This is a genomic window from Pseudomonas karstica (assembly GCF_009707515.1).
Lineage (GTDB): Bacteria > Pseudomonadota > Gammaproteobacteria > Pseudomonadales > Pseudomonadaceae > Aquipseudomonas > Aquipseudomonas karstica.
Window position 1 is genome coordinate 1 of record NZ_WLYI01000019.1, and the last position, 56,082, is coordinate 56,082.

The window sequence follows — 56,082 nt, forward strand, 5'->3', positions numbered from 1 at the left end:
ACGGCCGCTACCTGACCCCCGACCCGGTGAAACTGGCGGGCGGGCTGAACGGATACCAGTACGTGCCCAACCCGACGGGCTGGGTGGATCCGTTGGGGTTGAGCGCAAACTGCCCACCCGAAGGAAAGAGCTCCCCTGCTTGTCGAATACCTGATGAACCGGCTATTCCTGACCTCTCTCGTAAAGGCGCTTTCCGGCAGGCCAAAAGAGATGCCAACATACCTATGGCGCAAGAACCCGACATGGTGATGAACCCAAATACAAGAAGGGTAAAGCAGTACGGAGTAGTAAAAATGACAGACTTCAATGGTGAAAGTATTTTAGATGATTCAGGAAAACCAACTAATACAAGAGTATATCAATACACAAGGGCGGATGGTTCGAAGGTTCTCATCCAAGACCATTCTGCCGGACACAGATATGGCCGTAAAGATGGCACAGGCGACCAAGGAGCGCACTTCAACTTACGGCCCATCAACAAACCGAGGAACGGCAAAGTTCCTGGGGTGAAGGAACATTACTCATTCAAGGATAAAAAATGAAATACTGGAACGAATTAGATGAAACTATATTTTTTAGCAAAATCTTCAGCCACCCAATCGAAATTGGCAAAATAAATCTTTTTTCATTACAGATAGAAAACGACCAATCGGCAGTGAGTCTAGGATTTGACATCCCAGAATTTCCAGAGAATTTACCGGAAAAGTGGAAAAACAAAGGATTTAATACCTGTAGAGTCGGGCTTACCTGTTTAAATATAAGCGACCTGCAAATAAAAAACATTCCTGCCAGAGAAGTGCTTTTTGCCAAAATAACAAAAACCGAGAATTTTTTTCTATTCCAAGCCATCGCTAAAAATTCTCTAATTGAATTTAAAGCAAAATACATTTCTCTTTGCGATCCAACCGTCTACATAAACGGCCTTGAGGACGATAGGTTTTAGATACAGTAAACCGAATAAGCACCACCCTCATGAAGAGACATGGACTCTTAAACTTGATAGCGCACAGCCCCGAAAACCAAGCCACGTGACTAGAAAACAGACAACCTTCACTTCTACCCAACAAATATTTAAGTGCAGCTTGAGCCATTACTAAGCTATTTTTCGCCTTTGACAACCTCATACTCCCGCAGCTTATTGGCAATAGTGGTATGAGAAACCCCCAGGCGTTTCCCCAACTGCCGACTACTCGGGTGCTCTGAATACAACCTCTCCAGCACCGCCTTCTCAAACCGTCCGACAATGTCCTCCAACCCACCCTCCAGAGAGAAATCCCCCAGGGGCTGGCGCACGCCGTAGTCCGGCAAACGAATATGCTCAGCCTTGACCGTACCGCCGTCACACAACGATACCGCCTGGAACAATACGTTTTCCAATTGCCGAATATTGCCCGGCCAATGGTAGTGACTAAGGCGATCCATGGCCGCCGGGGCCAACTTGGGCAGTGGGCAGCCGATCTGCCGGCTGGCTTGATCGAGAAAATGCTCGACCAGCGGGGCCAAGCCATCGAGGCATTCGCGCAACGGCGGGATATGCAGGGACAGTACGTTTAGTCGGTGGTAGAGGTCCTGGCGGAATTCGCCACGGGCGCAGAGTTCGGACAAGTCCACCTGAGTGGCGCAGATTACCCGCACATCCAGGTACACCTCTTCATCACTGCCTACCCGGCGGAAGCAACCGTCCTGCAAAAAACGCAGCAACTTCACTTGCAACCGCGAGCTCATTTCACCAACACCGTCCAAAAATAGCGTACCGCCCGCCGTCAGCTCCAGTAGTCCCAATTTACCTTCCGCTCGCGCGCCTTCGAAAGCGCCAGGACCATAGCCAAACAGCTCGGTCTCGGCCATGGACTCCGGCAAACCTGCGCAGTTGAGCGCCATCAATGGCGACTGTCCACGGGGGCTGGCCAGGTGGCAGGCACGGGCCAGCAATTCCTTACCGGTACCGGTTTCGCCCTCGATTAAGAGTGGCGCATCCAGGGGCGCCATGCGTCGGGCTTCGCGGACCACGGCGGTCATGACTTTCGAACTTTGGAAAATGCTGTCGAAGCCCCGCAGTTCCTGCTTGCGCACATTGTAGATACGCTCGCCGACACGATCGGCGCGGTGCAGGGTCAGCACCGCGCCGGCCATGGCTTCGCTGTCATCGTGTTCAGAGGATTGCAGCGGGGCGATATCGGCGAGAAACACATCGCCCTTGACCTTGACTCGCAAGCCATTGATCCGCGATTTGCTGGCGCGTACCAGTTCGGGCAAATCGAAGTCTTCGGCATAACGGGACAAGGGAATACCCGGCACCTCGTCCACCCGCACCCCCAGCAACTGCGCCGCAGCTCGGTTGGCCGCGACAATGGAGCCGCCCATGTCGATGGACAACACCGGAAACTCCAAAGCCCCCAGCAACGCATTGAGCTCCATGTGCCGGCGTTCGCTGGGCATCAGTCCTACCCGCTTGACGCCAAATACCCCGGCAATCGCCTCGAACTGCGGGCGCAGAGCCTGGAACTGCATGTTTACCAGGTTGGGGCAAAACAGGTAGATGGCATTGCCATGTTCGCCGCCAACCTCGCCCTTGGCGACGTTGACGCCGTACTCCACCAGCAGGTTGAGAATGTCCCGCAGGATGCCGATGCGGTTCTGGCAATGCACTTTGATACGCATGGAAAGGCCCGGATTATTGTTAAAAGGGCTGAAGGAGCTGCGTCTTTTTGCCGCGTGGCGCAGATAATTGTCAAGATTATGTGACAGCTTCAGTCCATTTCAAACCTCACAATCGCAATGTACGCGCAAAAATTCGTCATACGTAACGAATACTTTACAAAAATTAATGTTTTTTCCTACAAGTGCCGGATGGCGTAGATGGATTCTTCACTCAGGCGCGGTATCAATAGGTTCATCGCAGGACATAACAAGAATGAATGCCTAGCAGGAGAGCCGTATGAAACAGACGCAGTACGTGGCCCGCGAGCCCGACGCGCAAGGTTTTATTGACTACACGCCCGAAGAGCATGCGGTGTGGAACACCCTGATCACCCGTCAGTTGAAAGTAATCGAAGGTCGCGCCTGCCAGGAATACCTGGATGGCATCGACAAGCTCGGTCTGCCCCATGAGCGCATTCCACAACTGGCAGAGGTCAACAAGGTGCTGGCCGACACGACTGGCTGGCAAGTAGCCCGAGTCCCGGCACTGATTCCCTTTCAGACCTTCTTCGAGTTGCTCGCCAATAAACAGTTTCCGGTGGCGACCTTTATTCGTACCCGTGAAGAGTTGGATTACCTGCAAGAACCGGATATTTTTCACGAAATTTTCGGCCATTGCCCACTGCTGACCAACCCCTGGTTCGCGGAATTTACCCACACCTACGGCAAGCTCGGCCTGGCGGCCACCAAGGAACAGCGTGTGTACCTGGCGCGCCTGTACTGGATGACCATTGAGTTCGGTTTGGTGGACACCCCTGAAGGTCGGCGCATCTACGGCGGCGGTATTCTGTCTTCGCCCAAGGAGACCGTGTACTGCCTGTCCGATGAGCCTGAGCACCAGGCTTTCGACCCCCTGGAAGCCATGCGCACGCCGTATCGCATCGATATCCTGCAACCTGTGTACTTCGCCCTGCCCAACCTCAAGCGTCTGTTTGAAGTGGCGCAGGAAGACATCATGGGCATGGTCCAGCGCGGTATGCAGCTAGGCCTGCACACACCGAAGTTTCCACCCAAGCCCAAGGCAGCGTGAACCGTGCCCTTTAAGGCCAAGTGAGTCTGTTCCCTGGCCCCGCGTTGCTTTAGGGTGACGTTACTGACGACCGTTTTCCAAATATTCGATTTCAGGAAATTCCACATGACCACGTTGAACCAAGCCCACTGCGAAGCCTGCCGCGCCGACGCCCCGCAAGTCAGCGATGAAGAACTGCCGGTGCTGATCAAACAGATCCCCGACTGGAACATCGAAGTACGCGACAGCGTCATGCAGCTGGAAAAAGTTTTTCTGTTCAAGAACTTCAAATTCGCCCTGGCTTTCACCAACGCTGTTGGCGTGATCTCCGAGGCTGAAGGTCACCACCCAGGCCTGCTCACCGAGTGGGGCAAAGTCACCGTGACCTGGTGGAGCCACTCTATCAAGGGCCTGCACCGCAATGACTTCATCATGGCCGCGCGCACTGATGAAGTGGCCAAGGACGCCGAGGGGCGCAAGTAATGCATTTCGATGCCATTGGCCGAGTGCCCGGGGATCCGATCCTCGGGCTGATGGAGCTCTATGCCCAGGACCCCAACCCGAACAAGTTCGATCTCGGCGTGGGTGTCTATAAAGACGCCCAGGGCCTGACGCCGATTCCTCACTCGGTGAAGCTGGCCGAGCAGCGTCTGGTGGAGCGACAAACCACCAAGACTTACGTCGGCGGCCACGGTGATGCGGCGTTCGGCAAGCTGATCGGCGAGCTGGTGCTGGGCGCTGATTCACCGCTGCTACACGAGCGGCGAGCCGGGACCACCCAAACTCCAGGTGGCACGGGGGCCCTGCGCCTGAGCGCCGACTTTATCGCCCACAGCCTACCCGGGCGTGGTGTATGGCTGAGCAACCCAACCTGGCCGATCCACGAAACCATCTTCGCCAAGGCCGGCCTCAAGGTCAGTCATTACCCTTATGTGGGCAGTGAAAATCGCCTGGATGTTACGGCGATGCTGGCGACACTCGCCAGCGTGCCTGAAGGTGATGTGGTGTTGCTGCACGCTTGCTGCCATAACCCCACCGGTTTCGACCTGTCGCAAGACGACTGGCACCAGGTGTTGAAGATCGTTCGCGAGCGCCACCTGTTACCCCTGATCGACTTCGCCTACCAAGGGTTTGGCGATGGCTTGGAACAGGATGCCTGGGCTGTACGGTTGTTTGCAGCCGAACTGCCGGAAGTGCTGATTACCAGTTCCTGCTCGAAAAATTTTGGCCTGTACCGCGACCGCGTCGGTGCGCTGATTGTCTGTGCGGCGGATGCCGAGAAACTGCTGGATGTGCGCAGCCAACTGGCATTTATCGCCCGTAACCTGTGGTCGACACCACCGGACCATGGGGCGGCGGTAGTCGCGACCATCCTGGGTGATGCCGAGCTGAAGACGCTGTGGCGCGAGGAAGTTGAAGCCATGCGCCTACGGATTGCACAGCTGCGGTCGGGGCTGGTCGAGGCCTTGCAACCCCATGGCCTGGCAGAACGTTTCGCCCATATCGGCGTGCAGCGCGGGATGTTTTCCTATACCGGGTTGAATGCGCAACAGGTGAAGCAACTGCGGGAGAAACACAGCGTGTATATGGTCAATACCGGTCGCGCCAATGTGGCCGGGATTGATGCGACGCGGCTGGCGTTGTTGGCCAAAGCGATTGCGGATGTAAGCCACAGCTGAGGCACGAGGCTGCGATAAGGGCCGCAGGACCTTCGGCAATCTCAAGGCCCCAGGCGACTGCTGCGCAGCCGATCGCAGGCTGCGCCAGCGGCTACAGGAGATCAGTAATCGACGGTCCCCTGTAGCCGCTGTCGAGGCACGAGGCTGCGATAAGGGCCGCAGGACCTTCGGCAATCTCAAGGCCCCAGGCGACTGCTGCGCAGCCGATCGCAGGCTGCGCCAGCGGCTACAGGTGTTCTATCCCGTGACCATTTCTGCCTTGAGTTGCGCTTCTTTGGCCTGGGCATCGGCCAACCGGTATAACTCGATATGCCCGTCCCAGTGCTCGATCAATGCAGTGCACGATTCGACCCAATCCCCGCAATTGAGGTAGTCCACCTCACCCACCTTGCGAATCTCCGCATGATGAATATGCCCACACACCACCCCATGCAACTCGCGCTTCACCACTTCGTGGGCAATCGCCTCTTCGAAGTCGCTGATAAAGCTGACGGCGGTTTTTACTTTGTGCTTGAGGTAGGCCGAGAGTGACCAATAGCCATAGCCATAACGCGCTCGCCAGTGGTTCAGCCAACGGTTGAGGGTCAGGGTGAATTCGTAGGCTGAATCCCCGAGAAAAGCCAGCCAGCGGTGATAACGAGTGATCACGTCGAACTGGTCACCATGAATCACTAGTAGATGACGACCATCGGCGGTGACGTGAACAGCCTCGTCCACTAACTGGATGTTTCCCAGGATCAGCCTGGAGTAGCGTCGCAGAAATTCATCGTGGTTGCCGGTGACATAGATCACCTCAGTGCCGCGCTTGCTCATGGTCAGCAGGCGGCGGATCACATTGGTGTGGGCCTGGGGCCAATACATACCGCTACGCAGTTTCCAGCCGTCGATGATATCGCCCACCAGGTATACGCGGTCGGCGTGGTAGCGCTTGAGAAATTGCGACAGGTGCTCGGCCTGGCAATCCCGGGTGCCCAGATGCACATCAGAAATCCACAGGGTACGGACTCGTTGCTTGCGGCTGGGTTTAGCGAGCTCGACACTGGTCATGGCATACCTCAAGGGTGTTTTCGCGAGCTTGCTCCCTGGCGATTAATAGCCCATGACAGCCATGCGTCAGTCTGATGACAGCACTCACCCACTGCGGCGCGGTGTAAACTGCCCGCCTGCCCAGGAGATTGCGATGAGACCGATCCTCACGCTACGCCACTACAGCCACGACCTGATTGCCCATAGCCATGACCATGCGCAGTTGGTGTTCGCCCTGGCTGGCCGTCTGGATTTCGAAGTGGAAGGCCTGGGCAGCGAGATCCGCCCCCAGGGACTGATGGTGCTGCCCTTCTCGGCCCATCATGCCTGCGGCAGCCCCGATGGCAGCCATTGTCTGGTGCTCGATGTGCCTGACGAACAATGGCTGGTGCAGTCTCTGGGCGAACATGCCGATGCCAGCCGGCGCCTGCTCGATCATCCCTCACGTGTGTCGTTGGATACCCGGCAAAGCCAACTGGTGCAATGGTTGGCCGGCAGCCCGTTGGATGATCGGTTGATTGCCCAGCAAGGTGCGGCGCTCTTGCTGGCCAGCCTCAATGGCCAAGCCTTGCATGATCGTCGACGCTTGCCCTATGAGGCCTTCAACAACCACATCGACCAACACGCTGCGCAGCCGCTGGAAGTGGCGGACCTGGCTCGAATCGCCCACCTGTCAGTGGCCCGGCTGCATGCCCGCTTTGTCGCCGAATGCGGACAAACGCCGATGGACTACATCCGTACACGTCGCTTGCAGATTGCCCACAACCTGTTGCGCGAAAGCCACTTGCCCATCGGTGAAATCGCTGCACGGGTCGGCTATGGTTCCCAAAGCGCTTTTGCGGCGGCCATGTCGCGCGAGTTTGGCGCACCTCCCAAAGCCTTGCGTCGTACGCTGTAAACGCAGCCTCCTGCCTCGGCAGCGGCAAGAGTTTGGCAACAAAAACCGAGAGTTTCACGACAGACACCCAGCACCAACCCCTCTAGACTGAAGGCCCTGTCAACCAGCTATTGAAGGACCGCAATGACTCCCCGCACTGCTCTCGGCGCCCTGCATATCGGTGCATTGATGTTTGGCCTCACCGGCGTGCTCGGCAAACTCGCTGCGGCTTCCCCGGCCATTATCGTGTTCGGCCGAGCGGCGTTCGCGGTGATCGCCCTGACAGTGTTCGCCCGCTTTGCCAGCAGTACCCCCTGGCAAAAACTGCACAGCGCTGACTGGCGTCGCTTGCTGCTCAGCGGCTTGCTGTTGGCCGGGCATTGGGTGAGTTTCTTTATTGCCGTGAAAGTGGCCGGCGTGGCCATCGCGACCTTGGGGTTTGCCAGCTTCCCGGCGTTCACGGTGATCCTTGAAGGGTTGGTTTTCCGCGAACGGATTCGCGTCAATGAAATCTTCCTGGTGGTGCTGGTCAGCATCGGCCTGGTACTGGTCACTCCGGATTTCGACCTCGCCAGCCAAGCCACCAGCGGCCTGTTATGGGCCGTGGGTTCCGGACTGTTGTTCTCGCTGTTGTCCCTGAACAATCGCGCCAGTGGACGTATTCCGGCGGTGCAAGCGGCTTTGTGCCAGAACGTGGTCGTGGTGCTGTGCCTGTTGCCGGTGGCCGCTCCGGGACTGGCCGACGTACGTGCCCTGGACTGGCTATGGATCGGCCTGCTCGGTGTATTTTGTACCGGCCTGGCCCACAGTCTGTTTGTCGCCAGCCTGGCGGTGATCAAGGCGCGCACGGCGGCGGTGGTCTTTGCCATGGAGCCGGTATACGGCATCACTGTGGCCTGGCTGCTGTTTGGCGAGAACCCTACCCTACGCATGCTGGCAGGTGGTGCCTTGATCATCATCGCCATCGTGGTGTCCGGCCTGATGGGCAGCACCCGCAAGGCCAAACAGCCTGCTGCGGTGGCCTGATCTATACTTTGGCCATCCGTAAAACAGTTTGTCGTCGTTCAACGGATATAGACCCCTCGACAACAGCCAGGGTGTATCTGAAGTTGCTGCAGGCGAGTGGTCCCTTCCACTCAAGCTATGCAGGGGTTACACCATGGAAATGCTCATCAACGCACTCATTCAAATCATCAGCGGCGCCGTCGGTGGCCAGGTAGCGGGGCGCCTGGGAAAACAAGGCATGGGCACCGGTCTCAATACGGTTGTCGGCGGCGTGGGCGGTTTGGTGCTGGGCCAGATCGCCGCGGCTGTTACTGGCATGGAGTCCGGTACTACGCTGGACCTGGCGACCATCGGCAGCAATATTGTGGGCGGAGGTGTTGGCGGTTTGGTCCTGACGTTCATTGTCGGCTGGATCAAAAACAAAATGGCGACCAAGTAGTCAATGAGCAGAAGGCCGCTGCCCACTCAGCTGCGGCAGTGGCCTTCACCGAATACTATCGTTATGCCCCAGGTTGCGCTGCGGATCAATCTGGTCGCGCACCCGCTGCTTGAGCACCTTGGCTTCGGGGAAACCACCATCCATCTTGCGTTCCCAGACTTGCACACCGTCGCAGGTGATGAGAAACACACCACCAGTGGCCGGCTCCAGCGCCACTTTGCCCAGGTCATCGGCGAAGGTGCTTAACAACTCCTGGGCCAACCATGCCGCGCGCAGCAACCACTGGCACTGGGTGCAGTAGGTGATGACAATTTCGGGTTTGGATACGGACATGAAATAACAGACTCCTGGCGTAACGGGATGAACTGATCGGGTGGCTATAATAGCGGCCTTTATTGTTCAGCTCCGAGATTGATGATGCGCCGCCTGTTGTCCTGCCTGCTGCTGTGCCTGCTCCCTGCCTTCGTATACGCCGTCGAGGCTCCACGCCCGAAGATCGGCTTGGTGCTCTCCGGCGGTGCCGCCCGTGGCCTGGCCCATATTGGCGTGCTCAAGGCCTTGGAAGAACAAGGCATTCACGTCGATGCCATCGCCGGTACCAGTATGGGCGCGGTCATTGGTGGACTATATGCGTCGGGCTACAAGATCGACGAACTGGAAAAGCTGGCACTGAACATCGACTGGAAGCTGGCGCTGTCCGATGCCCCACCTCGGGAAGACGTACCGTTTCGACGCAAACAGGATGATCGGGACTTCCTGGTCAAGCAGAAACTCAGCTTTCGCGATGACGGCAGCCTCGGCCTGCCGCTGGGGGTGATCCAGGGCCAGAACCTGGCATTGCTGCTGGAAAGCATGTTCGCCCACACCAGCAACACGCGAGACTTCGATAAGCTGCCGATCCCCTTCCGGGCCGTTGCCACTGATATAACCAGCGGCGAAAAGGTGGTATTTCGCAAGGGTCACTTGCCCCAGGTAATCCGCGCCAGCATGTCGATTCCCGCCGTGTTCGCTCCGGTGGAGCTGGACGGCAGGTTGCTGGTGGACGGCGGCATGACCGATAACATTCCGTTGGACGTGGCACGGGAGATGGGTGTCGATATCGCTATCGTGGTAGACATCGGCACGCCCCTGCGTTCGCGCAAACAGCTGGCCACGGTCGTGGATGTGCTCAATCAGTCCATCACTCTGATGACCCGGCGCAACTCCGAAGAGCAGCTCAAGTCCCTCCAGCCCGGCGATGTACTGATCCAGCCGCCCCTGAGTGCGTATGGCGTAACCGACTTTGGTCGTGCCAAAGATATGATCGACGCCGGCTACCGTGCCACCCGCGCCCTTGATGTGCGCCTGGCGCGCTTGAGTCCTGCCCAGCCGGTGGGCGCTGAACTGGTGGCAGCTCGCACCCCGGGCCAGCGCACTCCGATAATCACCGCGATCAAGGTCGAAAACGACTCCAAGGTCGGCGACGACGTAATCCGCTATTACATCCGGCAAGACATCGGCAAGCCGCTGGACATGGGACGACTGCAAACCGATATGGGTACCTTGTACGGCCTGGATTATTTCGAGCAGGTGCAATACCGAGTGGTGAAAAAGGGGCCGGACAACACCCTGGTCATCACTGCCCGAGGCAAGCGCAGCGGTACTGACTATCTGCGCCTGGGCCTCAATCTTTCCGATGACATGCGTGGCGACAGCGCCTTCAACCTCGGCGCCAGCTATCGCATCAACGGTATCAACCGACTCGGCGCCGAGTGGCTGACCCGGGTACAGATCGGTGATCGACAAGAGCTGTACAGCGAGTTTTATCAGCCGCTGGATACCGGCTCTCGCTACTTCGTCGCCCCTTATATCAGCGCCCAGGCGCAAAACGTCGAACTGATTGAAGACAACAACCCTATATCCGAATACCGCCTGGAGCGCTACGGTTTTGGCCTGAATGTGGGCCGGCAGATCGGCAACAGCGGCGAGATTCGCTTCGGCGTCGGCGAGGCCTGGGGCAAAGCCGATGTGCGCATTGGCGATCGGGATATGCCACGCTTGAATTTCAGCGAGGGCTTCTATGAATTGAAGTACTCCTTCGACTCTCTGGACAACGTCTACTTCCCCCACACGGGTGAAGACATTGGCCTAGCGTTCCGCGAGTTCGAGCCGGGCCTGGGCTCCGACCAGCGTTACCGACAATGGGAATTCAAACTGGACAAGGCCATGAGCAGCGGGCCGGACACGTTGATCCTCGGGGGGCGCTACGGGCGTACGCTGGATGATTCAGACGTAGTGATTTCCAGCTTCCTGCTGGGGGGCGCGCGACAGTTGTCGGGCTTCCGCCAGGACGCGATTGCCGGGCAGAACATCAGCCTGATGCGAGCGGTCTACTATCGCCGCCTGACGCCACGCTCCTACTTGCCGCTGGATTTCCCGTTGTACCTGGGAGCTTCCCTGGAGCGAGGCAGGGCGTGGAACAACGACAATGAATACGACAGTGGTTATATCAATGCCGCGAGTATTTTCCTGGGGTTTGATACACCACTGGGGCCGCTGAACTTCAGCTATGGGTTCAACGATGACAATCAGAAAGCCATGTATTTGAATCTGGGACAGACGTTCTAAGCCCTGCGCAAAACCAAATAATGTGGGGGCGGGCTTGCCCCCACATTTTGATCATCCCGGACTTGAGATCAAGACTTTTCCAGGTTCGCCAGAATATGCCCATGAACCCGCATGCATACTCGCACATCCTCTTCGTCGACCCCCACGAACAGCTCATGGCGCAAGGTTGTGGCAATCGTTTCGATTTGCTCGATCAAGGGCCGGGCGGTATCGCACAGCACGATACGCTTGGCGCGGCGGTCTTCCACCACGGCCTGGCGCTGCACCAGGCCTTGGCTTTCCAGGCTGTCGAGCAAGCGAGCGAGGGTCGGTCCTTCAACGCCAACACTTTGAGCCAACTCACGCTGGGTGGGTGCGTCTTTAAAACGCGCCAGATGCAGCAGCACCAGCCAGCGTGCCTGGGACAGGCCCAGGCCAGCCAAACGGCGATCCAGTTCGGCACGCCAGCCTCGAGACATCTGTGCCAACTGCATGCCAAAACGGTGTTGATCGGTTAACGGCATAAAAAACTCATGGATTAGACTGAAAATATAGTGTGGCTAATTATTAGTCAGCTAAGCATGACCCATGACGCTAGGCAAGACTTGGTATGTACTGTTTCGTTACATTGTCGTAATAGGCGTATCAAATCTCGAATTCCGACTGCAAGGCGGCCCGAACACAGTACAAGACACCTTCAGGAACGCGCCCGGTAAACAATGCGGCAATCTCGGAAACAGATGGCAATTCGCCCTCTCCCTCGAGGAAAGCATCCTGGATTTCTCCGAGCAAATCTTCCGGTAAATCAAGAGCCTGCTCCAATGACAGTTGCTGCTTGCCAATAGATTCGGCCAGCAAGGTGTAGACGTTCTTCTCAGAACATTGCAACTGCCCGGCAATCTGGATCGGAGTCATGCCGGCTCGCGCCAGGCTGATCAGTTCATGACGAATATCAGCGACCTCTTTCGGGGCTTCGACCTGGCCGCCGAGCACTTCGAGGAATGCCTGACCATAACGCTCCAGCTTGCGCGCACCGACGCCACTGACCCTGGCCATTTCGGCCATGGTGGTCGGGTGCTCGCGGAGCATCTCCAACAGGGTGGAATCGGGAAAAATAACGTAAGGCGGCACGCTGTGTTCCTGGGCGAGCTTTTTGCGCAGCGCGCGCAAGGCTTCCCATTGTTCGCGCTCTTCGAAACGCACCAGTTGGCTGGCCTGGCTGGTGCTGCTTTTGGCGGTAGTCTGCGGCTTGAGGTCGCGGCGCAGCTCCAGGCTGACTTCGCCCTTGAGCAGCGGACGGCAGCTGTCGTTCAGGCGCAGGCCGCCGTAGCCTTCCAGGTCGATGTCTACCAGGCCACGGGCGACCATCTGGCGGAACAGCGAGCGCCACTCGCCCTCGGCGCGGTCCTTGCCGACCCCGTAGACCGACAGATGCTGATGACCAAAACTGCGCACCTTTTCGTTGTCCTTGCCCAGCAACACGTCCACCAGATGGCCGACGCCATAACGCTGGCCGGTACGAAAAATCGCCGACAAGCCTTGGCGTGCAGGCTCGGTAGCATCCCAGGTCTGCACGCCGTCCACGCAGTTGTCGCAGTGGCCACAGGGCTGGGGCATGTCTTCGTCGAAGTACGCGAGCAAGGTCTGGCGACGGCAGCGGGTTTCTTCACACAGCGACAGCATGGCGTCGAGCTTGTGCTGCTCAAGGCGTTTGTGGCGTTCGTCGCCCTCGGAGTTCTGCAGCATCTGCTTGAGCATCACCACATCCTGCAGCCCATAGACCATCCAGGCATCCGCCGGCAAACCATCTCGGCCAGCACGACCGGTTTCCTGGTAGTAGGCCTCGAGGGATTTGGGCAAGTCCATGTGCGCGACAAACCGCACGTTGGACTTGTCGATGCCCATGCCGAACGCGATGGTGGCGACCATGATCAGGCCTTCCTCGTTGAGAAAGCGTTTCTGGTGGTAGGCGCGTAACTCATTGGGCAGACCGGCGTGGTACGGCAGCGCCGGGTTGCCTTGCTCACAGAGGAAAGCGGCCACTTCGTCGACCTTTTTGCGCGACAGGCAATAGACAATACCGGCATCACTGCGCCGCTCCGAGAGGAACGCCAGCAACTGCTTGCGCGGTTGCTCCTTGGGCACGATGCGATAAAAAATATTCGGTCGGTCGAAGCTGGAGAGAAAACGTTCGGCGTTCTGCAGGTGCAGGCGCTCGACGATTTCTTCCCGGGTACGCTTGTCGGCGGTGGCGGTCAAGGCGATACGCGGGACGTCGGGGAACAACTCCGCCAACTGCCCCAGTTGCAGGTATTCACGACGGAAATCGTGACCCCACTGCGATACGCAGTGCGCTTCATCAATGGCGAACAGGGCGATTTCCAGACTCTGCAGGAAAGCCAGCATCCGCGGCTGCACCAGGCGCTCGGGGGCCAGGTAGAGCATCTTCACTTCACCACGCTTGATCCGGGCGGCGAGATCTCGTTGCTGTTCGGCACTGAGGGTCGAGTTCAGCGCGGCGGCAGCCACACCGAGCTCTTCCAGGGTGGCCACCTGGTCGTCCATCAATGCGATCAACGGCGAAACCACCACGGCGAGCCCTTCGCGCAACAGCGCCGGCACCTGGAAACACAGCGACTTGCCGCCGCCGGTAGGCATCAGCACCAGGGCGTCACCGCCATTGGCCACGCGCTCAATGATCGCACCCTGGCGGCCACGAAAACTGTCGTAGCCGAAGATGTCCTTGAGGACGCGTTGAGCCTGTTCGAGCATGAAAAACTCCAAATATCGCCGAAATCCCTCTGTACAGGCTGGCCGAAAAAGCACGCCCTCACGGAAAATAATCCGTAAGCGAACTTTTCCCGCGACAACACTTGGCCTGCAGGGGCATCACAAAACGCGCAAGTATACCCGAGCACCAACCGGCAAAGGGCGCCGCTGACGACTGGGATACGGCCAGCTTGTTCTGTCAGAAAGATCAAATCGCTGCCATCGCGAGCAAACCCGCTCCCACAGAATCTGCACAGCGACTGGCCTGGGCGCCCAAGAAGGCCTAGAATTCAGCATCGTTTATTCCCAAGGTAACCCTTCAATGTCCTTCGCTGAGCAACTAACCCGCCTGCAAGCCTTCCTCGACGCCGATGAGCTGCATGACGAGGCGCTGGACTACGTGGCCGCCCACGGCTACCTGACCGCCCTGTCGATCTGTTCCGAGACCGTGCCCGAGCGTGAATGGATCGACGCGCTGTTCGCCGAAGAGCCTCATTATCGTGACACTGCCGAACGCGAAGAAATCGAGGCCACCCTGCTGGCCCTCAAGGCCCACATTGGCCGTCAACTGGCTTCCGATGAAGAGTTCGAACTGCCATGCGACCTGGACCTGGGCGAAGAGCCGGACGATTCCGACCTGCGCGGCTGGTGCATCGGTTTCATGGAAGGGGTATTCCTGCGTGAAGCTGCCTGGTTCGAAACCGCTGAGGAAGAGGTCAGCGAAATGCTGTTGCCGATCATGGTCGGTTCCGGCCTGTTCGACGATCAGCCTGAGTTTTCCGATATCGCCGCCGATGCCAACCTGATGGATGACATGATCGTACAGATTCCGGAAGCGCTGACTGCCCTGTACCTACTGTGCAACGCACCCGACGAAAAGCCGGCGATCCTCAAGCCCCGCCACCACTAAGCCCCTCGCCCGTGGGCAGCATGGGCAACCGCTCCCTGATCTTGCGTTACGTTCTGCTGGCCATCGGCTGGTTGAGCGTAGCGCTCGGGGTAATCGGTATCTTCCTGCCGGTCTTGCCGACAACTCCCTTTCTCCTGTTGGCCGCGGCCTGCTTCGCCCGTAGCTCACCGCGCTTTTACCACTGGCTGGTGAACCATCCGCGCCTGGGCCCCTGGATTCGCGATTACCTGGATGGCAACGGTATTCCCCTCAAAGGCAAGGTGTACGCCATTGGCCTGATGTGGCTGAGCATCGGTTTTTCCTGCTATCTGGTGCCATTGCCTTGGGCGCGGGGGTTCATGCTGACCAGTGCGGTGCTGGTGACTCTCTATATCCTGCGCCAGAAAACCCTGCCCCGACGCTGACCGACGCTGCCCTGCCCTGCAACATAAGCCTCTACACGACCTTGGTCGACGCAGACTAACCCCCGGCATCATGCGAAACTGTCCAACCGGGCCTGGAATGCCCAGGTGTTCTTATGTCCGGAGTTCCCATGACGCTGTCCAGCGGGCTGATCGCCACCGTTGCCCTGGCCTATATGGCCATTATGTTTGCCATTGCCTTTTACGGTGACCGTCGCCAGGCGCCTCTGCCCCCGCGGGTGCGAGCCTGGGTGTATAGCCTGTCGCTGGCCGTTTATTGCACCAGCTGGACATTCTTCGGCGCCGTGGGCCAGGCAGCCGAGCAATTGTGGGCGTTTTTACCGATCTACCTGGGACCGGTACTGCTGTTGGTGCTGGCGCCTTGGGTCCTGCAAAAGATGGTGCTGATCAGCAAGCAGGAAAACATCACCTCCATCGCCGACTTTATTGCCGCCCGCTATGGCAAGTCCCAATCCCTGGCGGTAGTGGTGGCACTGATCTGCCTGGTGGGTGTACTGCCCTACATTGCCCTGCAACTCAAAGGCATCGTGCTCGGCGTCAACCTACTGATTGGTGCAGGCCCCGACACTACCGGCACCCGCGCCCAGGACACCGCACTCATCGTGTCGCTGGTACTGGCGTTGTTCACCATTGTCTTCGGCACCCGCAATCTCGATGCCACGGAGCACCACCGTGGCATGGTGCTGGCGATCGCTTTTGAGTCTCTGGTCAAACTGTTCGCCTTCCTCGCCGTCGGCGCGTTTGTCACCTATGGCTTGTACGACGGTTTCGATGACTTGTTCAGCCAGGCGATGCTCGCGCCACGGCTGGAGGAATACTGGAAAGAAACCGTTAATTGGCCGTCAATGGTGGTGCAGACGGGGGTGGCGATGATGGCGATCATCTGTCTGCCCCGGCAGTTTCACGTGACGGTGGTGGAGAATATCGAACCCCAGGACCTGCGCCTGGCCAAGTGGGTGTTCCCGGCTTACCTGATCCTCGCCGCGTTGTTTGTAGTGCCGATTGCCCTCGGCGGGAAAATGCTGCTGCCGGGGTCGGTGCTGCCGGACTCCTATGTGATCAGCCTGCCGCTGGCTGAAGCGCATCCAGCCCTGGCCGTGCTGGCGTTTATCGGCGGTGCGTCGGCGGCCACAGGCATGGTGATCGTCGCGAGCATCGCCCTGTCGACCATGGTTTCCAACGATATGCTGCTGCCCTGGCTATTGCGCCGATCCAGCGCCGAACGTCCATTCGAAGTATTCCGACACTGGATGCTTTCGGTACGCCGGGTCAGCATCGTCATTATCTTACTGCTGGCCTACGTCAGTTATCGCCTGCTGGGATCTTCCGCAAGCCTGGCAACCATTGGCCAGATTGCCTTTGCCGCGGTCACACAACTGGCGCCGGCCATGCTCGGCGCACTGTATTGGAAGCAGGCCAACCGACGTGGGGTATTTGCAGGGTTGGCGGCGGGTACCTTCCTGTGGTTCTACACCTTGGTGCTGCCAGTGGCCGCGAAAAGCCTCGGCTGGTCATTCAGCTTGTTCCCAGGCCTGTCCTGGCTGTATTCACATCCACTGGGGCCGTCTGTTACCTCGCTGACCCTGGGCACCGTATTGTCCTTGGCGGGTAATTTCACGTTGTTTGTGTGGGTCTCGATGCTGTCGCGCACGCGAGTGTCCGAGCATTGGCAAGCCGGGCGATTTATCGGCCAGGAAATCAACCAGCGGGCCAGTACCCGCTCCATGCTTTCGGTGCAGATCAACGACTTGCTCAGCCTGGCCGCACGGTTTGTCGGCGAAGAACGGGCACAACAGAGTTTTATCCGCTTTGCCTATCGCCAGGGCAAAGGCTTTAACCCGAACCAGAATGCCGACAATGATTGGATTGCCCACACCGAGCGGCTGCTGGCCGGCGTGCTGGGAGCCTCGTCGACCCGAGCGGTGGTAAAAGCGGCCATTGAAGGCCGGGAAATGCAACTGGAGGATGTCGTACGGATAGCTGACGAAGCGTCCGAAGTGTTGCAATTCAACCGCGCACTGCTGCAAGGCGCCATCGAAAACATCACCCAGGGCATCAGTGTGGTCGACCAGTCCCTCAAGCTGGTGGCCTGGAACCGCCGCTATCTGGAACTGTTCAACTATCCAGACGGGCTGATCAGCGTTGGCCGGCCAATTGCCGACATCATTCGCTATAACGCCGAGCGCGGGTTGTGTGGCCCCGGCGAGGCTGAAGTGCATGTCGCGCGCCGCTTGCACTGGATGCGCCAAGGCCGCGCTCATACTTCGGAACGGCTGTTCCCCAATGGCCGGGTGATCGAGTTGATCGGCAACCCGATGCCCGGCGGCGGGTTTGTCATGAGTTTTACCGACATCACCGCCTTCCGCGAGGCCGAACAGGCCTTGACCGAGGCCAACGAGGGCTTGGAACAGCGGGTCGTCGAGCGCACCCATGAGCTGTCGCAACTGAACGTTGCCCTGACCGACGCAAAGGGCGTCGCCGAATCAGCCAACCAATCGAAAACCCGCTTTCTCGCCGCCGTCAGCCATGACCTGATGCAACCGCTGAACGCCGCGCGATTGTTCTCTGCCGCCCTCTCCCACCAGAACGACGGGTTGTCGGGAGAGGCCCGGCAATTGGTGCAGCACCTGGACAGTTCGCTGCGTTCGGCCGAGGACCTGATCAGCGACTTGCTGGATATTTCACGCCTGGAGAACGGCAAGATCAACCCACAGCGCCAGCCTTTTGCCCTTAATGAACTGTTCGATACCCTGGGCGCCGAATTCAAGGCCTTGGCCCAGGAGCAAGGCCTGCGCTTCCGCTTGCGCGGCAGTCGTTTGCCGATCGACAGCGATATCAAACTGCTACGGCGGATCCTGCAGAATTTCCTGACCAATGCCTTCCGCTATGCCCACGGCCCGGTGCTGCTGGGTGTACGGCGCCGCCGGGGTGAGTTATCCCTCGAAGTCTGGGACCGTGGCCCCGGTATCCCCCACGACAAGCAGAAAGTCATCTTCGAGGAATTCAAACGCCTGGACAGCCACCAGACCCGCGCCGAAAAGGGACTGGGCCTTGGGCTGGCGATTGCCGACGGATTGTGCCGGGTGCTTGGGCACCGCTTGAGTGTGCGCTCATGGCCAGGCAAGGGCAGTGTGTTCAGTGTCCAGGTGCCACTGGCTCGGACGCAGCTTAGCCCGCAGGTCAAGCCGGCAGCGGAAAATGGCCTGCCATTGAGCGGCGCCCAAGTACTGTGCGTGGATAATGAAGAAAGCATCCTGATCGGCATGCGCAGCCTGCTCAGCCGTTGGGGCTGCGAAGTCTTCACCGCCCGTGACCAGGCGCAATGCGCGGCATTGTTGGCCGAAGGCCTACGCCCGCAACTGGCATTGGTGGATTACCACCTGGACCATGGCGAGACCGGCACCGAATTGATGGGCTGGTTGCGAGCACAACTGGCGGAACCGATCCCGGGCGTGGTGATCAGTGCCGATGGCCGGCCAGAGATGGTGGCCGAGGTGCATGCCGCCGGATTGGATTACCTGGCCAAGCCAGTGAAACCAGCGGCGTTGCGAGCATTATTGAGCAGGCATTTACCGCTGTAGCCGCTGTCGAGGCACGAGGCTATTCCGGCAGTTTCGCCATGCCGTCTTCATCGGTCATCGCCCGCTCCAGCAGGTCGGCGGGCAGGCTTTTACTGGCGCGGGCACCCAGCAGCTTCAACTGCTCGGTCCTGCTAATCAGGTTGCCACGTCCATCCGTCAGCTTGTTGCGCGCTGAACTGTAAGCCTTGTCCAACTGCTGCAAGCGATTGCCCACCTCATCCAGATCCTGGATAAACAGTACGAATTTGTCATACAGCCAACCAGCGCGCTCGGCAATTTCCCGGGCGTTCTGGCTCTGCCGTTCCTGCTTCCACAAGCTGTCAATCACCCGCAAGGTCGCCAATAAGGTCGTCGGGCTGACGATAACAATATTGCGGTCAAACGCTTCCTGGAACAGGTTCGGCTCGGCCTGCAGCGCCGCCGAAAATGCCGCTTCGATGGGCACGAACAGCAGCACAAAATCCAGGCTGTGCAGGCCTTCCAAGCGCTTGTAATCCTTACCGGCCAGACCTTTGACGTGGGTGCGTAGGGACAGTACGTGCTGCTTGAGCGCCGCCTGGCCGATAATCTCATCATCCGCGACCACGTACTGCTGATACGCCGTCAGGCTGACCTTGGAGTCCACAACCACCTGCTTGTCGCCCGGCAACATGATCAGTACGTCCGGCTGGAAGCGCTCGCCATCCGGCCCCTTGAGGCTGACCTGCGTCTGGTACTCGCGGCCCTTCTCCAGGCCCGCATGCTCGAGTACCCGTTCAAGAATCAATTCACCCCAGTTGCCCTGGGTCTTCTGCCCTTTGAGGGCACGGGTCAGGTTGGTGGCCTCATCAGAGAGGCGCAAGTTCAGTTGTTGCAGGCGCTCCAGTTCCTTGGCCAGGGAAAACCGCTCCCGCGCCTCGTTCTGGTAACTTTCTTCCACCCGTTTTTCAAAAGACTGAATACGCTCCTTGAGTGGATCGAGCAGTTGCCCCAGGCGTTCCTGGCTGGTTTCGGCAAACCGTTGTTCGCGCTCATCGAAGATTTTACCGGCCAATTCGGCGAACTGCGCCCGCAGTTCGTCCCGGGAGCCCTGCAGGTCGTTGAGGCGTTGTTGGTGGCTTTCCTGTTGCTCACGCAGTTCAGCGCGCAGGGCGGCGGACAAAGCGTCCAGCCGCCGCAATTCGACTTCCTTGGCCGAGCGATCCAGATTCCAGGCGTGAGCCGCGTCGCGGGCGTTGTCACGGTCTATTTGCAGCAGCTCGACCTCCCGGCGTGCGGCGGCCAGATCCGCTTGCTTGGTGGCATTGGCCTGGCTCAAGTCACTGATCTCATCGCGACTGGCGTCCAGTTGCACCACCAGCCCTTCTTGCGCCAGTTGGGCCATGGCCAGGCGCTCTTCGAGCAATGCCCAACCGGCCATTCGCGCATTCAGCCGTCGTTGTACCTGCCAACACAGCGCCAATAGCGGCAATGCAGCAGCTGCGAGACCCAGCGCCAGACTGGTCCAGTCAAAAGCCATAGCCATTCCTGCCATTACCTGAAAAAAGGAAGGTTAACCAAGCTGACGCACGGAGGACAGCTCAGTCTTCGATCTGGCCCAATTCCCGCTGGGCCCGCAGGTCCCCGGCACGCGCAGCCTGGCGCAACAAGTCATGGCCGATACGACGGTCCCGGGCATTGCCGCACTCGCGGCACATCAGTTGGCCCAATCGACTTTGCGCCGTGACCACACCTTCGCGAGCCGGCTGCTTGAGCAAGCGCCCGGCGAAATGCTTGACGTTAGGGTTATCACCCAGGCGTGGGCTATCGAGCAACCACAAGGCCACTTTCAAAGAAAAACGCTTGGGAGCGGTAACAACCTGAGGGCTGTCGGTAACAGAAGGTGATACTGAGCGAAACTTCATAAAGCACTGTGGGACAGAACGAAAGGCGCGCCACTCTACTCCTTTTTTCGTACGGGTAAAGCTGAAAAAAGCTTGCACGCCCGTCCTAGAGCAAGCGCTTGGGACAATCCACAGAAGCTGTGGATAACTCAGTGGACAACCGTTCTTTAACTCGCGCAAAGGCCCATGAAATGGGGGCCACAGTCAAACTGACGATTTTTTCACCAATAAAAAAAAGCTAGATTTTTCATTGACTTAAATTTTCATTGCAGGCAACCGAAGGCCTGACGGGTGGGGTGACAGTACGGTTACACCCCGCGCAACTAATGTGCACAACTACCTATCGGCTGGTTATATCGCCGCGCCTTTTGGGGCCTGGGTTACTTCATAACGTTAGCAACACGGCAAAACGGATGTTTTTCAAACCCCACTCGCCACGCTGATCGGCCTCTGGGCTGGGCTGTTTTCTCGTGACGACTACCACCGTGCGTTCCTATTGCAGTTTTTTTCGGCAGTTGATCAAAATATTTAGCTGGGCGCACTTCCCTTCTCGGTTTCAATCCGTTACTATCCGCGGCGTTAGTACCAAGCTGAAAGTCAATTCTGGTCGAACAAATCCCCACGGCACACTTTCCCTAAAGAGAAAATTTTGCCGATAGCGCGGGATCGACCACCTCGATGGTTTCCAGGTATCACTTGCGACGACACTGCCTTTGAACAATGCAAAGGGTGTCGCGAAGTCTCAATACTCTGACCGAACCAACCTGCAAATTGATCAGGATCTTCACCCTGGGCCCAGAACCTTTGCCCTCGTTGTGTTGCCTGCCCTCCTAAGTACCTACCTGCCAGCCCAAGCGCGCCAAACTTATTTAGCGCTTCAAACTGGCTGCTTTGTTCCAGTCGGGTTCTTCGCTTGATCAATGGTGATCAGCGTCACTGGAACGTTTTAATACGGCACGGTTTTTATCCGTGTCTTTTGTAGGAACACCAACAATATGTCCACTCAAATCCATACTCAGGATGCCATTCGCACCCTTACCAACGCTTTTGCTCCAATGAACTGCCTGATCATGGCCGCTCGCAAAGGCTGCTTCAGCTTCACCCTGGTCAACGAACACGGCATCGCTCGTCACAGCGAACGCTTGTACCCCGATCAATACTCCAGCGCAGAACCGCTGCAGGCCGTGATCGAGCGTACCCGTCAGGCCCTGATTGCCTGATCGACCCGGAACGCTGAAACACAAAAACCCTGGTTAAAACCCAGGGTTTTTTATTGCCTGAAATTCAGGCTATCGCCCCCTTGCTTAAGTCCAAATAGACATAGTCAATATAACCAAAAGATGAAAATATTTTAAAAACAGTCCTTTACATCATGAATATGACACTACACTTCAACTCAAGCGGCATACACCGCTTCCGGCGAGCCTGAGATCCGATCCACAGCTGCCAAGCCTTTTCGGGACTCGCCGACCCCTTTCATGGATCGAGGCACTTATGGGTATCGCCGCCAGCGAATTGTGTCGTTATGTGATTCGGCCCACCTTAATCTACCTGGGCCAGTACAGCCGCACCGCAGAATCCCTGCTGCTGGGCATTGCTGCCAGCCAGTCGGCCCTCGGATCGGCTTTGCATGATCGTCGCGGCCACGGTCTTTACCGCATTACCGAACCACGACATCGCGCACTGTGGGACGACTACCTGGCCCTGGACCCAGAACGTGCCAGCCTGGTACGCGGCTTGGCCAGCCAACATGCCTTCCTCAGTGGCCCGCAACTGGAACTGACGGTCAACCTGCGTTATGCCACGGCCATTGCCTGGCTGTTGGTGGAGCAACATCGCCCTGCATTGCCATCGCCAGACGATGTGCTGGCCATGGCGCGAATCTGGCGAGAAATATTTCACCCTCAGGGACGCCTGTGCGATTACACCCGCGCCTGGCAAACCTGGGTTTCACCGGAGAACCAACTGGCCTGTTGACCGGGCAATTTGCAAGATTCGGCGAAAACCAGCGAATCTGGTCGGATTGTCCTACAAAACCGCTCTATCTCCTGTGTTATAGCCTATAGCGCTAACTTAATTTTATTGTTACTTTCCGCAGCGGTGATCACCACGGAGTTCTAATAATGAAAAAAGTAATGCTCAAGACCACACTTAGCCTCGCCGTTGCACTGGCTTCCTCCCAACTGTTCGCGAGCGGCTTTGCCCTTAACGAGCAGAGCGTCAGCGGGATGGGTACCGGTTTTGCGGGTCGCTCCTCATCTGCCGATGATGCAAGTACTGTTTACGGTAACCCGGCCGGTATGGCTCGCCTGGAAGGCCAACAAATCACTGGTGGCGTCGCAGCCATTGATGCCTCCAGCGATATCAGCGACACCAGTGGTCGCTCCTCCGGCAGCAACAAAGGGGACATGGTCCCGTTCACCGGGGTTCCATTCGGCTTTTACACCAATAAGCTCAACGATCAATGGGCTGTCGGTTTCGGTGTTTATGCACCGTTTGGCCTGGTGACCGACTACGAAAACAACTTCCAGGGCAGAGCCTTCGGCAGCAAGAGCGAAGTCAAGGTCATCACCTTCCAGCCGACCATCAGCTATGCCTTCAATGACAAGGTCTCCATCGGTTTCGGCCCGACGATCAACCGCATAGCAGGTACCCTGGAATCGGAGCCAAGCCTTCAGGCCCTGGTCCCAGGCAGCGGTGACAACAAGATCAAGGTCAAGGGCGATGACACCGCCGTCGGTTTCAATGCCGGTATCCTGGTGCAAGCCACCGACACCACCCGCGTGGGCCTGACCTATCACTCGAAAGTGAAGTACAAGCTCAAAGGCCACACCGAAGTGAGCCCGGGTGCCGGCGTGCCAAGCACCGTCCTGGCCAACCGCCGCTACGACGCCTCGTTGAAGGTCGACACCCCAGAATCCTGGGACCTGTCGGTCACCCAAGACCTCAGCGACGTCTGGAAGCTCTACGCGGGTGCCACCTGGACTCGCTGGAGCCGCCTGAAAGACATCACCGTCGAGAACGAAGGCGTCACAGCTGGCGGTGGCATCGCCGCCCCGGGCATGGTCGGCACCATCAAGGAAGACCAGAATTGGCATGACACCTGGGCTTACGCCGTGGGTACTTCCTACAAAGTCCATCCGCAATGGACACTGCGTACCGGCCTGACTTTCGACCAGTCGCCAACCAACAACACTGACCGTTCGCCACGTATCCCTACGGGTGACCGGGTGATCTTCAGCTTAGGTGCTGGCTACGAAGTCATGCCGAACATGACCATCGACGTGGCCTACTCCTACTTGAAGGAAGAAAGTGTCAAGGTTTCTCGCACCAACGCACTGGGCCAGTCCTACAACGCCAAGTACGAAAACAGCGCCAACGGCTTCGGCCTGGGCCTGACCTACCGCTTCTGATTCTCGGCGGTATGAAAAAGCCCCGCGCTCTTGCAAAAGAGGCGGGGCTTTTTAGTCGCCGGCGATCAGGGCTTCGAACCTAGCGCCTGCTCCACCGCCTTGATCAGCTCCGGACTGTCCGGCTTGGTCAAACTCGAGAAACTGGCAATCACCTTGCCCTGGCGGTCCACCACGTACTTGTAGAAATTCCACTTCGGCGCGCTGCTTTGCTGCGCCAGAACCTTGAACAGGTTCACGGCATCCGGCCCCTTGATCTTTTGCGGCTCGGTCATGGTAAAGGTCACGCCATAATTGACGTAGCAGACCTTGGCCGTCTCCTCGCCGGTCTTGGCTTCTTGCTTGAAATCATCGGACGGTACACCAATCACCTCCAGGCCATCACCCTTGTAGCGCTGGTACAACGCCTCAAGGCCTTTGAACTGGGGCGCGAAGCCACAGAAGCTGGCGGTATTGACGATCACCAGTGGCTTGCCGGCAAAGCGCTGGCACAGGTCGATGGATTCCTTGGCGCGCAGCTTGGGCAATTGGCCTTCAAGCAATGATGGGCAATCGGTGGCCATGGCAACACCGCCAAAAGCCACCATCAACGTTGGAACTGCAAGCCAGCGCATCAACATGTCGAGTGTCCTTGAATAGGGTCAGGCACAGAACTTAGCAGATCGCCATGCCCAACTGCATCAACGCCAGGCCACCTTGCTGCCAGCCCCACCATGCAAGGAGCAGCAAAAGCGTGATTACCCCCGCTGCACCCAGCCAGTACCAGGTTGAACTCATGCCGCCTCCATCTGTGCCTGCAACCGCGCCACCGGGCGTTCACGCACCGGCCAGTTCAAGGCAGCGGCGAGCAAGCTCAGGAGAACCGCCACCTGCCAGATCAAATCGTAGCTGCCGGTTCGATCGTAGACCACACCGCCCAGCCAGCCACCAAGGAACGAACCCAATTGGTGGAACAGAAACACAATCCCACCCAACATGGAAAGATTTCTGACACCAAATAAGGTCGCCACCGTGCCGTTGGTCAGCGGCACCGTCGACAGCCACAAGAAGCCCATGCCCATGCCAAACAGGTAGGCACTGGTTTGCGTCACCGGCGCCCACAGGAACAGCACGATCACCACCGCGCGTAACACGTACAACCCGGCCAGCAAGCGTGGCTTGGACATCCGACCACCAAGCCAGCCGGCGGTGTAGGTGCCGAAGATATTGAACAGCCCGATCAACGCCAGCACCGTGGTGCCCACCGAGGCTGGCAAATGCTGGTCCACCAGGTACGACGGCAGGTGCACACCGATAAACACCACTTGGAAACCACAGACGAAAAAACCCAAAGCCAGCAGCCAGAAGCCCGAATGGGAACAGGCTTCACGCAAGGCTTCGGACAAGGTCTGCTGACCGGCCGTCGACGGCAGCGGGCGATCCTTGAGCATGCTCACCAGCGGCACGATCAAAGCCACCAACAGGCCCAGCACCAGCAACGCTGCCGACCAACCGAGCCAGCCGATCAACCCCAAGGTGCCCGGCAGCATGGCGAACTGGCCAAACGATCCGGCAGCACTGGCAATACCCATGGCCATACTGCGTTTTTCCGCCGGCACCGCGCGCCCCACAACCCCGAGAATCACCGAGAATGACGTCCCCGACAGGCCAATCCCGATCAACAGTCCGGCACTCAAAGACAGCGACCAAGCCGAGTCGGACAAGCCCATGAACGCCAGGCCCAGGGCATACAGCACACCACCGATCATCACCACCTTCGCCGCACCAAAGCGATCGGCCAAGGCACCGGTGAAAGGCTGGGCCAGGCCCCAGATAAGGTTTTGCAAGGCGATGGCAAAAGCAAAGGTTTCCCGCCCCCAACCGAACTCGGCACTCATGGGTGCCAGGAACAGGCCGAAGCCGTGCCTGACGCCAAGGGACAACGCCAGAATCAGCGCACTTGCGAGAAGGATCCAGCCGCTGGTCCGCCACATCGAGGTCATCTTTATTCTCCGCTAACGGGTATATACCCGCTTGTGCTCGAGCGAACCCGCCTTCAGGCAAGTTCGTCCAGCAAGGCTAGTAGGATTTCGCGCTTTTCTGCCCCCAACTGGTCAATCAACTTCTGCTGCGCCGCCTCCCACGCAGGCAAGGCCGCGGCAAGCCGCTCATGACCTGTCTCGGTGAGCAACACCAGGCGATTGCGCAGGTCACCACCCTCGACCAACTGCACCAGGCCTTCGCCTTCCAGCACCCGTAGATTGCGCCCCAGTGTGCTGCGATCCAGGCCCATGGACTCGGCCAAGCTGGAAATACTCGGCTGATCCAGACGCTGCAAATTACACAGTAAAGAATACTGGGCGACGTTGATCCCGAAGCCGTCGAGAGCGCCGTCGTAATGCCTGCTGACGCCACGAGCGGCGCGACGCAGGTTGATACACAAACATTGAGAGGCAAGCATGGAGCGTGTATATACCCGCGATTAAGGAAATGCAAGAACCCGCTACAAGACCAGGCCGATCAACACCACTACTTCCAGCAACTCCAGCAGGGCTCCAGCCGTATCACCGGTGGTGCCGCCGAGTCGATTGACCATCAATTGCCGCAACCCGATAAAACACAGTGCCGCCAGCAACACTGCCAATCCGCCACTGAAACCACCGATCAACACACAGGCCAGGCCACTGAGGATCAGTACTTGTTGGCCGACAATTCTCGGCAAGTGATCCGACAACGCCTGGCCCAAACCGCCGGCCCGCACGTAACGCGTGGTAAGAAACAACGCCAGCATCGAGCTGCGACCAATCAGCGGAGCCAGCACCAGGGCCGCACCGTTGTGCTGTTCGATCAGCGCCACCAGGGCGGTGAACTTGAGCAGCAGCACCAAACCGAGAGTGACCACGGCAATCGGCCCGCTGCGGGGGTCTTTCATGATCGCCAGGGTGCGCTCACGGTCGCCAAAGCCGCCGAGCCAGGCATCGGCGCTGTCCGCTAGGCCGTCCAGGTGCAGACCACCGCTGAGCAGCACCCAAGCAGTCAGCAGCAGTGCGGCGTGCAATAGCAACGGTGCGCCCATCAACAGGGCGTTCAAGCCCCATAGCAGCAACCCGAACAACAGGCCCACCAGCGGATAAAACAGCAACGAGCGTCCCAACTCCTGGGGCTGCGGCATACCCGGCAAGCGAATCGGCAGGCTGCTGAGAAACTGCAGGGCAATCCAGAACGGCAACATAGTCAGGTGCCTTCCCGCAAGATGCCTTCGGCGTCGATCTTAAGGCTGAACAAACAACCATGCCCGACCTCGACATTCAACAACTGTTCACGGGGCAGGCCACGAGCCTGGGCCAGCAACAAACGCATGACGCCGCCGTGACTGATCACCAACACTCGCTGGCCAGCATAGGCCTGATGCAAACGGGCGATGGCCGCCAGGACCCGCATGGAAAACCCCGCGACCGGCTCCCCCTGTGGCGGAGTAAAACTGTAGGGGTCGGCCCAGAACAAGCCCAGTGCTTCAGATTGGGTTTGCATCAACTGTGCGGCGCTCTGCCCTTCCCACTCACCGAAATGCAGCTCTTGCAGGTCCTTTTCCAAGGTAACCGGCAAGTCCAGGCGCGCACCCAACTCATCAGCAAATCGCGCGCAACGTTGCAGCGGCGAACTGACCAGGCGGTCCCAGGGCCCCTGCTCCACCACCGCCGCGCGCATCTGCTCCCAGCCCGTGGCAGTCAGCGCATCATCGAGGCTACCTCGCAAGCCACCGCCCAGTTCGGTTTCGCCGTGACGCAGCAGGTCCAGGTGCAACATCATGCCGGACGGTCCGCCACTGCCGCTTCGGCAAAGGTCGCCATTTGTCCGTGCAGCGCGCAGGCCAGGCGCAACAACGGTACCGCCAACGCCGCGCCGCTGCCCTCGCCCAGACGCAGGCCCAGGTCCAGCAACGGTTCAGCACCGAGGCTTTGCAGCACTTGCCGATGGCCCTGCTCGGCCCCTCGATGGCCGAACAGCAGCCATTCGCGACACGCGGGATTCAGGCGCGTAGCCACCAGGGCCGCGACGCTGCAGATAAAGCCGTCCACCAGCACCACAACCCCCGCTTGTGCGCAGGCCAGGTAGGCGCCCACCAGCGCTGCAATCTCGAAACCGCCAAGATTGAACAGCGTCTGCAACGCCTCACCGCGCTGCGCTGCGTGCAACGCCAAGGCCCGCTCGATCACCGCAACTTTGTGACTGACACCCTGGGCATTCAAACCAGTGCCCGGCCCGGTCAGGTCACTGACCGGGCAGCCCAGCAATGCGCACGCCAGGGCGCTGGCTGCGGTGGTGTTGCCAATGCCCATCTCGCCGCCGATAAACAATTGCGCACCGCCCGCGATGGCGCGGCGCACGCTGTCACGGCCAGCGTCCAGGGCCAGTCGCCCCTGGGCTTGGGTCATCGCCGGGGCGTGGACGAAGTTGGCAGTGCCCGCACCGATATTCAGATGGCGCACGCCAGGAAGATTCAGCGACGGCGTGACGGTACCCAGATCGACCACTTCCAGTTGTGCATCCAACTGACGCGCCAGGACACTGACGGCCGCACCACCGGTGACGAAGTTATGCAGCATCTGCCCGGTGACTTCCTGGGGATACGCCGAAACGCCCTCAGCCACCACACCGTGATCACCGGCAAAGATAGCGATCCACACCCGATCAACGCAGGGTTTGACCTGCCCTTGCAAACCGGCCAACTGCACAGCCACGGCTTCCAGTTGACCGAGGGAGCCAGCGGGCTTGGTCAGTTGTTGTTGGCGCGCCTGGGCTTGTTCGCGCGCTTGGGCATCAATCGCCTTACAAGGGTTGAACCACCAAGTGTCGGTCATAACGCAATACCTTTCAAAGTCAGGGGCAGGCCGGCAACGGTCAAGACAACACGCTGACAACGCTCGGCCAGGGCTTGATGCAACCAGCCAGCTTCATCGACATAACGGCGAGTCAATTCGCCCATCGGCACGACACCCAGACCGGTCTCGTTGCTGACAAAAATGATTTCACCCGGCAGGGTCGCCAGGGTTTGTAGCAGGGTTTCACGCTCTTCGGTGAGACGCTCAGCATCTTCGAGCATCAACAGGTTGGTGAGCCACAGGGTCAAGCAGTCGACCAGCAGGCAACGATTGGGGGCGGCGTTTTCTTGTAGGATTCGGGCCAGCTCAACGGGCTCTTCGATCAGGCCCCACTCGGCTGGGCGGCGCTGGCGGTGATGGATTATCCGCTCATTCATTTCGCCGTCCAGGGGTTGGCTGGTGGCGATATAGGTCACTGGCAGGGTGCTGTCGGTGGCGAGTTTTTCTGCCAGGCGGCTTTTGCCGGAACGGGCGCCGCCAAGGATCAGTTGCAGCATGCTTAAAACCTCAAAATGGCGGGGCTGCTGGCGCTATTGCAAGCAAGCCAGCTCCCACATTGGACCCTGTTCGGCCGAACAGCTCAATCATGTGCTGGAGACACAATACACAGCGCAAATATCAGACCCCACACAGTTCCCGTAACAATCCAGTGTCCAAATGCCGCTCCACCAAATCCGCCAACCGCTCAATATCCCGCTCACGCAAGGCGTGATAATCCACCTCCTGCACATCCTCCAAGCCGGCCCAACGCAACAACGCACTGCACGCCGCCGGGGTTTCAAACAGTCCATGCAGATAAGTGCCAAGAATCTGCCCATCATCACTTTGGGCACCATCACTGCGGCCATCATCCAGCCTCACCACCGGCCGCTCCAAAGCACTGCCGCGAGTCACGCCGGCGTGGATTTCATAGCCACTCACAGCGGCATCCTCCAGCACCAACCGCCCACACACATTACGCAGTTGCTTCTCTTCTTCCAGAGTCGTATCAAACGCCAGCAACCCCAGTCCTTCACTGGAGCCCGAGGACCCTTCCAGCCCCAACGGGTCATGCACCTGCTCACCGAGCATCTGCAACCCACCACAAATTCCCAACACCTTGCCGCCATACCGTAAGTGCCGGGCAATCGCCGTGTCCCAACCATTGGCCCGCAGATAGGCCAAGTCACTGCGCACACTTTTCGACCCCGGCAAGATAATCAGATCCGCCGCGGGAATCCCCTGCCCCGGCCCGACAAACTGCAAATCCACTTGGGGATGCAGCCGCAGCGGATCAAAGTCCGTGTGGTTGCTGATACGCGGCAACACCGGCACCACCACCTTGAGCACTTGCGCCGCCTTATCGATCTGACGCTGATCGATCCCGTCCTCAGCCTCCAGGTGCAGGTCCATCACATAAGGCAAGACCCCCACCACCGGTTTTCCGGTCCGGGCTTCCAGCCAGTCGAGTCCCGGTTGCAGCAAGGCAATATCGCCACGAAAGCGATTGATGATGAAACCCTTGACCCGCGCCTGCTCCGAAGGCGACAGCAGTTCCAGCGTCCCCACCAGATGGGCGAAAACACCGCCACGGTTGATATCGGCGATCAGCAATACCGGGCAATCCACCGCTTCGGCGAAGCCCATATTGGCAATGTCATTGGCCCGCAGATTGATCTCTGCCGGCGAGCCCGCACCTTCGACCACGACCACCGGATACGCCGCACTCAAACGCTCATGGGAGGCCAGTACAGCCTGCATGGCGATGGCTTTGTAGTCGTGATAGGCCACGGCGTTCATGGTGGTGACGGCACGACCATGAATGATCACCTGGGAGCCGGTATCACTGTTGGGTTTGAGCAGGACCGGGTTCATGTCGGTATGAGGCGCCAGGTTCGCCGCCTGGGCCTGGACCGCCTGCGCCCGGCCAATCTCGCCGCCCTCGGCGGTGACAGCGCTGTTGAGCGCCATGTTCTGTGGTTTGAACGGCACCACCGCCACCCCCTGGCGCACCAGCCAGCGGCACAGCGCGGTCACCAGGGTGCTTTTGCCAGCATCGGACGTGGTGCCCTGCACCATCAAGGTACTCATAAGTCTTCCTTGTAGGCGATCAAGGCCTGTTCCAGCCGCAGCCAATCAGCGTCGACTCCCGGCAGGCCGAAACGCAGGCTGCTGTCGTGGATAAACAAACGCAGCAAGATGCCGCGCCGGGCCATGAATTCGTGCAAATGCTCGGCACGCTCGCTGACCAGCCACTGGAATAAGTCGCAGCCGCCCTGGGGCTGCAGGTCGAAACGCTGCAACAATTCGAACAGGCGCCGGCTGGCATTGGTGCAGCGCAACCGCTGCCGGGTGTGACCGGCCTGATCCCCCAGGCAGGCCTGGCCCAGCACCCGCGTCGGCCCGCTGACGGCCCACGGGCCGACCTGCTCGGCAAGCAGTTTGAGCAATTTGCGCTCGGCCAGGACAAAACCCAGCCGCACGCCGGCCAGGCCGAAAAACTTGCCGAACGAACGCAACACGACCAGCCCCACCTGATGGGTCTGGTCCGCCAGGCTCAGTTGCGGGGTGTTATCCATGAAGGCTTCGTCCACCACCAGCCAGCCACCGCGTTCGGCGAGCCGTGCGTGCCAGTCCAGCAGGCGTTGCGGGCTCAGGCTCAAGCCAGTGGGGTTGTTGGGGTTGACGACAACCAACACATCGAGGCTGTCGAGAAAGAAGTCGACTTCCTGTTCCAGCACTTCACGGACGATGTGACCGGCGCGGCGCCAGGCCTGCGCATGCTCGGCATAACACGGCGACAGCACGCCAACCTTGCCCGTGCGACGCAAGCGCGGCAACAGTTGGATCGCCGCCTGGGAACCGGGCACCGCCAGCACCTGGGCGGCGCCGTAGTACTCACAGGCAGCCTGTTCCAGGCCGTCGTCGGTCTCGGGCAGGCGCGCCCAGGCCCGCAGCGGGATGTCGGGAATCGCAAAGGCCCAGGGTGCCAGGCCACTGGACAGGTCCAGCCAATCGGCTTGCGGGATGCCGTACTGCAAGGCTGCCTTGCCCAGCCGGCCACCGTGCTCAAGCATAAAATTGCGCCCCCGCGCACAGCATCAGCAACCACAGCCACACCCCGCGCTGCACCAGTTGCCAACCACGGTCGATGGAATCGGCATCTGCCGGCGCACCCTCACCCAACTGCGCACGCGGGTGCAGCTCGCCGTGGTAAACCGCCGCGCCACCCAATTCGACACCGAGTGCACCAGCACCAGCGGCCATGACCGGGCCCGCATTGGGACTGTCCCAGGTCGAACCCTGGGTACGCCAGCACTTGAGGGCCAATCGGGTCTTGCCCAACAACGCGTAAGTCAGGGCCACCAACCGCGCAGGCACATAATTCAGCACATCGTCGATCTTCGCGGCAGCCCAGCCGAAGCGCTCAAAGCGTTCATTACGATAACCCCACATGGCGTCCAGGGTGTTGCTCAGTCGGTAGAGCACTACGCCCGGCACACCGGCGACGACAAACCAGAACAGCGCGGCGAACACCGCATCGCTGCCGTTTTCCAGTACCGACTCGGTGGCGGCGCGGGCGACTTCGGTGCGGTCCAGTTCGCGGGTTTCGCGACTGACCAGATAGCCGACCCGCTTGCGCGCCTCCTCAAGGTCATCGTTGCGCAGGGCCTGGGCCACTGGCGCCACATGTTCTCCCAGGCTGCGCATGCCAAGGGCGCAATACAGCGCGAGGACTTCAATCACCCAGCCCACGTAAGGCGCCCACGACAAGGCCGTCGCCAACAAGGTCAGTGGGATGACCGCGATCACCCATGCGGTGACACCATGACTGCGCCAGCCACGGCCCGCGGAGTTGAAGCGTTGCTCGATACGCCCGGCAAAATTACCGAACGCCACCAGCGGATGCCAGCGCCTGGGTTCACCCAGCAGCACATCCAGCGCCACGGCAGCGACACTCAACAAGGCCACACTCATTGATTCACTCCCCAATAATTTTCATACAGCATGTCGCTCAATGGACGCGGTTCGGTCCAGCCTTCGAGCTGCAACATCGGGGCCGGGTAAAACTCGCTGACGGGCCCCAGGCACAACACCGCCAGTGGTTTGGCGCCAGGCGGCAAACCCAGCAGATCAGCCAGGGCCTGGGGCTCGAACAAAGAGACCCACCCCATGCCCAGCCCCTCGACCCGGGCGGCCAGCCATAGATTCTGGATGGCACAGGACAAGGATGCCATGTCCATTTCCGGCAGGGTGCGGCGGCCAAAGATATGCCGTTCGCGATCGTCCATCAGCGCCGCCACCAACACCTCGGCGCAGTCGTTAATGCCTTCGACCTTGAGCCTCATGAACTGGTCGGAGCGCTCGCCCAGCGCTTGGGCGGTGCGAACCCGTTCTTCTTCCACCAATTGTTGAATCTGCCCTCGCAGGTTACGGTCGCTGATGCGGATAAATCGCCAGGGTTGCATCAGGCCGACGCTGGGGGCCTGGTGGGCGGCTTGCAGCAAGCGTTGCAGCAGTTCGGGGGCGACACTGCCGCCGCTGAAGTGACGCATGTCACGGCGTTCGGCAATGGCACGATAGACAGCCTGGCGGTCAGCCGGGGGGAAAGCGTTGTCTGTCATGGCCTCATCGCGGGCAAGCCCGCTCCCACATTGGATTGGGTTGGTCCATCAATTGGGGGCTCACACACATCAACTGCGATAGCGATCTTACGGTCCGGTGCAAACAGTGCAGCCACCGCTGAGGGGTTGGACGGAAAGTAAAAGTGCACATAAGAAGCGGTCATCCGTCCCTGCCGATAAACTGCCTCGGTACCACGCCCGCCATTGGGGCTCAGGCCCCGGGCAATCGGCTGCCATTGGGTCGTGGTCAGGGAATGATGGTAGGTGTGACCGCGCAACAGGCCCTCAGGCAGCTCGACGTTCTGCAAGGCCAGGGCCGCCAGGCGTTTTTGCATCACGGCATCGCCCTGGAGCAAGCCGACCAGTTCGGCGCGAGTGCCATCGACATCGGTCAGAGAGTCCAGCAGATAGAGCATGCCGCCACATTCGGCCAATAACGGTTTGCCAGCGGCGTGATGGGCACGGATCGCAACCAACATCGTGGTGTTTTCCGCCAGTGCCTGATGATGCAGCTCCGGGTAACCGCCGGGCAGGTACAGGCTGTCTGCCTCTGGCAACTCTCGATCGTGGAGCGGCGAGAAGAAGCGCAACTGGGCACCCATCGCCCGCAGCAGATCGAGGCTGGCGCCGTAAGTGAAGGCGAAGGCTTCATCACGGGCCACGGCAATACGCACACCGGCCAGCAACGGCTCCGCCTCTATCACCTGTGGCGCGGCGAACTCCACCGGCGGTGGCAGCGCGACCTCACAACTGCTACCCAAGGCCTGGGCGGCCGCATCCAGGCGCAGGTCCAGGTCATTCAGCTCACTGGCTTGCACCAGGCCCAAATGGCGGCTGGGCAGCTCGATACCCGTTTCTCGGGACAACGCGCCATACCAACGTAGCCCCTCGGTGAGGCTACCCTCCAACAGTTGTGCGTGACGCAAGGTGCCAACACGGTTGGCCAATACCCCGGCGAACGGCAAATCTGGTTGATAACGCGCCAACCCCAACGCCAGGGCCCCAAAGGTCTGGGCCATGGCTGTACCGTCGATTACCGCCAGTACTGGCACACCAAAGTGCCGCGCCAGGTCGGCGCTGGAAGGCGTGCCGTCGAACAGGCCCATGACACCTTCAATCAGGATCAGGTCGGCCTCCCCTGCCGCTTCCCAGAGCAACCGGCGACTTTCCTGCTCGCCGACCATCCACATGTCCAATTGATAGACCGGCGCACCACTGGCGCGTTCATGAATCATCGGGTCGAGAAAGTCCGGGCCGCACTTGAACACCCGCACCTTGCGTCCCTGGTTACGGTGCAAACGGGCCAACGCGGCGGTAACCGTGGTTTTACCCTGGCCGGACGCCGGTGCGGCGATAAGGACCGCAGGACAGTGACGGGGTTGATTCATGCTTGGTAACTCACAGCTCGATGCCCTTCTGTGCCTTGATTCCGGCTTGGAACGCGTGCTTGAGCATGCCCATTTCCGTGACGGTGTCGGCCATTTCAATCAGTTCCGGCTTGGCACCGCGACCGGTGACCAACACATGCTGCATCGGCGGACGGGCTTGCAGGTCGCTGAGTACCCGATCCAGGTCGAGGTAGCCATGCTTGAGCGCGATGTTCAGCTCATCCAGCACCACCAGGCCAATGGAAGCATCCTGGAGCATTTCCCGGGACACCACCCAGGCGGCTTCGGCCGCCGCGATGTCGCGCTGGCGGTCCTGGGTTTCCCAAGTGAAACCCTCGCCCATTACATGGAACCGCACCTGTTCAGGGAAACGACGGAAAAACAACTCCTCGCCAGTACTGTTGCGCCCCTTGATGAACTGCACCACACCGCACTGCATGCCGTGGCCCAGGGCCCGGGCAAGCATGCCAAAGGCCGAGCTGCTCTTGCCTTTGCCGTTGCCGGTCAGCACCAGCAGCAATCCGCACTCGTTCGGTGAATGGGCAATGCGCTCATCGATCAGCGCTTTTTTACGCAGCATACGCGCCAGATGGCGTTCGTCACGATCGGGGGAATCAGTCATGGCAGCTCTCCGTTGGGGCTGGACAAAAACGGCGGGCAGGAAAAGACAAAACAGACAGCCAAGCATCGCCCACCGTGATGCTGTTGGATGAATCAGGCCGGTCTCCGGGCTCATGAGCGACTCTACAGTCAGCGGCGCGCCTTCCCATATCGCGGGGCGATACAGTGGCAAAAACACCGTTTTCACTCATTTACCGTTGCGGGGGCAGCGCCGGGATCGTGGTGTCACTGTCGAAAAATGCACTCACTCACCGGCTTCCCTGTTTCACTCTGTCGACGCGCACGCCACAGAGCACCTGAAACAAGCGGCGAAGGTTAGTGGGTTGGGGGTAGAGCGTCAATTAAAGCCGTCCGCGCGCTTGAACCATCGAGCCGCTACGCTCCTCTCATCACAGGTATCAAGGAGAAAACCATGCACAAGAGACGGGCCTTACTCATCATGCTCGCAGGCACTCTCGCGGCCTGCGGCGAAAACGCTACCCTGCAAGTGTTCGATGGCACGGGGCCCTCGCCCAAGTTGCCGGAGCCGAACAAAACCCTGATCCCTACCGTGAACATCGCCCCGGCGATCGGTTGGCCTGAAGGTGCCAAGCCGACCGCAGCCGCCGGCACCCAGGTGGCTGCGTTCGCCGAGGGCCTGGATCATCCGCGCTGGCTGTACGTACTGCCCAATGGCGATGTACTGGTAGCTGAAACCAACGCACCGCCCAAGCCGGATGACGCCAAGGGCATTCGTGGCTGGGTCATGGAGAAGGTCATGGGCCGCGCCGGAGCTGGTGTGCCCAGCCCGAATCGCATCACCCTGCTGCGCGATGCCAACCACGATGGGGTTGCGGAAACCCGCAGCGTATTCCTGGAAAATCTCAACTCGCCGTTCGGCATGACGCTGGTGGGCAATGACCTGTATGTCGCCGACTCGGACAAGCTGCTGCGCTTCCCTTACCAACCGGGGGAAACAGTCATCAAGACAGAAGGCGCCAAGGTGGTCGATTTACCCGGCGGCCCACTTAACCATCACTGGACCAAAAACGTCGTGGCCAGCAAGGACGGTAAGAAGCTGTACGTCAGCGTCGGCTCCAACAGCAACGTCGGGGAAAACGGCCTGGAAGCAGAACAGGGCCGGGCCGCCATCTGGGAAGTGGACCGGGCCAGCGGCCAGCACCGAATCTTCGCTTCCGGCCTGCGCAACCCCAATGGCATGGCCTAGGAACCGCAAAGCGGCAAGCTGTGGACAGCAGTCAACGAGCGCGATGAGATTGGCAGCGACCTGGTGCCGGACTACATCACCTCGGTCAAGGACGGTGGGTTCTACGGCTGGCCGTACAGTTACTACGGGCAGCACGTTGATGTACGCGTAACACCGCAGGATCCAGACCTGGTAGCCAAGGCCATTGCGCCGGACTATGCGGTGGGCCCGCATACTGCATCTCTCGGGCTGACCTTCGCCGCAGGCAGCACGTTGCCTGCCCAGTTCAGCAATGGCGCGTTTATCGGCCAACACGGTTCGTGGAACCGCAAGCCGCACAGTGGCTACAAGGTGATCTTTGTGCCGTTTGAGGCAGGCAAGCCGAAAGGCCAGCCGATGGATGTGCTGACCGGGTTTCTCAACAGCGATGAGAAAGCCATGGGCCGGCCAGTGGGCGTGGTGATCGATCAACAGGGGGATTTGCTGGTGGCGGATGATGTGGGAAACAAAGTGTGGCGGGTATGGGCCGCGAAGTAGCAGAGTAGTAATAAGCTGCAAGTGGCTGTAACGCGCCTTCTTGCAGCTTATAGCTTGAAGTTTGTAGCGACTTCAAGGATTCCTCGCCAGATGCTCAGCCGGCAAGACGCGCTTGGCACTCAGGTAAGCATTCTGCCAATACGCCTTGGACAGGGTATCGAGCTTCACCGTGCCACCGGTTTGCGGCGCATGCACAAAGCGCCCTTCCCCGACATAGATACCGGCGTGACTGACTCGCGAGCCACCACTGGTGGCAAAGAAGATCAAGTCACCGGTCTGCAGAGCGTCTTCGCTCACATCCTGGGCCCGCATCACAATCAGCTCGCGCGTGGTACGCGGCAATGAGATACCCGCCGCATCACGGTAGACAAAGCCAATCAAGCCACTGCAATCAAATCCCGAATCTGGCGTATTACCGCCCCAGCGATAGGGCGTACCCACCAGGCCCAACGCGCGAAAAAGCACATCTTCGGCAACCGGCGAAAAGGTTTGGCTGGAATAGTTGAACACCGGCTTGGGCTTGACGGCCACAGGCGCGGGTGGCGGGTGACTTGCGCAGGCGCTGAGCAGCGCGGCGCAAACGAGAAGAATTAGGCGGACCGAGGTCGACATGGGCAGAACAATCCTGGTCTGGATGCGGCTTTCGCTGCCGAACGCTGAAAACCAGATCGCGCAAGCAAAGCTCGCGCGACTAATTCGCAACAATGTTCAGGGATTCTAGCGCTTACATGTCAAACTTCAAGTATCACATTAACTTTACTTGCGAGCGGTAACGGTAGTCGGGGTCATGGCCAAGGCACGCTTGGCTTCAATGAAGGTCTTGCTCCAGTAGCTGGAGCCCAGCTTATCAATCCGCACACCACCGCTACGGCGGCTGCTGGAGTGAATGAACTGGTCATCACCCAGGTAGATTCCCGCGTGGCTGACGCGACCACGACCATTGGTACTAAAGAAAAGCAGATCACCACGCTTGAGGTTGTTTCGTGCGACCAACGGTGCATCCACGTTGATCATTTCGCGAGTGGAACGCGGCAGATTCATGCCAGCTTCTTCACGAAACAGATAACCGATAAAACCACTGCAATCGAAACCGGCTTCAGAGGTACCGCCGTAACGGTAGCGGGTACCGATCAGGGACATGCCGCGCTCGAGGATGCTGTCGGCCAGAGCTGGCAACCGATAAGGCTTGCTGCCGGCAAGCTCGGCCAGTTCTTTCTCGGTAGCTATTTCTTCTGAATAAGCAGCTTCCTGATAAACAGTGGAAGACTGCGCAGCAACGAATTTTTGTTGATTGCCTTGTTGAGGTTTTTGCTGCTCAGCCACTTGTTGAGTGTGGGTGGCGCAACCAAACAACAGGGTAACGAATGCGAGAGGCACGAGGGGTGCGAAGCGATTTAGCATGGGCACAACCGTGGCTGATATTTAAAGAAGTCGAGACTATGCCCTCTACCACATCGATTTGCAAATTCAATCGCGATTGATGTGACTTCTTGTTTGAACCATGACATCTAAGCCCTTAAATCTCATTTAAACCCTTTTGTGTGGCCAAACCGGCCTGGGCACAGGATTTCTGGCGCCTGGAAAATGCCAAACCCCCGACTTCAGGGGCTGCCTACCAGCCAAGGGTTTCCTTGAGGAAGGGGATGGTCAGCTTACGCTGGGCCTGCAAGGAGGCCTGATCGAGGCGCTCGAGCAATTCGAACAGCGCGCTCATGCTGCGGGTGCCGCGAGTAAGGATAAAGTGCCCGACTTCGTCTGTCAGGTGCAGGCCGCGGCGGGAGGCCCGCAGTTGCAAGGCACGCAACTTATCCTCATCGGACAGCGGGCGCATCTGGAATATCAGCGCCAGGGTCAGGCGGGACTTTAGGTCCGCCAGCTTCACCGGCAACTCCCGAGGCGAGGTGGATGCGGCGATCAGCAAGCGCCGGCCACTGTCACGCAAACGGTTGAATAGATGGAACAGTGCCTCTTCCCAATCCGCCCGCCCCGCTACTGCCTGCAGGTCATCCAGACACACCAGTTCATATTGCTCAAGGTTGTCGAGGATCTCGATACCGCGGTCCAGCAGTTCCGCCAGGGGCAGGTAAACCGCCGGTTCCCCCAACTGCTCGAAACGCAGGCAAGCGGCCTGCAGCAAGTGGGTACGCCCCACGCCGTCCTTGCCCCACAAGTAGATCAGGCTTTCGGTCCACCCGGCGTCGGCTTCGCAAAGCCGCTCGACATAGCCGAGTGCAGCGGCATTGGCGCCTGGGTAGTAATTGATAAAGGTAGCGTCGTCACGCAGACGCACACCTAGGGGCAGCTGAATCGGTTTCATGCTGACTGAACAGTTCCCATCGAACCGTTAGGGGCCTCTGTGTAAAGTTTGCAAAGTTTATACCCGTGACGCTGGGCGCACAATGCAACAGACCACAAGCAAAATCAAAGGTTTGCGTTAACTTGTTGGATTTAGGGGACGATTGTTCAACGTAATGGCTAAATGCCAAGAAGCCATTAATGGCAAACCCGGCGCCAGGCCGGGTTTGCCAGTGGAAGCCAAGCCAGGCTTTACAATCCCGGCTCGTCACTACTTGCGTAGATGTCCGAGTCTTTATACAAATCATGCACATGGCGCACCAGCACCATGATCACCGCCGCCACTGGCAGCGCCAGCAAGATACCGGTAAAACCGAACAGTTCGCCGCCCGCCAGGATCGCAAAGATCACTGCCACCGGATGCAGTCCGATCCGATCCCCCACCAGCCACGGCGTCAACACCATGCCCTCAAGGGCCTGGCCAACCATGAACACAGCGACAATCCCCAGCATCGGGTACAAGTCGCCGCCAAACTGGAACAACCCGGCCACCAGCGCCGCGCCAATGCCGATGACGAACCCCATATACGGCACAATCGCCGCCAAACCGGCAATCAAACCAATCAACAGCCCCAGCTCCAGGCCGATGGCCATCAGCCCCGCCGCATAGATGACCCCCAGCGCCAACATCACCATCAACTGGCCACGAACAAAGGCGCCGAGCACTTCATGACACTCATCGGCCAGGGACACAATACGTGCCTCGCGGTCACGAGGCAGCAGGCTGCGAATCTTGGCCATCATAATGTCCCAATCCCGCAGCAGATAGAACGCCACCACGGGAATCAGCACCAGGTTGGTCAACCAGCCGAGGAGCGCCAGGCTCGACGCCGTGGCTTTACTGAGCACCACACCAACGATGTCGGTCGTCTGGCCCATGTGTTCACTGATCGCCGCCTTGACCTTGTCGAACTTCCAGAAACCATCGGCCAGGCCCAGCTTGGCCTGGGCCCAAGGCATGGCAGTCTGTTGCAGCCAGTCGAGCATTTGCGGCGCCAGTTCATACAGGCGCAACAATTGCTTGGCCAGCATCGGCACCAGCACCAGCAGCAGCGCCATGACGATCAGGGTGAACAGCGTAAACACCGCCACCACGCCCCAGGTGCGCGACAGCCCGACCTTCTCCAGGCGATCCACCACTGGATCGAACAGATAGGCCAGCAGCAACGCGACCAGAAACGGCGTCAGGATTGAATGCAGCAAAAACACAAAAATGCATAGCAGGACAATCCCGCCAAGCCACACCCAACGACGCGTATCCGTCATAAACCACTCCATTTTTCAGTTGCTTCTATATAAGGAAGAACATTTACCAGCGAAAGCGTAGCTGTGGCTGTGGTTCAGCCAATACTGGCGGAGTACCGTCCATGGCGGGTTGCTGGGCAGGTACTGGCGCAACCTCATCGGCAGGCACTTCTTGCAACTTGGCCAGGCTCAACTGTGTGCGCAGCTGATCCGCACTGCCATTGACCCGGTACACGATACGACTGCCATCCACCCGCAACGGCCGCCCACCAAAGGGCTCAAGCAAACGGCCCAAGGCAGCATAGCGTTCCAGGTTCATGTCTTGCACTTCCAGCAATTGTTCGCCACTCACCCCGGGCTTGACCGCGAAACGCGGTGCCAGGCGCTCAGTGACCGCCAGCAGTACCGCATCGGCGAGGGCTGTGGCATCAGCGCCCTGCGCCGTGCCCTGCTCGCTTTTATCACCCAGCCACAGCCGCCATTTGGCTTGCCACTGACCACTTTCTTCACGGGCGTGCACCGCCAGCAAAGCGTCAGCACCATAACGTTCGGACGCCGCACGCAGTGGGGTCGCATCCGGGCTCTCAAGATTGGGGGCGGAAGCTACGATCTGCTCATCCAGGTCGCCCAGAGGTAGGCGTAGCGGCAGGCCACGGTGCTGAGCGGCCCGTCGCAACGGTTCGGCGCTGGCCTGACCATCACCCACCAGGCTACTGCCTTCGGTGGAGTCGTTCAGCCACCAACCGAGGATCACCGGCCGATTGCTGCCCCACAATGCCAGGCCAGCTTCGCGCAAGGCGCGATCGGTGCTCACCGGATCGAAATCCACTTGCAGGCTCTCTGGAGGACCGGCGTCATAGCCATACTGGCTGATGATCTGTTGCGGGTCCTTGCGGATCGCGGCCAAACCAGGGCCTTGAGCGGCCTTGGCATCACCGGTCAAACGGATGATTAGCGTCTCCAGAGCACGCTGTGTCGCCTGGGCACGTTCCTCAGGGGCTTGGCTGCTGACCGGTTCCAATACTTGATAGAGACCATTGAGGGTTTCGGCATGACTCGCCAGGCTGACCAATGACAAACAGCCCACAAAGAAAAATTTACACAGACGCATGGAGGATTCCCGACACAAAAAACGGCTGGAACAGACCGTATGAAGATTGCTGAGCAAGGCTGTGACCACAGTAACTGGCAAAACATTCACAGGGCCTTGGTAAGTTTTCGTGCTGTCATAACGATAGCCGGTTAAAGGCTATACCTTAATACAGCCTCTAAGCACGTCGATTAGGCTTTTTTTAACACCATATGCTCCTGCCCGTCGGCGCGAGGATGGCCGCTGCCCCTCAAGCCTGATAAAATCGCGCGCCTTCGCAGACCGGCAACGCCTGGGCATTTTCGCAAGTGCCCCGCTGAATCGGTCGTTACCCAGAAATCCCCCCTAAAGGCCTGGATCATGAGCAAGCAACCCTCCCTGAGCTACAAGGACGCCGGTGTAGACATCGACGCCGGTGAAGCATTGGTCGAACGCATCAAGAGCGTCGCCAAGCGCACCGCGCGCCCCGAAGTCATGGGTGGCCTGGGCGGTTTTGGCGCCCTCTGCGAAATCCCGGCCGGCTACAAGCAGCCAGTCCTGGTGTCCGGCACCGACGGTGTGGGCACCAAGCTGCGCCTGGCACTGAACCTGAACAAGCACGACAGCATCGGCATCGACCTGGTAGCCATGTGCGTCAACGACCTGGTGGTCTGCGGTGCCGAGCCTCTGTTCTTCCTCGACTACTACGCCACCGGCAAGCTCAACGTCGAAACCGCGACCCAGGTCGTGACGGGTATCGGCGCAGGCTGTGAACTGTCCGGTTGCTCCCTGGTCGGCGGCGAAACCGCTGAAATGCCGGGCATGTACGAAGGCGAAGACTACGACCTGGCCGGCTTTTGCGTCGGCGTCGTGGAAAAGGCCGAGATCATCGACGGCTCCAAGGTTGCCGCCGGTGATGCGCTGCTGGCCCTGCCATCGTCCGGTCCGCACTCCAACGGCTACTCGCTGATCCGCAAGATCATCGAAGTGTCCGGCGCCGACATCGAGAACATCCAACTCGACGGCAAGCCGCTGACCGACCTGCTGATGGCCCCGACGCGCATCTACGTCAAGCCGTTGCTCAAGCTGATCAAGGACACCGGCGCCGTCAAGGCCATGGCCCACATCACCGGCGGCGGCCTGCTGGACAACATTCCGCGCGTCCTGCCAAAAGGCGCCCAGGCGATCGTCGACGTGGCCAGTTGGCAGCGTCCGGCAGTCTTCGACTGGCTGCAAGAGAAAGGCAACGTCAGCGAGACCGAAATGCACCGTGTGCTGAACTGCGGCGTAGGCATGGTGATCTGCGTGGCTCAAGAGCACGTTGAAACTGCGCTGAACGTCCTGCGTGAAGCCGGCGAGCAGCCATGGGTCATCGGCCAGATCGCCACCGCTGCCGAAGGTGCAGCCCAGGTTGAACTGAAGAACCTTAAGGCACATTGATGCAAGAGCGGATGCCCGCAACCTGTGATGTCGTGGTGCTGCTCTCGGGCACCGGCAGTAATTTGCAGGCCTTGATCGACAGCACGCGCACAGGCGAAAGCCAGGCGCGCATCGCTGCGGTGATTTCCAACCGCAGCGACGCCTATGGCCTGCAACGCGCCAGGGACGCCGGTATCGACACCCGCACCCTGGACCACAAGGCTTTCGAAGGTCGCGAAGCCTTCGATGCCGCCCTGATTGAGTTGATTGATGCCTTTAACCCCAAGCTCGTGGTCCTGGCCGGCTTCATGCGTATTCTCAGCGCAGACTTCGTGCGGCACTATCAGGGGCGCCTGCTGAATATCCACCCTTCCCTGCTACCCAAATACAAAGGGTTACATACGCACCAACGCGCCCTCGAGGCCGGCGACACGGAGCACGGCTGCAGCGTGCACTTCGTCACCGAGGAACTCGATGGCGGGCCTCTGGTCGTACAGGCAGTGGTTCCGGTAGAGTCTGCGGACTCTGCGCAGACACTTGCGCAACGGGTTCATACCCAGGAACACAGGATTTACCCGCTGGCTGTTCGCTGGTTCGCCGAGGAGCGGTTGATTCTTGGTGAACAGGGTGCATTATTGGACGGTCAGTTACTTGCGGCCAGCGGCCACTTGATTCGAACCTAGGAGATTTTATGCGTCGCGCCCTGCTCTTCGCTTTTGCGCTGCTTGCCTTGCCTGCCGTGCAAGCAGCAGACCTACACCCTTTCTCCGCCAGCTATACCGCCGACTGGAAACAGTTGCCAATGAGCGGTTCGGCCGAACGCAGCCTGGCCAAGAGTGACGATGGCACCTGGACCTTGAATTTCAAGGCGTCCATGATGATCGCCAGCCTCAGCGAAACCAGCGTGATTCGCTTTGCCAAGGATACCCTGCAGCCGCAGAGCTACAGCTTTGAACGCGGCGGGCTGGGCAAGGCGAAAAAGATCAACCTGGACTTTGACCAGGCGGCCAACAAGGTCACTGGCTTTGAAAACAAGGACCCGGTGAATGTCGCCCTCGAAAGCGGCATGCTCGACAAATCGACCTACCAGCTTGCCCTGCAACGTGACGTTGCCGCCGGCAAGAAAAGCATGAGCTACCGCGTGGTTGAAGGTACGGACACCGACACCTACGATTTCCGCGTGATAGGCCCGGAAAAGGTCCAGACCAAAGCAGGCTCCATTGATGCCATCAAGGTCGAGCGCGTACGTGACCCGACACAAAGCAAGCGCATCACCCAGATGTGGTTTGCCAAGGATTGGGGCGGTATTCTGGTTGCCTTGCGCCAGGTAGAAACCGACGGCAAGGAATACAACATCATGCTTCAAGACGGTACCGTGGATGGCAAGGCTGTCAAAGGCAACTGATCCATCGCTATCGAATAAACAGCCTCGCGTAATGCGGGGCTTTTTTTCGCCTGTTGTCCCGCTGACCAGGCCCCAGGCCAACCCCAAAACATGAAACATTTGTCATAAAACTCAAGCCCCTGCGACCTAATGTCGCGGCTTTCGAGGGCTGCAGGATTGTTCCTGATTCGGTAAAGGTCTGTTGCATTTCTTGCTTATTTACTTAGCAAACTAACAAACCTTATAACAAAGGCCTGCGACGCCTTGCCGCAGACCAACCAGAGATTGGAGCAAGCAGATGACAGTAAAAGTAACTGAACGCGACGATGCACATATGCCCCATGAAGCGGTAGCCTATGGGATTCATATCTGGGATGTGCACCAACAAGACCTGCTGGTAGGCATGTTTCACAATGAGAGCGATGCCCATAATTATAAAAACGAGCTCGAAACCCTTGAGAAGAAACCCCAGGCACAAAGCTCCTGAATCACTGGAATCCCATAGCCACCCGGCCCACGCAGCCGCAGTGCCTATAAACACAAACCCCGCCTTTTGAGCGGGGTTTGTTGTTTCTACAGCCTTACCACATCAGATCGTCAGGGATCTGGTAGGCGGCGTACGGGTCATCCTCATCCGGCACTTGGCTTTCGGTCAGGATATTGAGCTGGACGATACGTTCGGGTGCCCGCTCCTGGATCTTCAGCGCCGCCTCGCGGGGGATGACTTCGTAGCCTCCACCGTGATGGACAATCGCCAGGGAGCCGTTGCTCAGTTTGTTACGCATCAACGTGTTGACCGACAGGCGCTTGACCTTTTTATCATCGACGAAGTTGTAGTAATCCTCAGTGGTCAGCTTGGGCAGGCGCGAGGTTTCGATCAATTGCTTGACCTGGGCCGTACGGGCCTTGGCCTCGGCCTTTTCCTGCTGCTGGCGGTTCAGTTCCTGGTCTCGCTTGACCTTCTCGGCGTGAGCCTCAATGGCCCGGCGAGCTTGGGTATCGTCCGCCTCGGCCTGGCCTTTATGAACCAGGCGCTGTTGTTTCTGTTTCTCTTTACCGACCTGTTTGGCCTGCTTTTGATTGACCAGGCCTGCTTTGAGCAACTGGTCGCGAAGGGAAATACTCATGGTGCTTACTCACTTAGGCAACTGCTCAACCGCAGCTGGACACATTCTTTTCCTGACGTTTGGCTTCGCCCCACAGGACGTCCAACTCTTCGAGGGTGCAATCTTCCATGGGACGGTGGGTATCGCGCAATGCCTGTTCAATAAATCGGAAACGTCTTTCGAATTTGGCATTGGCACCGCGCAAGGCGGTTTCCGGGTCGACCTTGAGGTGCCGGGCCAGGTTGACCGCCGCAAACAGCAGGTCACCGACCTCGTCGGCAATAGCCGCCGGGTCGTTATCGGCCATGGATTCGAGCACTTCATCCAGCTCTTCACGCACGTTATCCACCACCGGCAACGCTGCTGGCCAATCGAAACCGACTTGCCCCGCACGCTTTTGCAATTTGGCTGCGCGGGACAAGGCCGGCAAAGCTGTAGGTACGTCATCGAGCAGGGATAACTGCTCTGGCGCAGCGGATTTTTCTGCGCGCTCCTCGGCCTTGATGGCCTCCCAACGCTCCTTGACCTGCTCTTCGTTCAGTTGAGGAACATCCAGCGGCGCGTACAGATCGCCCGTCGGGAACACATGGGGGTGACGACGAACCAGTTTGCGGGTGATGCTGTCGATTACACCGGAAAATTCGAAGCGCCCTTCTTCCCGCGCCAACTGGCTGTAATAGACCACCTGGAACAGCAGGTCGCCCAGCTCACCTTGCAGGTGATCAAAATCCCCACGCTCAATGGCATCGGCGACTTCATAGGCTTCCTCCAGCGTGTGGGGGACGATGGTGGCATAGGTTTGCTTGATGTCCCACGGGCAACCGTATTGCGGGTCCCGCAGGCGGTTCATCAAGTACAACAGGTCTTCTAGGGAATACATTGATCTCAGTCCGCGTTCATCCAAACAGATCGATTTATGGCGTCCGATTGCGCCGGGTTTCAATGATGTTCGGCAACTGGGAAATGCGCCCCAGCAGCCGCCCCAGCGCGTCCAGCCCCGGAATCTCGATAGTCAGGGACATCAACGCGGTGTTGTCCTCCTTGTTCGAGCGGGTGTTGACCGCCAGCACGTTGATCCGCTCATTGAGCAACACTTGCGACACGTCCCGTAGCAAACCGGAGCGGTCGTAGGCGCGGATGATGATGTCCACCGGGTAGGTGAGCACCGGCACCGGCCCCCAACTGACCTGGATGATCCGCTCCGGCTCGCGCCCGCCCAATTGCAACACCGAAGCGCAATCCTGGCGGTGAATGCTCACACCGCGGCCCTGGGTGATGTAGCCAACGATGGCATCGCCAGGCAGTGGCTGGCAGCAACCCGCCATTTGCGTCAGCAGATTGCCGACACCCTGGATCTGGATATCGCCGCGCTTGCCCGGTTTATAGCCGGTGGCCTTGCGCGGAATCAGCTCCAACTGTTCGTTGCCGCGCTCCGGCTCCACCAGTTGCTGGGCCAGGTTGACCAACTGCGCCAGGCGCAAATCGCCGGCACCGAGGGCGGCAAACATGTCTTCGGCGATCTTCATGTTGGCCTTTTCGGCCAGCTTGTCGAAGTCCACCTGAGGCAGGCCCAGGCGCGCCAACTCACGCTCGATCAAGGTCTTGCCGGCGGCGACGTTCTGGTCGCGCGCCTGAAGTTTGAACCAGTGGACAATCTTCGCCCGCGCCCGGGATGTGGTGATGTAACCCAGGTTCGGGTTCAGCCAGTCGCGGCTCGGCGTACCGTGCTTGCTGGTGATGATCTCGACCTGTTCACCGGTCTGCAGGCTGTAGTTGAGCGGTACGATGCGCCCGTTGATCTTGGCGCCACGGCAGTTGTGGCCGATCTCGGTATGCACACGGTAGGCGAAGTCCAGGGGCGTGGCGCCCTTGGGCAGGTCGATGGCGTGGCCGTCAGGGGTAAAGATGTAGACCCGGTCGGGTTCGATATCCACCCGCAGTTGTTCGGCCAGGCCGCCGATATCGCCCAGTTCCTCGTGCCACTCCAGCACTTGGCGCAGCCAGGAAATTTTCTCTTCGTACTGATTGGAGCCCGCCTTGACGTCGGTGCCCTTGTAGCGCCAGTGGGCACAGACACCCAGTTCCGCCTCCTCGTGCATGGCGTGGGTGCGGATCTGCACTTCCAGCACCTTGCCCTCAGGGCCGATGACCGCCGTGTGCAACGAGCGGTAGCCGTTTTCCTTGGGGTTGGCGATGTAGTCGTCGAACTCCTTGGGGATATGCCGCCACAACGTATGGACGATACCCAGCGCGGTGTAGCAATCGCGCATTTCCGGGACCAGCACCCGCACGGCGCGCACGTCGTAGATCTGGCTGAAGGCCAGGCCCTTGCGCTGCATTTTGCGCCAGATGGAATAGATGTGCTTGGCGCGGCCACTGATATCGGCATCGACGCCGGTGGCTTGCAATTCCGTACGCAGTTGGCTCATCACCTCAGCAATGAAACGCTCACGGTCCAGCCGCCGCTCGTGCAGCAGCGTAGCGATCTGCTTGTATTGATCGGGCTCCAGGTAGCGGAAGGACAGGTCCTCCAGCTCCCATTTGATATGGCCGATACCCAGGCGGTGAGCCAGGGGCGCGTAGATGTCGAAGACTTCCCGGGCGACGCGGTTACGCTTTTCGTCATCGGCAGTTTTCACCGCACGAATCGCGCAGGTACGCTCGGCCAGCTTGATCAAGGCGACGCGCACGTCGTCGACCATCGCCACCAGCATCTTGCGCAGGTTTTCCACCTGGCCCTGGGTGCCCAACACTATCGACTGGCGCGGGCTGAGGCTGGCGCTGATAGCGGCCATGCGCAATACGCCATCGATCAGCTTGGCCACCACCGCGCCGAAACGCTGGCTGACCGTCGGCAGCTGGATATGCCCTTCGCGCACGCCGCGATAGAGCACCGCTGCGATCAACGAATCCTGATCGAGCTTGAGGTCGGCGAGGATCTCGGCGATTTCAAGCCCGGTACGAAAACTTGAGGTGCCTTCGGCCCACAGATTCTTGGCCGCATTGTCTTGCTGTTCAGACTCACGAGCGAACTCGCAGGCTGCTTTCAAGGCTTCACGGTCCAGTGCCGGGTCGACACTGACGGCATGATCCAGCCACGCCTCGAGATTGATACTGCCGTCGGTGTTGATCGGCTGGTGTGCTCTCACCTGTACCATCTTGCTTACCTTCCCTACGACGCACCCTTCGATGCGTCAAAATCATCGCTGGTCCACGTTACGACCCATATCATGCACGTTCCCTGACAGGTCACGGGCCCTGGAGAACGCAGGCCAGTCGGATTAAACGGGCATCCTAGCCCGCTTCAAATAACGCCATCGCCTCGACATGGGCCGTCTGCGGAAACATATCGAGGATCCCGGCACGTTTTAGCCGGTAGCCCTGCTTGACCAACAAGGCCGCGTCCCGCGCCAGCGTCGCTGGATTACAGGACACATACACCAGGCGATTGGCTCCCAGAGTGGCGAGCTTGCGCACAACCTCCAGGGCACCGTCACGGGGCGGGTCCAAGAGTACCGCACAAAAGCCTGCCTTGGCCCACTCCGCGTCCGCCAGAGGCTGGGATAAGTCAGCCTGAAAAAACGCTACGTTATGCAAATTATTGCTCGCGGCATTCAGCGCAGCACGTTCCACCATGGCCTGCACGCCTTCTACCGCCACCACTTCCCGCACCTGGCGAGCCAACGGCAAGGCGAAGTTGCCCAGGCCACAAAACAGATCCAGCACCCGCTCGTCGGACGTCGGCGCCAGCCATTCCAGGGCCTGGGCAACCATCGCCTCGTTGACCCCGGCGTTGACCTGGACAAAATCCCCTGGCCGGTAAGCCAGCTCCAGATCCCACTGCTCCAAGCGATAGCCCAAGGCTTGATCCGGCTCGAACGGCTGCGGCTGGCCTTCGCCATGGAGCCACAACTGCGCTTCATGGAAGGTGCAAAACTCCTTGAGGATCGTCAGGTCGGCCTCGGACAACGGGGCCATATGCCGCAACAGCACCGCAATGGACGAGCCACTGAACAACTCCACATGGCCCAATGCCTGGGGTTTGCTCAAACGCCGCAACATATTTGGCAAACGTTGCATGATCGGCTGCAAGGCCTGTACCAGCACCGGGCAATCGTCGATGGCGACGATGTCCTGGCTGGCGGTGGCGCGAAAACCCACCTCGAGGTACTTGGCCTTGGCGTCCCAGCGCACGGCCACCCGGGCACGACGCCGATAGGCGAATTGCGGGCCACTCAAGGGCGCGGCCCACTCTTGCGGCTCGATACCAGCCACTCGGGACAGTTGCTCGGCGAGCATGCGCTGTTTCAGGGCAAGCTGTTCGTCATGGGGCAAATGTTGCAGGCTGCAACCGCCGCAGCGACCGGCATGCGCGCACGGCGCCGGGCGGCGCAATTCACTGGCCTTGAACACCCGCTCGGTGCGGGCCTCGACCACTTTACCGTGGGCACCCAGCACCCGCGCCTCGACTTCTTCCCCGGCCAGGGCTCCAGTGACAAACCAGGTGCGGCCTTCAAGGAACACGATGCCACGGCCATCATTGGCCAGGCGCTCGATGGTCAGGCGCTGTTTCTTGCCCGTCGGTATTTGCGGGGCCCGGCTGCCGCCCGTGGGCTGGAAGCGCAGGCCTCTCTCGTGCTTGGCCATCAGTTGGGCGCGTCGAAAATGCCGGTCGACAGGTAACGGTCGCCACGGTCACAGATGATCGCGACGATCACCGCGTTTTCAAGCTCCTGGGACAAGCGCAACATCCCGGCCACGGCGCCACCGGAGGACACCCCGCAGAAGATGCCTTCTTCGCGGGCCAGGCGCCGGGTGGTGTCTTCGGCTTCACGCTGGGCCATGTCGATGATGCGGTCGACGCGATCGGCGTTGTAGATCTTCGGCAGGTACTCTTGCGGCCAGCGGCGAATCCCGGGGATCGACGCGCCTTCCATGGGCTGCAGGCCCACGATCTGGACCTCGGGGTTCTGCTCCTTGAGGTAGCGCGAGTTGCCCATGATGGTGCCGGTGGTGCCCATCGAACTGACAAAATGGGTGATGGTGCCCTGGGTCTGGCGCCAGATTTCCGGGCCGGTGGTGGTGTAGTGCGCCTCGGGGTTATCCCCATTGGCGAACTGGTCCAGCACTTGGCCACGGCCTTCGGCGGCCATGCGCTCGGCCAGGTCCCGTGCGCCTTCCATGCCTTCTTCCTGGGTCACCAGGACCAACTCGGCGCCATAGGCGGTCATCGCGGCCTTGCGCTCGGCGCTGCCGTTGTCGGGCATGATCAGGATCATCTTGTAACCCTTGATTGCCGCGGCCATGGCCAAGGCAATTCCGGTATTACCGGACGTGGCTTCAATCAGCGTATCGCCGGGCTTGATCTGCCCACGCAGCTCGGCGCGGACAATCATCGACAGCGCCGGACGGTCCTTGACCGAACCTGCCGGGTTATTGCCCTCAAGCTTGAGCAGCAAGATATTGCTGGTGTCACCCGCCATGCGTTGCAAGCGGACCAGGGGTGTGTTGCCGACGCAATCGGCGATGGTTGGGTACTGCAAGGTCATGGCGTATTCGCAATCCAGACTGCGGGGGCACCTATCATACCGGGAAAGACTGGCGGGCCATATCACGCAAAGTGCGGTGCTTATGGCTTAATCGAATAAGAAAAAACAGAGAGGTGGTCGTACCGCAAGCACTGCCGCGACAAACCGGCCGTGGCCATCTTTATCGATCACCATGGTTCCTCTGGAAAACCTCTTCGCCCATCGCCGCGATCTGCCCCTCGATCAATGCTTCGAACGGTTTGAGCAGCGGTTCGAACGAAGCTGGCTTCTCCAGCACCTGCAACGCCTGAACAATCGCTTCCACGGTCGATAACTCCCCTGGTCCCGGAGCCTTGCGCAAGCGATAGCGCGACACGGCCCCCTCGGCCAACATCACCCGAGGCAATGCCGCCAGCAATGGATTGAGGTGCAACAACTTGCGTGCCTTGCGCCAGGTTCCGTCAGGGACGACCAGCAGCAGAGGCTCATCGGATGAGGTGTAAGGCTGCAACGGTTGTGCATCCTCAGCAGGGAACAATAACCGCACCCGGTATCCCGGTGGGTTCAGCAGGGCCTGCAAATCCTCAAACACCTCCCCTACCACGAGTTCGGCGTTCACCAACCCTAACGCCGCCAACCGCGCCGTATTCAAGGCATGGCTGACCTCACTCGGATGTTGCAGCAGCAGTACCCGCGTGCGGCTATCCAGGTTCGGGATCAGCAGACACAAGCAGTGAGTGAGGGGCCGCAGGCAGCGGGAACATTGGGGTCTGGACATGAATTTTCAGGCCTGGTTGAGCTGAGCTTTAAGCAAGTCACGGAAGGTCTGGATCAGCGGCTCGCGGCTACGGCCCCGGCGCATGATCATCGAGAACGGCGCCTGGTAGCCAAAGGTCGCCGGCAGCAGCACCCGCAGGTCGCCCTTGTCGACCCAGGCCTGGGCATAGTGCTCGGGCAAATAGCCAATGTAGGCGCCGGACAACACCAGAATCAGTTGCGCTTCCATACTTTCCACCGTCGCGGCACTGTGCTTGAAGCCATGGCGGGCCAGTTCTGCCTGGCTCCAGTAACCACGCCCCACCATGCGTTGCTGGGTGATCACTTGCTCGGGAATACGCCGCTCGTTGAACAACGGATGCCGGGTGCTGCAATACAGCCAGTGTTGCTCGCGGTACAGCGGCATATAAATCAGCCCGCTCATGCGCGTGGAAAAAGCACCGATAGCCAGGTCCAGGCGATTGTCCTGTACGCCCAGTTGCAGTTCGTAGGGGCTCAGCACCGACAAATGCAAATGCACCGCCGGGTGCTCCAGGCTGTAGGCACCGATCACTTCGGCGAACGGCAGGGCCTTGTCGCTGACGGTGGAATCCAGCACACCGAGCTTGAGGGCGCCACGCAGTTCACCCTTGAGCGCGGCGGCGTATTGTTCGAAACCTTCCAACTCGCCCAAGAGGCGCAGGGTTTCCTGATAGAACAGCTCACCTTTGCTGGTCAGGCTGAAACCGCCTCGGCCACGGTGGCACAGCACCAGGCCCAGTGCGCCTTCCAATTGGCTCATGTAGGTACTGATGGCCGACGTCGACAGGTTCAGCTCGTGCTGGGCGTTGGCAAACCCCTGATGGCGCACGATGCTGACAAAAATGCGCAGGAGTTTGAGGTCGGGCAAGGCGCTAGCCATGAAGTCTCCGGTGAATCGTGACGCAGAGCGTCACAGGATGCGTTCCCACGCAGAGCGTGGGAACGATCAGTCTACCTCAGCCTTTAGTTTATAAAAATCTGAACTAAGTATTTGCCCCCAGCGATTCTTCCCCTCCCTGGCATTTCGCAGAATCGACCTCTAATAAATAAACAACGATGAGGCAATCCCGTGGACAAGATTTTCCACCAACCACTGGGCGGCAACGAAATGCCGCGTTTCGCCGGCATCGCCACCATGATGCGCCTTCCCCATTTGCAATCGGCCGCCGGCCTGGACGCCGCGTTTATCGGCGTGCCCCTGGACATCGGCACCTCGCTGCGCGCTGGCACCCGCTTCGGGCCCCGTGAAATCCGTGCCGAGTCAGTGATGATCCGCCCGTACAACATGGCCACCGGCGCTGCGCCGTTTGACTCGCTGTCCGTCGCGGACATCGGCGATGTCGCCATCAACACATTCAACCTGCTGGACGCGGTGCGGATCATTGAAGAGTCCTACGATGAGATCCTCGAGCACAACGTCATCCCGCTGACCCTGGGCGGCGACCACACCATTACCCTGCCGATCCTGCGGGCGATCCACAAGAAACACGGCAAGGTCGGGCTGGTACACATCGATGCCCACGCCGACGTCAACGATCACATGTTCGGCGAGAAAATAGCCCACGGCACCACCTTCCGCCGCGCCGTGGAAGAAGGTTTGCTCGATTGTGACCGTGTGGTGCAGATCGGCCTGCGGGCCCAGGGCTACACCGCCGAAGACTTCAACTGGAGCCGCAAACAGGGCTTTCGCGTGGTCCAGGCTGAAGAATGCTGGCACCAGTCCCTGGCGCCGCTGATGGCCGAAGTGCGCGAGAAAGTCGGCGGAGGCCCGGTCTACCTGAGTTTCGACATTGACGGCATTGACCCGGCCTGGGCTCCCGGCACCGGCACTCCGGAGATCGGCGGCTTGACCACTATCCAGGCGATCGAGATTATCCGTGGCTGCCAAGGCCTGGACTTGGTGGGTTGCGACCTGGTGGAAGTTTCGCCACCTTACGACACCACCGGAAACACCTCACTGCTCGGTGCCAACCTGTTGTACGAAATGCTCTGCGTCCTGCCGGGCGTGGTCCACCGCTGATGAACGCGCACGACGAGGTTTTGAACGCCGCGGCCGAACTGGTCTCGGCCTTCGCCCGCAATGATCGCGAGGCGTACTTCAGCGCATTCACGGCCGATGCCAGCTTCATTTTTTACACCCTTGCCCAACCGTTGCTCAGCCGAGATGCCTACCTGGCATTGTGGGACAGCTGGCGCCGAGACGAAGGATTCGAGGTGCTGTCCTGCGCCTCGAGCAACGCCTCTGTCAGCCTGCAAGGTGACGTGGCAATTTTCATTCATGAGGTGGTCACCGAACTGCGCATGAACGGGGAGCAATTCATTAGCCAGGAACGCGAGACCATTGTCTTCAAGAAACAAGGGCTGCGCGCACAACAAAAACAAGGCCTGTGGCTGGCCTGTCACGAACATTTATCCGCTATGCCGGAAGGGCTGCCGCCCCCTTAGCCCATGTGATCGGAGCTGATCATGAATAATAAAAACAACCAAAACAGTATTCGCAAAATAGAAACCAACGGGGTCGAACAGATCCCGGAGCATGAACGCACGGCCAGGCCGAAAGATCTGTTCCGGCTGATTTTCGGCGGCGCCAATACCTTTGCCACGGCGGTACTGGGCAGCTTTCCCGTGTTGTTTGGCTTGTCGTTCCAGGCCGGCGTTTGGGCGATTGTGCTGGGTGTGGTGGTGGGCGCGCTGATCCTGGCCCCCATGGGCCTGTTCGGGCCGCTCAATGGCACCAATAACGCCGTGTCTTCGGGTGCGCACTTCGGGGTGCACGGGCGGATCATTGGCTCGTTTCTGTCGCTGCTGACGGCGATTGCCTTCTTCTCGCTGTCAGTGTGGAGTTCAGGGGATGCGCTGGTGGGCGGGGCGAAACGGCTGGTGGGCTTGCCAGAAACCGACCTGACCCTGGGCCTGGCCTATGGCATGTTCGCCATCCTGGTACTGACCGTATGCATTTACGGCTTTCGCTTCATGCTGTGGGTCAACCGCATTGCGGTGTGGGCGGCGAGCCTGCTGTTCCTGCTGGGAATATTCGCCTTCGCGCCCGCCTTCGATAGCCACTTCGCCGGCACCGTTGCCCTGGGCCAGACGGGCTTCTGGGCGGCCTTTATCGGCGCCGCGCTGGTGGCCATGAGCAACCCGATTTCCTTCGGTGCGTTTCTCGGAGACTGGTCGCGCTACATTCCACGAGAAACCCCGAAGGGCCGGATCATGTTGGCGGTGGTAGCCGCGCAGATCGCCACCCTGATTCCGTTCCTGTTCGGCCTCGCCACCGCGACCATCGTGGCGATCAACGCACCGGACTACATCGCCGCCAATAACTATGTCGGCGGCCTGCTGGCGGTAGCGCCGAGCTGGTTCTTCCTGCCGGTATGCCTGATCGCAGTGATCGGCGGCATGTCCACCGGCACCACCTCGCTGTATGGCACGGGCCTGGACATGTCCAGCGTCTTCCCACGGTTGTTGTCGAGGGTCAAGGCGACACTGCTGATCGGCGTGATGTCGATTGCCTTCATCTTTATCGGACGTTTCGCCGCCAACCTGGTGCAAAGCGTGTCGACCTTCGCCGTGCTGATCATCACCTGCACCACACCGTGGATGGTGATGATGATCATCGGTTTGATCGTACGCCGAGGCTATTACTGCCCGGACGACCTGCAAGTCTTCACCCGTGGCGAAACCGGCGGCCGCTACTGGTTCAGC

Annotated in this window: 55 protein-coding genes, 1 pseudogene and 1 riboswitch (1 of these 57 only partly in view); of the genes and pseudogenes, 23 read left to right on the forward strand and 33 right to left on the reverse strand. The window is 59.4% G+C overall.

All coding sequences use genetic code 11. The features are described from left to right. Together GIR22_RS14710 and GIR22_RS14715 are read left to right on the forward strand one after the other, a co-directional pair. Positions 1-542: HNH/endonuclease VII fold putative polymorphic toxin (locus tag GIR22_RS14710; protein ID WP_246208364.1), on the forward strand; the 542-nt coding region annotated here is incomplete at its 5' end. Then, positions 539-943, forward strand: a complete 405-nt coding sequence (locus GIR22_RS14715) for an Imm50 family immunity protein (RefSeq protein WP_154744041.1) — start codon at positions 539-541, stop codon at positions 941-943. The genes GIR22_RS14710 and GIR22_RS14715, both read left to right, overlap by 4 nt. Before the next feature lie 155 nt (positions 944-1,098). Here GIR22_RS14715 and GIR22_RS14720 read toward each other — a convergent pair whose 3' ends face one another. Next, a complete protein-coding gene (locus GIR22_RS14720) occupies positions 1,099-2,661 on the reverse strand; it encodes a sigma-54-dependent transcriptional regulator (protein WP_154744042.1) in 1,563 nt (520 codons plus the stop codon). Positions 2,662-2,938: 277 nt separating this feature from the next. Here GIR22_RS14720 and phhA point away from each other — a divergent pair, with 277 nt between their 5' ends. The 3 genes from phhA (at position 2,939) to GIR22_RS14735 (ending at position 5,388) form a co-directional block, all read left to right on the forward strand. After that, complete coding sequence (phhA, locus tag GIR22_RS14725) at positions 2,939-3,730, forward strand: phenylalanine 4-monooxygenase (protein ID WP_154744043.1); 792 nt, start codon at positions 2,939-2,941, stop codon at positions 3,728-3,730. Positions 3,731-3,835: 105 nt separating this feature from the next. Then, complete coding sequence (locus tag GIR22_RS14730; RefSeq protein WP_154744044.1) at positions 3,836-4,192, forward strand: 4a-hydroxytetrahydrobiopterin dehydratase; 357 nt, start codon at positions 3,836-3,838, stop codon at positions 4,190-4,192. After that, entirely contained in the window at positions 4,192-5,388 is a 1,197-nt protein-coding gene (locus tag GIR22_RS14735) for an amino acid aminotransferase (RefSeq protein ID WP_154744045.1), read from the forward strand. Before GIR22_RS14730 ends, GIR22_RS14735 begins: the two co-directional genes overlap by 1 nt. A 237-nt stretch (positions 5,389-5,625) precedes the next feature. Here the strand turns inward: GIR22_RS14735 and GIR22_RS14740 are convergent, their stop codons facing one another. Beyond that, on the reverse strand, positions 5,626-6,435 hold the full coding sequence (locus tag GIR22_RS14740; RefSeq protein WP_154744046.1) for a UDP-2,3-diacylglucosamine diphosphatase: 810 nt from the start codon (positions 6,433-6,435) through the stop codon (positions 5,626-5,628). Between the two features lie 133 nt (positions 6,436-6,568). On the opposite strand from GIR22_RS14740, the gene GIR22_RS14745 reads away from it, so the two are divergent. The 3 genes from GIR22_RS14745 to GIR22_RS14755 all read left to right on the forward strand — a co-directional run bounded on the left by GIR22_RS14745 (position 6,569) and on the right by GIR22_RS14755 (position 8,735). Further along, on the forward strand, positions 6,569-7,312 hold the full coding sequence (locus tag GIR22_RS14745) for a helix-turn-helix transcriptional regulator (protein WP_154744047.1): 744 nt from the start codon (positions 6,569-6,571) through the stop codon (positions 7,310-7,312). A gap of 123 nt (positions 7,313-7,435) precedes the next feature. Then, positions 7,436-8,317: a DMT family transporter gene (locus GIR22_RS14750; protein ID WP_154744048.1), complete on the forward strand. Its 882-nt coding sequence runs from the start codon at positions 7,436-7,438 to the stop codon at positions 8,315-8,317. A gap of 133 nt (positions 8,318-8,450) precedes the next feature. After that, positions 8,451-8,735 (forward strand): hypothetical protein, encoded by a 285-nt coding sequence (locus tag GIR22_RS14755; RefSeq protein WP_154744049.1) that lies wholly within the window; start codon positions 8,451-8,453, stop codon positions 8,733-8,735. Positions 8,736-8,780: 45 nt separating this feature from the next. Here the strand turns inward: GIR22_RS14755 and GIR22_RS14760 are convergent, their stop codons facing one another. Continuing rightward, complete coding sequence (locus GIR22_RS14760) at positions 8,781-9,068, reverse strand: Rdx family protein (protein WP_154744050.1); 288 nt, start codon at positions 9,066-9,068, stop codon at positions 8,781-8,783. A gap of 84 nt (positions 9,069-9,152) precedes the next feature. Between GIR22_RS14760 and GIR22_RS14765 the strand changes: the two genes are divergently transcribed. Continuing rightward, a complete protein-coding gene (locus tag GIR22_RS14765) occupies positions 9,153-11,342 on the forward strand; it encodes a patatin-like phospholipase family protein (RefSeq protein ID WP_154744051.1) in 2,190 nt (729 codons plus the stop codon). A 68-nt stretch (positions 11,343-11,410) separates the two neighbouring features. On the opposite strand, the gene GIR22_RS14770 is transcribed toward GIR22_RS14765, so the two are convergent. Both GIR22_RS14770 and recQ read right to left on the reverse strand, forming a co-directional pair. After that, a complete protein-coding gene (locus GIR22_RS14770; RefSeq protein ID WP_154744052.1) occupies positions 11,411-11,845 on the reverse strand; it encodes a MarR family transcriptional regulator in 435 nt (144 codons plus the stop codon). 121 nt (positions 11,846-11,966) lie between these two features. Beyond that, positions 11,967-14,093, reverse strand: coding sequence for a DNA helicase RecQ (gene recQ, locus GIR22_RS14775; protein WP_154744053.1), 2,127 nt, complete (start codon positions 14,091-14,093; stop codon positions 11,967-11,969). Between the two features lie 319 nt (positions 14,094-14,412). On the opposite strand from recQ, the gene GIR22_RS14780 reads away from it, so the two are divergent. The 3 genes from GIR22_RS14780 (at position 14,413) to GIR22_RS14790 (ending at position 19,003) form a co-directional block, all read left to right on the forward strand. Continuing rightward, positions 14,413-15,000, forward strand: a complete 588-nt coding sequence (locus tag GIR22_RS14780; RefSeq protein ID WP_154744054.1) for a UPF0149 family protein — start codon at positions 14,413-14,415, stop codon at positions 14,998-15,000. A 20-nt stretch (positions 15,001-15,020) separates the two neighbouring features. Next, entirely contained in the window at positions 15,021-15,404 is a 384-nt protein-coding gene (locus GIR22_RS14785) for a YbaN family protein (protein WP_154744055.1), read from the forward strand. 128 nt (positions 15,405-15,532) lie between these two features. Continuing rightward, entirely contained in the window at positions 15,533-19,003 is a 3,471-nt protein-coding gene (locus tag GIR22_RS14790; RefSeq protein ID WP_154744056.1) for a hybrid sensor histidine kinase/response regulator, read from the forward strand. A gap of 19 nt (positions 19,004-19,022) precedes the next feature. Here GIR22_RS14790 and GIR22_RS14795 read toward each other — a convergent pair whose 3' ends face one another. Further along, positions 19,023-20,387 carry a DNA recombination protein RmuC gene (locus tag GIR22_RS14795; RefSeq protein WP_178122275.1) on the reverse strand — a complete coding sequence of 455 codons (1,365 nt, stop codon included), beginning with the start codon at positions 20,385-20,387 and terminating at the stop codon, positions 19,023-19,025. Positions 20,388-20,562: 175 nt separating this feature from the next. After that, positions 20,563-20,886, reverse strand: coding sequence for an SEL1-like repeat protein (locus GIR22_RS14800; protein WP_154744058.1), 324 nt, complete (start codon positions 20,884-20,886; stop codon positions 20,563-20,565). 974 nt (positions 20,887-21,860) lie between these two features. Here GIR22_RS14800 and GIR22_RS14805 point away from each other — a divergent pair. The 3 genes from GIR22_RS14805 (at position 21,861) to GIR22_RS14815 (ending at position 24,278) form a co-directional block, all read left to right on the forward strand. After that, entirely contained in the window at positions 21,861-22,085 is a 225-nt protein-coding gene (locus GIR22_RS14805) for a hypothetical protein (RefSeq protein ID WP_019407963.1), read from the forward strand. A 274-nt stretch (positions 22,086-22,359) separates the two neighbouring features. Continuing rightward, complete coding sequence (locus tag GIR22_RS14810) at positions 22,360-22,842, forward strand: hypothetical protein (RefSeq protein ID WP_154744059.1); 483 nt, start codon at positions 22,360-22,362, stop codon at positions 22,840-22,842. Positions 22,843-22,988: 146 nt separating this feature from the next. Then, positions 22,989-24,278, forward strand: a complete 1,290-nt coding sequence (locus tag GIR22_RS14815; RefSeq protein WP_154744060.1) for an OmpP1/FadL family transporter — start codon at positions 22,989-22,991, stop codon at positions 24,276-24,278. Between the two features lie 65 nt (positions 24,279-24,343). On the opposite strand, the gene GIR22_RS14820 is transcribed toward GIR22_RS14815, so the two are convergent. From GIR22_RS14820 to cobO, 14 genes are all read right to left on the reverse strand, one after another. Beyond that, complete coding sequence (locus GIR22_RS14820) at positions 24,344-24,895, reverse strand: glutathione peroxidase (RefSeq protein WP_154744061.1); 552 nt, start codon at positions 24,893-24,895, stop codon at positions 24,344-24,346. A gap of 34 nt (positions 24,896-24,929) precedes the next feature. Next, positions 24,930-25,052: a hypothetical protein gene (locus GIR22_RS26605; RefSeq protein ID WP_281349870.1), complete on the reverse strand. Its 123-nt coding sequence runs from the start codon at positions 25,050-25,052 to the stop codon at positions 24,930-24,932. Beyond that, complete coding sequence (locus GIR22_RS14825; RefSeq protein WP_178122276.1) at positions 25,049-26,248, reverse strand: MFS transporter; 1,200 nt, start codon at positions 26,246-26,248, stop codon at positions 25,049-25,051. The genes GIR22_RS26605 and GIR22_RS14825 overlap by 4 nt, the downstream gene beginning before the upstream one ends. Before the next feature lie 62 nt (positions 26,249-26,310). Beyond that, a complete protein-coding gene (locus tag GIR22_RS14830) occupies positions 26,311-26,715 on the reverse strand; it encodes a MarR family winged helix-turn-helix transcriptional regulator (protein WP_154744063.1) in 405 nt (134 codons plus the stop codon). Between the two features lie 42 nt (positions 26,716-26,757). Then, positions 26,758-27,486, reverse strand: a complete 729-nt coding sequence (locus tag GIR22_RS14835) for an adenosylcobinamide-GDP ribazoletransferase (RefSeq protein WP_154744064.1) — start codon at positions 27,484-27,486, stop codon at positions 26,758-26,760. 2 nt (positions 27,487-27,488) lie between these two features. Beyond that, the gene (gene cobC / locus GIR22_RS14840; protein WP_154744065.1) at positions 27,489-28,064 is read right to left on the reverse strand and encodes an alpha-ribazole phosphatase family protein; all 576 of its coding nucleotides are present in this window, start codon (positions 28,062-28,064) and stop codon (positions 27,489-27,491) included. Continuing rightward, entirely contained in the window at positions 28,061-29,116 is a 1,056-nt protein-coding gene (gene cobT, locus GIR22_RS14845; protein ID WP_154744066.1) for a nicotinate-nucleotide--dimethylbenzimidazole phosphoribosyltransferase, read from the reverse strand. Before cobT ends, cobC begins: the two co-directional genes overlap by 4 nt. Continuing rightward, a complete protein-coding gene (cobU, locus tag GIR22_RS14850; protein WP_154744067.1) occupies positions 29,113-29,634 on the reverse strand; it encodes a bifunctional adenosylcobinamide kinase/adenosylcobinamide-phosphate guanylyltransferase in 522 nt (173 codons plus the stop codon). Before cobU ends, cobT begins: the two co-directional genes overlap by 4 nt. A 121-nt stretch (positions 29,635-29,755) precedes the next feature. Then, entirely contained in the window at positions 29,756-31,207 is a 1,452-nt protein-coding gene (locus GIR22_RS14855) for a cobyric acid synthase (protein WP_154744068.1), read from the reverse strand. After that, positions 31,204-32,193: a threonine-phosphate decarboxylase CobD gene (cobD, locus tag GIR22_RS14860; protein ID WP_154744069.1), complete on the reverse strand. Its 990-nt coding sequence runs from the start codon at positions 32,191-32,193 to the stop codon at positions 31,204-31,206. Before cobD ends, GIR22_RS14855 begins: the two co-directional genes overlap by 4 nt. Then, positions 32,186-33,094 carry an adenosylcobinamide-phosphate synthase CbiB gene (gene cbiB, locus GIR22_RS14865; RefSeq protein ID WP_154744070.1) on the reverse strand — a complete coding sequence of 303 codons (909 nt, stop codon included), beginning with the start codon at positions 33,092-33,094 and terminating at the stop codon, positions 32,186-32,188. Before cbiB ends, cobD begins: the two co-directional genes overlap by 8 nt. Further along, the gene (bluB, locus tag GIR22_RS14870) at positions 33,091-33,741 is read right to left on the reverse strand and encodes a 5,6-dimethylbenzimidazole synthase (RefSeq protein ID WP_154744071.1); all 651 of its coding nucleotides are present in this window, start codon (positions 33,739-33,741) and stop codon (positions 33,091-33,093) included. The genes cbiB and bluB overlap by 4 nt, the downstream gene beginning before the upstream one ends. Further along, entirely contained in the window at positions 33,738-35,129 is a 1,392-nt protein-coding gene (locus GIR22_RS14875) for a cobyrinic acid a,c-diamide synthase CobB (protein WP_154744072.1), read from the reverse strand. Before GIR22_RS14875 ends, bluB begins: the two co-directional genes overlap by 4 nt. 10 nt (positions 35,130-35,139) lie before the next feature. Then, positions 35,140-35,751 (reverse strand): cob(I)yrinic acid a,c-diamide adenosyltransferase, encoded by a 612-nt coding sequence (gene cobO, locus GIR22_RS14880; RefSeq protein ID WP_154744073.1) that lies wholly within the window; start codon positions 35,749-35,751, stop codon positions 35,140-35,142. A 78-nt stretch (positions 35,752-35,829) separates the two neighbouring features. Further along, positions 35,830-36,065: riboswitch (cobalamin riboswitch) on the reverse strand. A 97-nt stretch (positions 36,066-36,162) separates the two neighbouring features. Here cobO and GIR22_RS14885 point away from each other — a divergent pair. Then, positions 36,163-37,473: pseudogene (locus tag GIR22_RS14885) on the forward strand (PQQ-dependent sugar dehydrogenase). A gap of 72 nt (positions 37,474-37,545) precedes the next feature. Here the strand turns inward: GIR22_RS14885 and GIR22_RS14890 are convergent. The 5 genes from GIR22_RS14890 to GIR22_RS14910 form a co-directional block, all read right to left on the reverse strand. Next, the gene (locus tag GIR22_RS14890) at positions 37,546-38,085 is read right to left on the reverse strand and encodes a C40 family peptidase (RefSeq protein WP_154744074.1); all 540 of its coding nucleotides are present in this window, start codon (positions 38,083-38,085) and stop codon (positions 37,546-37,548) included. A 144-nt stretch (positions 38,086-38,229) separates the two neighbouring features. Continuing rightward, positions 38,230-38,874, reverse strand: a complete 645-nt coding sequence (locus GIR22_RS14895; RefSeq protein WP_154744075.1) for a C40 family peptidase — start codon at positions 38,872-38,874, stop codon at positions 38,230-38,232. Positions 38,875-39,085: 211 nt separating this feature from the next. Continuing rightward, positions 39,086-39,790 (reverse strand): DnaA regulatory inactivator Hda, encoded by a 705-nt coding sequence (gene hda, locus GIR22_RS14900; RefSeq protein WP_008033543.1) that lies wholly within the window; start codon positions 39,788-39,790, stop codon positions 39,086-39,088. Between the two features lie 230 nt (positions 39,791-40,020). Further along, entirely contained in the window at positions 40,021-41,094 is a 1,074-nt protein-coding gene (locus GIR22_RS14905) for an AI-2E family transporter (protein ID WP_154744076.1), read from the reverse strand. Between the two features lie 43 nt (positions 41,095-41,137). Continuing rightward, positions 41,138-42,184, reverse strand: a complete 1,047-nt coding sequence (locus tag GIR22_RS14910; RefSeq protein WP_154744077.1) for a DUF2066 domain-containing protein — start codon at positions 42,182-42,184, stop codon at positions 41,138-41,140. 339 nt (positions 42,185-42,523) lie between these two features. Here GIR22_RS14910 and purM point away from each other — a divergent pair, with 339 nt between their 5' ends. From purM to GIR22_RS14930, 4 genes are all read left to right on the forward strand, one after another. Next, on the forward strand, positions 42,524-43,582 hold the full coding sequence (gene purM, locus GIR22_RS14915; protein ID WP_154744078.1) for a phosphoribosylformylglycinamidine cyclo-ligase: 1,059 nt from the start codon (positions 42,524-42,526) through the stop codon (positions 43,580-43,582). Between the two features lie 11 nt (positions 43,583-43,593). Next, positions 43,594-44,244, forward strand: a complete 651-nt coding sequence (gene purN, locus GIR22_RS14920) for a phosphoribosylglycinamide formyltransferase (protein ID WP_154744079.1) — start codon at positions 43,594-43,596, stop codon at positions 44,242-44,244. Positions 44,245-44,252: 8 nt separating this feature from the next. Further along, the gene (locus tag GIR22_RS14925) at positions 44,253-44,966 is read left to right on the forward strand and encodes a DUF3108 domain-containing protein (RefSeq protein WP_154744080.1); all 714 of its coding nucleotides are present in this window, start codon (positions 44,253-44,255) and stop codon (positions 44,964-44,966) included. Between the two features lie 277 nt (positions 44,967-45,243). Further along, positions 45,244-45,432 (forward strand): hypothetical protein, encoded by a 189-nt coding sequence (locus GIR22_RS14930; RefSeq protein ID WP_154744081.1) that lies wholly within the window; start codon positions 45,244-45,246, stop codon positions 45,430-45,432. 94 nt (positions 45,433-45,526) lie between these two features. Here the strand turns inward: GIR22_RS14930 and GIR22_RS14935 are convergent, their stop codons facing one another. The 7 genes from GIR22_RS14935 to GIR22_RS14965 form a co-directional block, all read right to left on the reverse strand. Beyond that, the gene (locus GIR22_RS14935) at positions 45,527-46,072 is read right to left on the reverse strand and encodes a DUF2058 domain-containing protein (RefSeq protein WP_154744082.1); all 546 of its coding nucleotides are present in this window, start codon (positions 46,070-46,072) and stop codon (positions 45,527-45,529) included. 25 nt (positions 46,073-46,097) lie between these two features. After that, a complete protein-coding gene (gene mazG, locus GIR22_RS14940) occupies positions 46,098-46,931 on the reverse strand; it encodes a nucleoside triphosphate pyrophosphohydrolase (protein WP_154744083.1) in 834 nt (277 codons plus the stop codon). Between the two features lie 34 nt (positions 46,932-46,965). Continuing rightward, a complete protein-coding gene (gene relA / locus GIR22_RS14945) occupies positions 46,966-49,209 on the reverse strand; it encodes a GTP diphosphokinase (protein ID WP_154744084.1) in 2,244 nt (747 codons plus the stop codon). A gap of 136 nt (positions 49,210-49,345) precedes the next feature. After that, a complete protein-coding gene (gene rlmD / locus GIR22_RS14950; protein ID WP_154744085.1) occupies positions 49,346-50,698 on the reverse strand; it encodes a 23S rRNA (uracil(1939)-C(5))-methyltransferase RlmD in 1,353 nt (450 codons plus the stop codon). Then, positions 50,698-51,600: a cysteine synthase CysM gene (gene cysM, locus GIR22_RS14955; protein WP_154744086.1), complete on the reverse strand. Its 903-nt coding sequence runs from the start codon at positions 51,598-51,600 to the stop codon at positions 50,698-50,700. The genes rlmD and cysM overlap by 1 nt, the downstream gene beginning before the upstream one ends. A gap of 160 nt (positions 51,601-51,760) precedes the next feature. Continuing rightward, positions 51,761-52,357 (reverse strand): tRNA-uridine aminocarboxypropyltransferase, encoded by a 597-nt coding sequence (locus tag GIR22_RS14960; RefSeq protein ID WP_154744087.1) that lies wholly within the window; start codon positions 52,355-52,357, stop codon positions 51,761-51,763. A gap of 6 nt (positions 52,358-52,363) precedes the next feature. Next, complete coding sequence (locus GIR22_RS14965) at positions 52,364-53,257, reverse strand: LysR family transcriptional regulator (RefSeq protein ID WP_154744088.1); 894 nt, start codon at positions 53,255-53,257, stop codon at positions 52,364-52,366. Between the two features lie 189 nt (positions 53,258-53,446). On the opposite strand from GIR22_RS14965, the gene speB reads away from it, so the two are divergent. The 3 genes in view from speB to GIR22_RS14980 are tightly spaced (at most 21 nt apart) and all read left to right on the forward strand, a layout consistent with a single transcriptional unit that may run on beyond the window. Continuing rightward, entirely contained in the window at positions 53,447-54,397 is a 951-nt protein-coding gene (gene speB / locus GIR22_RS14970; protein WP_178122265.1) for an agmatinase, read from the forward strand. Next, positions 54,397-54,822, forward strand: a complete 426-nt coding sequence (locus tag GIR22_RS14975) for a YybH family protein (protein ID WP_154744089.1) — start codon at positions 54,397-54,399, stop codon at positions 54,820-54,822. Before speB ends, GIR22_RS14975 begins: the two co-directional genes overlap by 1 nt. A 21-nt stretch (positions 54,823-54,843) precedes the next feature. After that, positions 54,844-56,082, forward strand: the 5' portion of a protein-coding gene (locus GIR22_RS14980) for a purine-cytosine permease family protein (protein ID WP_154744090.1). The gene runs 273 nt beyond the window's last position; the window shows 1,239 of its 1,512 coding nt (coding positions 1-1,239); it begins with the start codon at positions 54,844-54,846; its stop codon lies beyond the right edge, outside the window.

Bases quoted from the DNA above. Each gene is read 5' to 3' on its own strand.
- cobC (WP_154744065.1), bottom strand. From the start codon at position 28,064: ATGATGTTGCACCTGGACCTGCTGCGTCACGGCGAAACCGAACTGGGC.
- GIR22_RS14815 (WP_154744060.1), top strand. From the start codon at position 22,989: ATGAAAAAAGTAATGCTCAAGACCACACTTAGCCTCGCCGTTGCACTG.
- GIR22_RS14875 (WP_154744072.1), bottom strand. From the start codon at position 35,129: ATGAATCAACCCCGTCACTGTCCTGCGGTCCTTATCGCCGCACCGGCG.
- cobT (WP_154744066.1), bottom strand. From the start codon at position 29,116: ATGACCGACACTTGGTGGTTCAACCCTTGTAAGGCGATTGATGCCCAA.
- GIR22_RS14895 (WP_154744075.1), bottom strand. From the start codon at position 38,874: ATGCTAAATCGCTTCGCACCCCTCGTGCCTCTCGCATTCGTTACCCTG.
- GIR22_RS14905 (WP_154744076.1), bottom strand. From the start codon at position 41,094: ATGACGGATACGCGTCGTTGGGTGTGGCTTGGCGGGATTGTCCTGCTA.
- GIR22_RS14720 (WP_154744042.1), bottom strand. From the start codon at position 2,661: ATGCGTATCAAAGTGCATTGCCAGAACCGCATCGGCATCCTGCGGGAC.
- bluB (WP_154744071.1), bottom strand. From the start codon at position 33,741: ATGACAGACAACGCTTTCCCCCCGGCTGACCGCCAGGCTGTCTATCGT.
- GIR22_RS26605 (WP_281349870.1), bottom strand. From the start codon at position 25,052: ATGAGTTCAACCTGGTACTGGCTGGGTGCAGCGGGGGTAATCACGCTT.
- rlmD (WP_154744085.1), bottom strand. From the start codon at position 50,698: ATGGCCAAGCACGAGAGAGGCCTGCGCTTCCAGCCCACGGGCGGCAGC.
- cobO (WP_154744073.1), bottom strand. From the start codon at position 35,751: ATGACTGATTCCCCCGATCGTGACGAACGCCATCTGGCGCGTATGCTG.
- GIR22_RS14760 (WP_154744050.1), bottom strand. From the start codon at position 9,068: ATGTCCGTATCCAAACCCGAAATTGTCATCACCTACTGCACCCAGTGC.
- GIR22_RS14855 (WP_154744068.1), bottom strand. From the start codon at position 31,207: ATGAGTACCTTGATGGTGCAGGGCACCACGTCCGATGCTGGCAAAAGC.
- GIR22_RS14965 (WP_154744088.1), bottom strand. From the start codon at position 53,257: ATGGCTAGCGCCTTGCCCGACCTCAAACTCCTGCGCATTTTTGTCAGC.
- GIR22_RS14820 (WP_154744061.1), bottom strand. From the start codon at position 24,895: ATGTTGATGCGCTGGCTTGCAGTTCCAACGTTGATGGTGGCTTTTGGC.
- GIR22_RS14740 (WP_154744046.1), bottom strand. From the start codon at position 6,435: ATGACCAGTGTCGAGCTCGCTAAACCCAGCCGCAAGCAACGAGTCCGT.
- GIR22_RS14790 (WP_154744056.1), top strand. From the start codon at position 15,533: ATGACGCTGTCCAGCGGGCTGATCGCCACCGTTGCCCTGGCCTATATG.
- cobD (WP_154744069.1), bottom strand. From the start codon at position 32,193: ATGCTTGAGCACGGTGGCCGGCTGGGCAAGGCAGCCTTGCAGTACGGC.
- GIR22_RS14890 (WP_154744074.1), bottom strand. From the start codon at position 38,085: ATGTCGACCTCGGTCCGCCTAATTCTTCTCGTTTGCGCCGCGCTGCTC.
- GIR22_RS14745 (WP_154744047.1), top strand. From the start codon at position 6,569: ATGAGACCGATCCTCACGCTACGCCACTACAGCCACGACCTGATTGCC.
- cobU (WP_154744067.1), bottom strand. From the start codon at position 29,634: ATGCTGCAACTGATCCTTGGCGGCGCCCGTTCCGGCAAAAGCCGCCTG.
- purM (WP_154744078.1), top strand. From the start codon at position 42,524: ATGAGCAAGCAACCCTCCCTGAGCTACAAGGACGCCGGTGTAGACATC.
- GIR22_RS14925 (WP_154744080.1), top strand. From the start codon at position 44,253: ATGCGTCGCGCCCTGCTCTTCGCTTTTGCGCTGCTTGCCTTGCCTGCC.
- GIR22_RS14830 (WP_154744063.1), bottom strand. From the start codon at position 26,715: ATGCTTGCCTCTCAATGTTTGTGTATCAACCTGCGTCGCGCCGCTCGT.
- phhA (WP_154744043.1), top strand. From the start codon at position 2,939: ATGAAACAGACGCAGTACGTGGCCCGCGAGCCCGACGCGCAAGGTTTT.
- GIR22_RS14755 (WP_154744049.1), top strand. From the start codon at position 8,451: ATGGAAATGCTCATCAACGCACTCATTCAAATCATCAGCGGCGCCGTC.
- GIR22_RS14805 (WP_019407963.1), top strand. From the start codon at position 21,861: ATGTCCACTCAAATCCATACTCAGGATGCCATTCGCACCCTTACCAAC.
- GIR22_RS14825 (WP_178122276.1), bottom strand. From the start codon at position 26,248: ATGTGGCGGACCAGCGGCTGGATCCTTCTCGCAAGTGCGCTGATTCTG.
- cbiB (WP_154744070.1), bottom strand. From the start codon at position 33,094: ATGAGTGTGGCCTTGTTGAGTGTCGCTGCCGTGGCGCTGGATGTGCTG.
- cysM (WP_154744086.1), bottom strand. From the start codon at position 51,600: ATGACCTTGCAGTACCCAACCATCGCCGATTGCGTCGGCAACACACCC.
- GIR22_RS14910 (WP_154744077.1), bottom strand. From the start codon at position 42,184: ATGCGTCTGTGTAAATTTTTCTTTGTGGGCTGTTTGTCATTGGTCAGC.
- GIR22_RS14835 (WP_154744064.1), bottom strand. From the start codon at position 27,486: ATGTTGCCGTTCTGGATTGCCCTGCAGTTTCTCAGCAGCCTGCCGATT.
- purN (WP_154744079.1), top strand. From the start codon at position 43,594: ATGCCCGCAACCTGTGATGTCGTGGTGCTGCTCTCGGGCACCGGCAGT.
- GIR22_RS14785 (WP_154744055.1), top strand. From the start codon at position 15,021: ATGGGCAACCGCTCCCTGATCTTGCGTTACGTTCTGCTGGCCATCGGC.
- GIR22_RS14715 (WP_154744041.1), top strand. From the start codon at position 539: ATGAAATACTGGAACGAATTAGATGAAACTATATTTTTTAGCAAAATC.
- GIR22_RS14800 (WP_154744058.1), bottom strand. From the start codon at position 20,886: ATGAAGTTTCGCTCAGTATCACCTTCTGTTACCGACAGCCCTCAGGTT.
- mazG (WP_154744083.1), bottom strand. From the start codon at position 46,931: ATGTATTCCCTAGAAGACCTGTTGTACTTGATGAACCGCCTGCGGGAC.
- GIR22_RS14765 (WP_154744051.1), top strand. From the start codon at position 9,153: ATGCGCCGCCTGTTGTCCTGCCTGCTGCTGTGCCTGCTCCCTGCCTTC.
- recQ (WP_154744053.1), bottom strand. From the start codon at position 14,093: ATGCTCGAACAGGCTCAACGCGTCCTCAAGGACATCTTCGGCTACGAC.
- GIR22_RS14975 (WP_154744089.1), top strand. From the start codon at position 54,397: ATGAACGCGCACGACGAGGTTTTGAACGCCGCGGCCGAACTGGTCTCG.
- GIR22_RS14935 (WP_154744082.1), bottom strand. From the start codon at position 46,072: ATGAGTATTTCCCTTCGCGACCAGTTGCTCAAAGCAGGCCTGGTCAAT.
- GIR22_RS14930 (WP_154744081.1), top strand. From the start codon at position 45,244: ATGACAGTAAAAGTAACTGAACGCGACGATGCACATATGCCCCATGAA.
- relA (WP_154744084.1), bottom strand. From the start codon at position 49,209: ATGGTACAGGTGAGAGCACACCAGCCGATCAACACCGACGGCAGTATC.
- GIR22_RS14735 (WP_154744045.1), top strand. From the start codon at position 4,192: ATGCATTTCGATGCCATTGGCCGAGTGCCCGGGGATCCGATCCTCGGG.
- hda (WP_008033543.1), bottom strand. From the start codon at position 39,790: ATGAAACCGATTCAGCTGCCCCTAGGTGTGCGTCTGCGTGACGACGCT.
- GIR22_RS14770 (WP_154744052.1), bottom strand. From the start codon at position 11,845: ATGCCGTTAACCGATCAACACCGTTTTGGCATGCAGTTGGCACAGATG.
- GIR22_RS14960 (WP_154744087.1), bottom strand. From the start codon at position 52,357: ATGTCCAGACCCCAATGTTCCCGCTGCCTGCGGCCCCTCACTCACTGC.
- GIR22_RS14810 (WP_154744059.1), top strand. From the start codon at position 22,360: ATGGGTATCGCCGCCAGCGAATTGTGTCGTTATGTGATTCGGCCCACC.
- GIR22_RS14780 (WP_154744054.1), top strand. From the start codon at position 14,413: ATGTCCTTCGCTGAGCAACTAACCCGCCTGCAAGCCTTCCTCGACGCC.
- GIR22_RS14750 (WP_154744048.1), top strand. From the start codon at position 7,436: ATGACTCCCCGCACTGCTCTCGGCGCCCTGCATATCGGTGCATTGATG.
- GIR22_RS14730 (WP_154744044.1), top strand. From the start codon at position 3,836: ATGACCACGTTGAACCAAGCCCACTGCGAAGCCTGCCGCGCCGACGCC.